This is a genomic window from Parafrankia elaeagni, assembly GCF_000374165.1.
Taxonomy (GTDB): domain Bacteria; phylum Actinomycetota; class Actinomycetes; order Frankiales; family Frankiaceae; genus Parafrankia; species Parafrankia elaeagni.
Window position 1 is genome coordinate 1 of the sequence record NZ_KB893744.1, and the last position, 50,152, is coordinate 50,152.

Here is a 50,152-nt window from a genome sequence, read left to right on the forward strand (position 1 = left end):
GCGGTCGCGGCCCCGGACTGGCTGGCCGACACCCTGAACATCGCCGAGCTGGCGCACCGCTACGGCGAGCGTGTCAACGGGTGGACGATGCCGTCCTCGAAGACGGCCCGCGACCGCCTCGCGGTGGTGTTCGGCCAGGACGCGCTCGCGGTGTGCCGGGCGGTCGCCGCCCCCNNCGCNCCCGGCTGGCTGACCGAGATCCCCGCGGTGGCGATCCTGCGGCAGATGCTGGTGCAGACCTACTACCTGTCCACCGACAGCCGGGGACGGGAGGTGATCGTGAAGCGGGACGCCGACCCGCGAACTAAGCAGCAGAGTCGGCGGCCGAGGCAAAGCCACCACCTACCAGCGGACGGACTCATAGCCGCCCGATCCTCACCCGCCGGAAGGGACAACGGTCATGCGCGCCCGCACTGCCACCCGGCTGCCACCCGGCCGTCACCCGGCCGTCACCCGGCCGTGACGAACTCCTGACCGACGAGCGTGGTGCGGTGCATCAGCCGGCGTGAGGTCGGCTCGAAGGGCAGGGCGCGGTGGAGCATGCCGGTGTTGTCCCAGATCACCAGGTCGCCGCGCCGCCACTGGTGCCGGAGGGTGAACCGCGGGCTGGTGGACCATTCGAGCAGACGGTCCAGCAGGGCCCGGCTGCGCTCTTCCGACCAGCCGACGACCGTACCGGCGGTCGCCCCGACCAGCAGGGACTTCCGCCCGTTCGCACGGGTCCAGACAAGCGGGTGCACCCGCGTCGGCACCCCCTCCCAGCTCGCCCGCTGCTTCTCGCCGGCGTCGGGATAGGCGATCCGCTGGGCGGTCGCGAAACTGTGGACGACCCGCAGGTCAGCGATCTCCGCCTTGTCCTCGTCGGAGAGGGCCGCGTAGGCGGCGTAGGTGTTGGCGAACTGCGTGTCGCCGCCGGCGGGGTCGACCTCGCGGGCGGTGAGCAGCGTCGCCTGCTGGGGAAGCTCGTCGGTCGCGCCGTCGATGTGCCAGAGGAAGTTCCCCTGCCGGTAGCCGGCCAGCACGCTCTTCTCCGGGTCGAGCGTGATGTGGGCGATCTCCGGATACTCCCCGGGGTCGTTGACCTTCGGCACCACGACCTCACCCAGCATCCGGCTGAACCGGACCAGGTCGCCGTCCTCGATGTGCACCTCCCGGTAGACCAGGACGCCGTACTCGTCCAGCGCGGCCCTGCACTCGGCGGCGACCGCCTCGTCGACGAGCTCGCTCCCGGTGTAGCCGCTGATCTCGGCGCCGATGTCGGGCGTCAACCTGGTGACCGTGATCGACATGACTTCCTCCGGCAGATGGAATCCGGACGTCCCCCGACAGGTGGAATCCGGCGGTTCGCGTGCTCAGGATGCCCTCCGTTCGTACCACTCGCCGCCCACACAACGCAAGGATCTTCTTGCATCCTAAAAGGATCTTCTGGCGCGCTAGAGTGAGGCATGGCCCGGGACACCCGCGAGCGCCTGATGGAGGCCGGACTCGTCCTGTTCTCCCGCAAGGGCCTCGCCGGCACCACGGTCTCCGACATCGAGGCCCGCGCCGGGCTGCGGGCCGGATCCGGCTCGTTCTACCGCCACTTCGCCTCGAAGGACGCGCTCTTCGAGGTCGTCGTCCGCCGCGAACTCGACCGGTACCGCGCCACGATCCGCGACGCGGAGCCCGACTCACCGCGCGAACCGCGCGAACCGGGCGTCGCGGATGCGAAGGTCGCCCTCGCGCTGGAGTTCCACCAGACCCTGACGACGCTGGACCAGCTCGGCAGACTCGAGACGATCATCAGCCGGGACGCCCGCGCGATGGGCACCCTGTTCGACGAGGTGGAGAGCCTGTACAACGCCGCCCTCGACGCCAGCACCCATCGGTTGGACCAGCTCATGAAGGCCGGGCAGATCCCCCGGCGCGACCCGCAGGCCCTCGCCGAGATGATCAGAAGCACGCTCATCGGCTACCACCTGAACACGCAGTCGTTCCGAAGGTCCCCCCGCCGCGTATCACCGGCGGATCTGATCGCCACCCTGATAGACCTGATCTCCTGACCGAGTGCGGTCGCACCGACCCCGGCCCGGCGAGCCGGCGTTACCGGCGCTACCGGCGGTCCTTGCGGTGGCGCCCGGGCGCCCGGGCGCCCGCTCGCCGGGCTCCGTCTCCGCGACCGGGGTGTCCGCCTTCGTGTCTGGCGTGTCGGGTCGTGTGCTGTCGAGTCGGTACAGTTCGTTCGCCGGCGCGGAGCGTGGAGATACTCCAACGGTCGGCGACCATCTGCTGACAGGGGGAACGCGCGGTGGCGGTGCACGACACTCTCCTCGAGACGCTGCTCAACGACGTGTCCGCCGGCAAGATCCAGTTGCCGGACTTCCAGCGGGCGTGGAAGTGGGACGACGAACGGATCCGTTCGCTGCTCGCGACGGTCACCAGGGAGTTCCCGCTCGGGGTCATCATGTCTTTGGAGACCGGCGGCAAGGCGCAGTTCAAGGCACGCCCGCTGCAGGGCACGAAGGTTCCCGACGGAGCGGCCCCCGCGCATCTGCTGCTCGACGGGCAGCAGCGCCTCACCTCGCTCTACCACGCACTGGTCTCCAGCGAGCCCGTGCAGACCGAGGACGAGCGGCACAACGAGCTGTCGGTCTGGTACTACATCGACATCGTCCGGGCGATCGGCAGCGAGGACGAGCGCGAGGAGGCCATCGTCTCCGTTCCGGCGAACCGGCTGCTGCGCCGGGGCTCCGGGCCGGACGACGTCATCGATCTGACGAGCCGGGAGAAGGAGTGCGCGGCGGGGATGTTCCCGCTCAACCTCAGCCTGGACTCGATGGCGACGAATGACTGGCAGTGGACGTACGCAGTAGACGAGGACCGGAGACGAACCTGGGGGCGCTTCAACGGCGAGGTGCTCAAGAGGATCAACAAGTTCCTCGTGCCGTGGGTCAAGCTCCCCAAGGAGACGAGCAACGAGGCCGTCTGCACGGTGTTCGAGAAGGTCAACACCGGCGGCCTTGTCCTGAACGTCTTCGAACTGCTGACGGCAACCTACGCCGGCAACCGTGAGTACGCATCCCAGCACGGATCGGAGTTCAATCTCCAGGAGGACTGGAAAGGGATCTCGAAGGGACTGAGCGAGAAGTACCCCGTCCTGGAGGATCTGAAGAACATCGACTTCCTCCAGGCGCTCACGCTGGTCATCAGCTACCACAAGCGCCACCACTACCTCGCCGAGCATCCGCGACGGACCACGGACGCACCGTCGATCCGGTGCAAGCGCAGGGACCTGCTGACACTCCCGCTGGCCGACTACCGGAAATGGTCCCCCGCGGTGACGGAGGCGCTTGCCTGGGCCGGCGACTTCCTCCAGGGCCAGTGCGTCTTCCGCAGCGGCGAACTGCCGTACCGCACACAGCTCGTGCCGCTGGCCGCGATCAGGACCATCCTCGGGGAGGCCGCCGACCGGCCCGACGCCTACGAGAAGATCGTCCGCTGGTACTGGTGTGGCGTGTTCGGCGAGCTCTACGGCGGCACCACCGAGAGCCGGTTCCCGAAGGACGTCGAGCAGGTGATCGACTGGGTGAACGGCACCGGCAGGGAGCCGGACACCGTCACCGAGGCGGCGTTCCAGGAGCAGCGGCTGCACACCATGACGACGAAGGTCAGCGCCGCCTACAAGGGCGTCTTCGCGCTGCTGCTGCAGCAGGGCTGTTACGACTGGTATGCGACCGACGCGCCGATCAACGCCGACACGCTGGTGACCGAGACGGTCGACTTCCGGCAGATCTTTCCGAAGGCCTGGTTCGAGCGCGCCGGAACCAAGGACCCCCGCATGACCAGCGTGATCAACAAGTCGCCCCTCTCGCTGCGCGCGGCCAAGACGATCGGCGGTCGCTCTCCGGCGACCTACCTCGAGATGTTCGCCCGCGAGTCAGGCCTGCCGGTCGACTGGATCGACGATCTTGTCGATTCCCAGCGGATCGACCCGAAGACACTGCGGGCCAACGACTTCGAGGCCTTCTACCAGGACAGGATCCAGAGGTTGCTCACTCTGATCGAGAAGGCGATGGGCAGGCCCGCGGGCCGGGAGACGCCCGCGTCCGTCGCTGCGTCCGACTGACCGCCCACCACATGGAGACGCAGAGACCGCAGACACCCCTCATGGACGACATCCTCACGTCACTGGTCGACAGCGAGCTGACGATCCGGCAGCTGCTGGAACGGTTCGGCTACGGCGTCCGCAGCCCCACGGCGATCTCCGCGCTCCGCGTCCGGCTCTCCCAGGCACGGCTGACGACCGAGCCGACCTTCGAGGCCGGCCCACTCGACACCCTGATCAAGGTCCTTCCGGTCTCGCGACCCGCGCAGGAGGACGGCCCGCCCACGCCGAGCTCTCCGGACGCGACGGTCGCCGGGGAGCCCACCTCGTCGCCTCCACCGGGTGACGCCTCGGCCTCGTCCGAGGAGATCCCGTCCCAGCGAGTCGCGGACGACGGTGCGACGGGACCGGCCGGCCAGGAGGGCCCGACCGGGCAGGAGACGCCGACCGGGCAGGAGACGCCGACCGGGCCCGGGCAGGAGGAAGCGGGCGAGTACCCCGACGAGGAGCTCCCCGCGGGAACGCTGCGGGTCGGCGACCTGCTGTCAGCGCACCGGGAGCTCCGCACCGTCGGACCCGGGGACAGCCTTCACAAGGCCATCACCTGCATGCTCCAGTGGGACTACTCCCAGATCCCGGTGCTGGAGGGCAAGTTCCATCTCCACGGTGTCGTGACCTGGCAGTCCGTCGCCATGCTGTACGCGCACAGTCACGAACCCACCCTGGCGAAGGCGACCGACGGCAACGTCCAGGTCGTCCATGACACGGACAGCCTGCTGGCGGCGCTCGCCACGATCACCGCATCCGACTACGTCCTGGTCCGCAACCAGCAGGGGGAGATCTGCGGCATCGTCACGATGGCCGACGTCGCGACCCGCTTCGGCGACCTCGCCCGGCCGTTCTTCGTGATCGGCGAGATCGAGCGGCTCATCCGCAGCTTCCTCACGCCTGTCTTCGACCACGATCCGGCCGTCCTGAAGGCCACCGGGAAGAAAACCGACCGAGTCGCGGAGATGATGTTCGGAAACTACAAGTACCTGCTGGACGTGCCGGCGAACTGGCAGAAGCTCGGCTGGCCGTTCGTCGACCGCGCGGCCTTCATCGAGCTCCTCGACGACGTCCGCAAGATCCGTAACTCTGTCGCGCACTTCCGCACGGCGCCGCTGACCGCCGAGGAGAACCGCCAGATCAACCAGCTCCACGGAATGCTGAAGAAGCTCGCCCTGTAGGTGGGCTTGTGGGGGTGGGCTAAGGTCGCGGGCTGGGGCAACGGGGGTCGTCGTTCGGAGCGTGGCGGCGGGAGCAGCGGGGAGACGGGGTGCAGGACAGGCGTTGGACGACGGTCACGGCGTCGCAGTTCCCGCATGAGCGGGAGGCGCTGGAGCACGTCCAGCGGCTGCTGCCGGACGCGGAGCCGTACCGGGCCTGGTCGAACTTCACCTTCGTCGCGTCGACCGGGCACCTGCGCGAGGTCGACCTGCTCGTCGTCGCCCGCGGCGGGGTGTACCTCATCGAGATCAAGAGCTGGGCGGGCCGGCTGACGGCGTCGGGGTCGAACTGGGTCCAGCACCGGCCGTCCGGCAGCGACCTGATCTTCGACAATCCGCTGATCCTCGCGAACCAGAAGTCCAAGGAGCTCAAGCACCTCCTGGAGACCGCGGCCCGCGCGCAGGGGCTCGGCAAACTGCGGATGCCGTTCTTCCAGCCGGCGGTCTTCCTCTCGAACGGGACGTTGAAGGTCGAGCTGCCGGACTTCCAGCTGCACGGGATCTTCGGCCCGGAGCCCGCCGATGCCACCGGCGGCGCCCCGGTCAGGGCGGGCACCGCGGGTGCGCTGCCGCCGATCTGGTCCAGCCTGCTGGACGCGCCGCTACGCGACGAACGCGCCCGGATCAGCCCGGAGACGTCCAGGCGGCTCGCGACGCTGCTCCCGGCCGCCGGGATCGCGCGCAGCCGGCGCCACCACCGCGTCGGCGCGTGGGAGCTGGAGTTCCCGGCCTTCGAGTCCGGCCCGACGTGGCAGGACTACCACGCCCGGCACACCCAGATGGGCTCCGCGCGCCGCCGCGTGCGGATCTACCTGGTGGAGACGGGCGCGGCCGAGGCCGAGCGCCGCACCCGGGAGGCGGCGGCCAGGCGCGAGTTCCTCGTCCTCAACGGGATCGACCACCAGGGCATCGTGCAGGTCGACGGCCTGGAGCAGCACGAGGCCGGCCCGGCGCTGATCTTCCGGCACCACCCCGACGAGATGCGCCTCGACCACTATCTCGCCCGGTACGGCGACCGGCTCGACGCCGGCACCCGGCTGCGGATGATCCGTGAGCTCGCCGAGACGCTCGACTACGCGCACGGCCGCCACCTCTACCACCGGGCGCTCGCGGCCCGCAGCGTCCTCGTCGTGCCGGCCGCCCGCCGCGGCGACGACGACCAGGCGGAGAGTGAGCGGCGCTGGCTCTCCCCCCGGCTGGTCATCAGCGACTGGCAGGCGGCGGCCCGCGACATCGACGCGTCGACGGGGCAGCTGACCGGCTCGATGACGACGGCCTCGGTCGCGCTCGCCATCGAGCCCGCGCACCGGTTCCTGCCGCAGCTGGAACGGGCCGCGGAGAGCTACCTCGCCCCCGAGGTCGACGCCCCGTACCCGGACCCGGTCGGCATCGACGTGTTCGGCCTGGGCGCGCTCGCCTACCTGATCCTGACCGGTGAGGCCCCCGCGCCGACCCGCAACGCGCTGAAGGCGCGGCTCACCGAGGCCGGCGGGCTGCACCCGTCCGCGGTCGTCGACTCGCTGTCCGAGACGGCGAACGACCTGGTCGCGCTGGCCACCCGGGCGAAGCCGGATGATCGCTTCGCCACCGTCGGCGAGTTCCTCGACTGGCTGGAGCTCGTCGTCGACGACGTCACGGCGCCTGCTGTCGAGGCGACGGAAAGCGCGACCACCGCGACCACGCCGACGGTCGACCCGCCGGAGGAGCCGGCGCCGGAGCTGGACCCGTTGGAGGCCGAGCGCGGCGACCTCGTCGGCGGGGAGTGGCGGATCAGAAGCCGCCTCGGTACCGGCTCGACGAGCCGCGCGTTCCTCGCGCACAACGAGAAGACGAAGCGTGACGAGGTCCTGAAGGTCGCGCTCTCCGACGAGCGGGCAGCGCGGCTCGCGCACGAGGCGGACGTGCTGGGCCGGCTGCGCGACTCGCGGGTGATCCGGCTGGCCCGGCAGGACACCCTCGTCATCGGCGGGCGCACCGTGCTCGTCCTCGACCACGCGGGCGAGCAGACCATGGCCCGCAAGCTGCGCGAGGGCCGGCTGTCGGTCGACGAGCTGGAGATCTTCTCGAACGACCTGTTCGTCGCCGTCGACTACCTCGACGGCGAGGGCGTCGCGCACCGCGACCTCAAGCCCGACAACATCGTGCTGCGCCGCCGGCCCAACCGGACCTGGCAGCTGGTGCTCATCGACTTCTCGCTGGCCAACCACTCCGTGCGCGACACGGCCGCCGGCACGCCCCGCTACCTGGACCCGTTCCTCGGCGCCGGCACCCGCACCACCTACGACGACCAGGCCGAGCGGTACGCCCTGGCGGTCACGCTGCACGAGATGGCCTCCGGCGAGCTGCCGCTGTGGGGCGACGGCTCCACCGAGGCGCGGTTCACCGAGGGCCCACCGACGGTGGCGACCGAGGCGTTCGACCCGGCGATCCGAGCCGGCCTCACCTCCTTCTTCCTGCACGCGCTCGACCGGGACGCGGGCAGGCGGTTCGGCTCGCTGAAGGACATGCGCGACGCCTGGCTCGCCGTCTTCCGCGCCGCCGACTCGACGCCGCCGGTGCCGAGCGTCCACCCGGCCGCCGGCGAGCAGCCGCTGACCCCGGACGAGGCCGCGGCCCAGGCGACCGAGGCCACACCACTCGAGCAGGCGGGCCTGTCGCCGCGCGCCGTCTCGGCGGCGCACCGGCTGGACGCGACGACCGTCGGCGACCTGCTCGACCTCGGCTCGAAGGACATCATCGGCCTGCCCGGCCTGGCCGGTAAGACCCGCCAGGAGCTGCAGGCCCGGATCCGGCAGTGGCGCCGCGCGCTCGCCCCGGCTCCGCAGGGCCCGCCAGCGGACGTGCCGACGGCGGCCCAGCCCACGACGGCGGCGGACTACGCCCGGATGCCGGTCGAGGCGGTGGCCGACCGGCTGCTGCCCCGCTCCACGCGGGCCACCACCGAGGCCAACGCCACCCGCCTGCTGCTCGGCCTGCCAGATGCCGCCGGCACCCTGCCGGACCTGCCGCTCTGGCCGGGGCAGCAGCTGGTCGCCGAGCGGGTCGGGGTGACGCCGGGCCGGATCGCCCAGGTGCTGATCGCGCGGCGCAGGGCCTGGCACGCCGACGCCGCCGTCCGTTCGGTGCACGACGAGCTGGTCGAGATCCTCGCCGACGCCGGCCGGGTGATGGGTTTCGACGAGCTGGTCACCGCGGTGCTCGCCCGCCGGGGCAGCTCCCCGGGGACGATCGCGCCGCGGGCGCGGGCGGCGGCGGTCGTCCGGGCCGCGCTGGAAACCGTCGACCTGGACTCCGAGCCGCGGATCGCCCGGCGGAAGTACAAGGACAGCGACCGGGTTCTGGTCGCCCTGGAGGTGACCGAGGCCGACAGCCCTGACACCCCGTCCGCGCCGGCGCTGCTCGACTACGCGGTGGCGCTCGGCAAGGTCGCCGACCGGCTGGCGAAGGCCGAGCAGCTCCCCAGCCCGGCGACCGTGCTGCGCGAGCTCGCCGCGGACACCCCGGACGGGATGCCGGCGCTCGCCGCGCCGCGCCTCGTCCGGCTGGCCGCGGCCGCCTCCCGCACTGCCGCGACCAACGCCCGCCTGGAGATCTACCCGCGCGACCTCGGCCTCGTCCGGGCACTGCGGCTCTCCCAGGCCGGCGTCCTCCTCCCAGCCCGCCCCGGCGGCATCCCCGCGCAGCCCACCGGCTCCGACGAGCGTGCCGAACGCGCCGAGCGCGATCTCCTGCTCGTCGAGACGGTCCACGAGCGGGTCCTGGCCCGGTTCCCGGGGCTGGCCACCGAGCTGCCGCCGCATCCGCGGCTCCACGGCCCGCTGCGCGACGCCGGGTTCACCCTCGACTGGGACCACGCCCGCGGCGGCTACGCGCAGCCGCACGGCCTGCTCTCCTCGACCGGCCTCGGCTCCCGGCCGACACCGGTCGTCCGCCAGCCCACCGGCCTGGGTGCCCGGGCCGGCCGCTCGGGCTCGGCGCTGGCAGACGACAGCCCCGGACGGATCGCCGCCGCGACCGCCGAGCAGCGCCTGGCCGCGGCCGCCGAGACCGGCGGGTTCCGGGCGCTCACCGTCCGGCGCAGCCACTACCTGACAGCGCGCGCCGAGCTGACGAAGCCGCACCGGTTCGCCGCCGAACCGGTCGACGTCGCCGCCGTGTTCCTCGACGCCCTGCACGCCGAGGTCGACCCTCGGCCCAAGCCGACGTGGGCGACGATCCTGCGCGCCGACACCGCCGAGCCCGGCAGCCGCGCCGCCGCGAACCTCGCCGAGTACGTGCGGCTCGCCTGGGAACGGGCCGCGCCGCTGCTCACCGCACTGGTCGACGCCCCCGCCGGCCGGGTTGGCCCGGGCGGGCAGCCCGCGCCGCTGCTGCTGCACGACGCCGGCGTCTTCGGCCGCTACGACGGCCGGGGGCTCGACGTGCTGTTCACGCTCGCCGAGCGGGCCCGGACGCGGGCCGGCGGCCGGCCGCTGTGGCTGCTCTGCCCGACGACCGAGCCGAGCCTGCCGCCACGGCTCGACGGCGCGCTCGTGCAGCTGGTGACCGGAAGCGACTGGGTGCCGCTGCCGGACTCGTGGGTGGCCAACCTGCACCGCGCCGCGGACAACGAACCCGGCCTCGCCGCGTCGTAGCGCCCGGCCCGACGATCATCCAACGCCCGCCGCCGTAGAGTTGCGGTTGATCGGGTCATGGTCTTTGCGGCGTAGGAGGCCGGTGAGTGGTGGTGCGCTGGTTCAACATCGCTGGACCCTGCGTGCCGGGGCAGCATTACATGATCGCAGCTTCGGCGCGATTGCCTGAGGTGCCGGGCCTGGTGGCGCGCGAGAACTACTTCGTGGTGCATGCACCGAGGCAGACCGGGAAGACGACGACGCTGCGGGCGCTCGCGGCCGAGCTGACGGCCAGCGGGAAGTACGCGGCGGTGAAACTCTCGCTGCAGAGCGGCGCGGCCTTCGGTGACGACATAGGCGGTGCTACCCGCTCCATCCTGGCGAAGGCCAGACAAGAGGCCCAGCTCGGCCTTCCGGCGGACCTGCGCCCACCGGCATGGCCCGAAGGTCCTGATGGTTATCTCTTCGGCGGCTCGCTCGCCGCCTGGGCCGCCTCCTGCCCCAGGCCGCTCGTCCTGTTTCTGGACGAGATCGACTCTCTCACGGGGGCGACACTCGTCTCGGTGCTCAGCCAGATCCGCGAGGGCTTCGAGGACCGCCCCGGCGCCTTCCCGGCCTCGATCGCCGTCTGCGGACTACGCGATGTCCGCGACTACAAAACCACCGCCGGCGGCAGCCCGGAGCGGTCGGGCGGGCCCAGCCCTTTCAACATCGTTGTCGAGTCGCTGCGGCTCGGGGACTTCACGCTCGGCGAGGTGCGGGCGCTCTACAGCCAGCACACCGCGGAGACCGGCCGCGTCTTCACCGACGAGGCCGTCGAGCATGTGTACGCGCTGACCGGCGGTCAGCCCTGGCTGGTCAACGCTCTCGCCGCGGAGATCGTCGATCGGATGAAGGTCCCGGCGACAGAGCCGGTCACCGTCGAGCAGATCGACACCGCCCGGGAGCGGGTCATCCAGGCCCGGCCGAGCCATCTGGACTCGCTGGTGCGCCGGCTACGTGAGCCGGAGGTGCAGAGGGTCCTCCTGCCGCTCCTCGCCGGCTCGGAGCAGCCCGTTGACCTGGAGTACTCCGACGACCGGTCCTTCGTCCTCGATCTCGGGCTGATCACCGAAGGCGACCAGGCGGGTCCGCGGATCGCCAATCCGATCTACGCGGAGGTGATCTCCCGGGCCCTCGCCGAGCAGGTCGTCCCCAGCCCGGCCGTGCTTCCCACGGCGCGGGACTTCGTCCTGCCCGACGGCCGGTTCGACGTCCCGGGCGCGCTGACCGGGCTCGCGGCGTTCTGGCGCACGCACGGAAAGATGCTCGGCGACGGGAGGCCGTACGAGGAGGCGCTCCCCCATGCCTTCCTGTTCGCCTGGCTCGACCGGGCCGTCAACGGTGACGGCGACGTGTTCCGGGAGTACGCCAACGGCCGGGGGCGCGCCGACCTCTACCTACGCTGGCGCTACACCGCCCGCGACGGCGCCCGTGCCGAGCAGCGCGAGGTGTTCGAGGTGAAAGCCCAGCGTCCTGGCAAGGCCGACCCGCTCAAGGGCGCGATCGTCCAGCTCGACGACTACCTGAACCACCTGGGCCTGTCCTCGGGCTATATCGTGATCTTCGACCAGAGACCGCAGCCCATGCCGGCCGCCGACGGGCCCTTGACGACTCAGGTCAGCCCGTCCGGCCACTCGATCAGCATCGCCCGTCTGGTCCTGCCACCTGCCCGCCAGCCGACCCGGGCACCGTCATAGCCGGCGGTGGCCTGCCTCAGGCATGGCGCTCCGGTGACGCACCGTACTGCCCATAGCATCGGATCTGTCCCGGCTCCTCCCGACGGAGCGGAGGCAGATGAACTGACAGCGGGCTGGGTAGCTGGGGGGTAAGGCGTGATCGACCGGGTGGCGTTGCTGAAGGGCGCCAAGCAGCAGGTCAAGGTGCTGGAGAAGGACCTGGAAGCCCAGGTCGATGCGGTGCCCGAGGTCGGGGCGCGGCTGCTGGCCGAGTACGATCGGGCGTTCAAGGTCGGCCGGACGGCGGCGACCTGGAAGGCCTGGCTGGACGAGCGGGTCACGCAGGCCGCGGTCGCGTGGGTGCTCGGGACGGTGTTCGTCCGGTTCTGCGAGGACAACGGTCTGATCGGCGACCCGTACCTCGCCGGGCCGGAAGCGCGGCTCACGCTGGCCGAGGAGCGGCTGAACGAGTTCTACGTCCAGCACCCGGAGCTCACCGCCCGCGATTGGCTGCTGGCAGCCTTCGGCGAGATCTCGAAGGTGCCAGTCGGAGCGGGGCTGTTCGACGAGCGACACAACGCACTGTTCCAGATCCCCCTTACCCACGACACGGCCAGAGACCTGATCACTTTCTGGCGCACACGCCAGTCCGGGGAGCTGGTTCACGACTTCACCGACCCGGATTGGGGCACCCGATTCCTCGGTGACCTGTACCAAGACCTCTCCGAGGACGTCCGCGACAAGTACGCCCTTCTCCAGACTCCAGAGTTCGTCGAGGAGTTCATCCTCGACCTGACACTCACACCGGCGATCGAGGAGTTCGGCTACGACGCCGTGAGGATGATCGACCCCACCTGTGGATCAGGGCACTTCCTACTGGGCGCGTTTCACCGCCTGCGTGCGGAGTGGGAAAAGTTCGCACCCGAGAAGGATGCATTCGAGCAAGTCAGTCGGGCATTGGACGCAGTGCATGGCGTGGACATCAACCCGTATGCAGCCGCAATCGCGAAGTTCCGACTGATCGTCGCTGCGCTACGGGCGGCTGAAATTGCCACACTCGATGCGGCAGCAGGATACAATTTTCCTCTGCATGTAGCGGTTGGTGACTCCCTACTCAAGGGCCGCCAGCTCGACCTTTTCGGCGAGGAACGCGACGAGCTCGCCGAATTTTCCTACAGCACCGAGGATCTCGCCGATCATTTGGACATTCTCAACGACGGCCGCTACCACGCAGTCGTCGGCAACCCGCCGTACATGCCCGTCAAGGACAAGACGCTAAACGGCCTGTATCGCGAGTTGTATAGCGCCGCCTCTGGCAAATACCAGATGACCGTACCTTTTGCCCAGCGATTCTTCGAGCTCGCCCTACAGGCAGATATTGAAGGCCGTAACGCCGGCCGAGTCGGACAAATTCTAGCCAACGCCTTCATGAAACGCAAATTCGGCACGAAGCTTATCGAAGATTTTTTCGCCAGCAAAGTTGAGTTGACTCACGTCATTGATACATCCGGCGCCTATATTCCAGGCCCTGGAGTGACCACAGTAATACTCGCAGGACGGCGAAACCGGTGGAACCGATCCCGATCGGTACGAGCTATCCTCGGCAAGCGCGGCGAACCGACAACTCCAGCCAATCCAGCCGAGGGGCTAGTTTGGCGGGCAATCGTCGAACAGATCGATTCCCCCGGCTCCGAGAGCCTATGGATAAGCGCCACAGACGTCGAACGTCAACAGTGGTCTCACCATCCATGGAGTGTGGGTGGCGGTGGAGCTACCGAACTGCTCGAATTTCTAGATGAGACATCGGAGCGCCTTGGAACTAACGCTAAGCGCATCGGCGTACAGGGCATGACTAACGCCGACGACGTGATGCTAGCGCCAAGTCAAGCTTGGCGTCGTCGCGGAGTTCCCCAGCGAATGACGCGCGAACTCGTTATCGGTGAAGACATTCGCGACTGGAGCATCACTCAAGGCGATAGCGCCTTCTTCCCATATGAGCAGGATTTCACGCTAATCCCCCTTGACGACCCCTACTCAATCCGTTGGCTATGGCCAACCCGCACCACGCTAGGACATCGCGCTACATTCTCAAAAAAGACGTACTTTGAAGAAGGCCGAAGCTGGCACAGCTGGCATCAGCTTACGCGCGATACCGAAGCCCACGAACTAACTATTTCACTCTCTTTTATTTCAACCCACAACAACTTCTTCCTCGATCGCGACGGCAGGGTATTCAAGCAGTCAGCCACGGTGGTCAAGATGCCTGCAGCAACCTCAGAAAACGAGCATCTTGGGTTGCTGGGTGTACTAAATAGCTCAACCGCGTGCTTCTGGTTCAAACAAGTCTGCCATAGTCTCGGAAGTACCGCAGATTCAACGGGTGCGCGCCGAACCGCCGACGCCTGGGAAAATTTCTATGAATATGCAGGCACAAAGGTGCAGAACTTTCCGCTACCTGCAGAGCTTCCTTTGAAGCTTGGAAAAAAATCCGACGAGATTGCACAGAATCTAACGTCGGTGAATCCGACTCAAGTAGTAGCAACAACTTTGCCGACGCGATCACGACTCGCAGCCGCCAAAGACGAATGGACCTCTCTTCGAGCGCGGATTATCGCATTTCAGGAGGAGTTGGATTGGCAGGTTTATAGACAGTATGGGCTGCTGGCCGATGAGTTGACACTGCCGATCACCGACGTCCCCGAAATCGAGCTGGGCGAGCGGGCGTTCGAAATCGTGCTGGCCAGGAAAATCGCGGCCGGCGAGGAGCAATCCGAGTGGTTCAATCGCCACGGATCCACTCCGGTTACCGAGGTACCTATGCATTGGCCAGCCGAGTACCGGGCTCTCGTCGAGAAACGGATCTCGGCTATCGAGACGGACCGCAACATCGGGCTGATCGAACGACCCGAGTACAAGCGCCGCTGGGCGACCGGGGGCTGGGACAAGCTGCAGGACGCGGCGCTGCGGGACTGGTTGCTTGACCGGCTGGAGACTCGTGACCTCTGGTTCGCCGACGTCGACGGCATGGTGCAACCGCGGCTGTGGACCACGGGCCAGCTTGCCGACGAGTTGGCCGCCGACGCGGACTTCGTGTCCGTCGCCGAGTTCTACAGGCCCGGCGAGGAACTGACCAAGGTCGTCGCCGCCTTGGTCGAGGACGAGCACGTCCCGTTCCTCGCCGCCCTGCGTTACACGGACAACGGCCTGGCAAAGTGGGCCGACTGGGAGTCGGTCTGGGACCAGCAGCGTGCCGAGGATGCCGCGCCCACCCCGGCAAAGGCTAGGGAGATCCGCGACGCGATTCCCGTTCCACGGAAGTACACGCCGAAGGACTTTCGGAAGACCTCCTTCTGGCGGGCCCGGGGCAAGCTCGACGTGCCGAAGGAACGGTTCATCTCCTACCAGCCGGCCGGCCGGGACAACGACCCGACGCTGCTGATCGGCTGGGCCGGCTTCGACCACCGGGAACAGGCGCAGGCGCTGGCCACCCTGATCGTCGACCGCCGCGACAACGACGGCTGGGACGGCAACCGCCTCACACCGCTCGTCGCCGGCCTGCGCGAGGTCATGCCCTGGGTCCGCCAGTGGCACAACGAGATCGACCCGCTCTACGACGGCTCCCCCGCCGAGGTCTACGACGCCTTCCTCGCCGACACCATGGGCCAGCTCAACCTCACCGAGGACACCCTGACCAGCTGGCGCCCACCCGCTCCCACCCGCGGCCGCCGACCCACCAAATGATCGACTGAGGCCGCCGCGCCTCATCCGCATCACTGACGCCGGTCCCGGGTGCGAAGCCATCCGCACCTCGGGGCAGTTCAGTTGGGTCAGACCGACAGGTGGGCGTTCATGGCGCGGGCCTGCTCGCCAAGCTCAGGCAGTTCCACGACGGTGACACCGGCCTGGGTGAGGAGTTCGTAGCCTTGGCAGTCGGCGACGAAGAGGCTGGGCTCGCGCCAGGCGATGACCACCCGTGGGATCTTCGCCTCCAGGATGAGCTGGGTGCAGGTCCGTGGCCGGGACTTGCGCTGGGAGCAGGGCTCGAGGGTGCTGTAGATCGTCGCGGTGGCGAGCCGCGGGTCGTCGGGGGCGATCTTCGCGAGTGCGGACTCCTCGGCGTGCACCGCGTCGTCGACCTCACGGGAGAAGCCGAAGGCGATCTCCTCGTTGTTCTCGTCGACGATGACGGCGCCGACCGAGTAGGCGCCGGTGGCGGGTGGGCAGCGGTGGGCGAGTTCGATGGCCCGGGTCATCCAACGGTGGTCGTCGAGCTGAGGCATGGAGCGGCTCGTCCTTCCCTGGGGCCCGGTCCCTGGCGTGGGGCGCGGGCCGCACGGCCGGTGGGCGGGATGGCGGCAGTCAGACGTTGACGGCCGTGGGGGCCCGGTCCATCGCCTGGCGGAACTCGCGCACCTGGGAAACAGTCTGCCATCCGGCAACGGCGTCACGCAGGGACCGCAGACTGGTCATGATGCGTCCGGAGTGCGTGCTGGCGCCCACCCGCTCCCACCCGCGGCCGCTGTGCCACCAAATGATCAACTGAGGCCACCGCGCGCCTCATCCGAATGACGCCCAATCCCATGCGCGAAGGTCCATCCGCAACTCGGAGCGGCTCTCAAGCGGACACCACGCCTCCGGTGTCTGCCACGGAATGCCCGATGTCGTCGACGATCCTCACCCGTTCAGCCCCGGGCAGCAGACGCACCAGGCGAGAGGCAAGCTCCGGCAGGTCAGCATGGCGGAGAACCTCGGGGCTGACGATGGTGGATGTCGACTCCCGTTCGTCCACATAACACAAGATGACGATCACCGGGCGTCGTCGCGGGGCATGTCACCGATCACGAGAGCGGCACGGCGACGGCGGGCAGCATCGGGAGTCGGTGCCTTGTCCTGGAACAGGATGCGAGACCTGGCGTCATCAGCCAGCTCGACGGAGGTCACGCCTGGTTCGGTCAACGCATCCCGCACGATCTGCTGTGGACCCGCCGCCACCACGTGTGGCCAGGTCAGATAAATGGTGTCCGGGACGCCGGACTCCCGGGTGACCCTCACATACGGCATGGTCGCCTCCGCCTTCTGGGGCCCCCGGGCACACCGGCTTCGTCGGCGGCAGCGCACCCGGGGGCGTCTGAGCGGGCGCACCGACGCCCTGACGGCCCGATGCGCCCAGACACAGACTGATCACGTTCCGCATCTACCGGTAGGGGCACCTGTAGGGGCAGACTGGTGCCGTGGCGGTAGGAGACCTGATTCGAGACCTACGCTCAGCACGCGGGTGGAGCCAGGGGCGGCTTGCCTCCGAACTGGTCAAGGCGTCCGGCCACGACACGATCACGCGGGAGACCGTGAGCCGGTGGGAGCGTGGGGCGATCCGATGCCCTGACCCGTTCTGGCTCCGGCACCTGGCCGGAGTCCTGGAGGTCCCGCTACAAGTCCTGGAGAACGAGAACGTGGATCGCCGCCGTTTCACCTCGATCGCTGCCGTCGCCACGGGCATTGCCCCGGTCGTAGCCTCAGACCTGCTCCACGGCGGATTCTCGGCTGCACTCGCGGGAGCGGGCCCGGACGTCGACGACTGGAACGAGACCCTCGTGTCGTACGGGCGTGACTACATGTCCCTGGGTGCTGGCGAGATTCAGAAGCGCCTGACGGCTGACATGCTCGTCATCCAGCAGCAGCTGGACGGGCCGGAACGGTGGGGGGTCGCCTCTCGGCTGGCGACGCTGTACGCGAAGACGTACCCCGGCAGTGACGGTGTGAAAGCCGTGACCTGGTACAGGACGGCTGTGGAAGCTGCCGACAGGTCAGGCGGTCCCGAGACCCGCGTGTGGGTTCGCGGACGGGCGGCTATCGCTCTCGGCTACGAGGGAGCGGCGTTGGGGGTCGCCGAGACCCTGGCTCGACAGGCCGAAGCCATCGATGACCGCCCGTCCCTCGGCAGGCTGAACGCTGTCATGGGTCGTGCGCACGTCGCCGCGATCCGGGGTGACGAGGGCACCGCGAATCACCTCCTTGACCAGGGACGCCGGATCTTCGATGCGGCTGGCTCCGAGGAACAGGAGTCTGACTACGCGGTTCCCTACTGGCGGATGAACGTGTTCACGTCCCTGCTCCTGGCCAGGTTGGGAGACGAGAACGGGGCTCTGAAGGCTCAGGAGGCGGCATCCGCGACCCTGCCTGACAGCCTGCCCCGGTTCCGTACGCACCTCGAAATGCACCGTGGGTTGATGTTGGCGCGAGCTGGCGACAAGGCGGGAGGTGTCGCGTACGCCCGGGGTGCCCTGAACGCCCTACCGCCGGAGAAGCACAGCCTGACTCTGCGGATGCTCATGGAAGAGGTAGAGGCGCCCTCCTCCGTCGCGTGACGCTGTCCCGGCGTTCGATCGGAGGGAAAGGAGCGACCGGGGCGAACGGCCAGAAAGTTTCTTGAGATTTCTCGAATTCATGCGGATGGCAGTGGTACGAGTGAAACTACGAGCCATCCGGAGACGCGTCACCGGCAAGATCGTCGACGGTGCGATTGATGATCGCCCGTGCGGACCGGCCGTAGCTGGCGACAGCGGCGAGCTGCTCGAAGGCGCCCGCGTACAGCTCGATCTCCGGCGGCTGCCGCAGGTCAAGCGCCGCGCTGAAGGTTTCGATGAGGACCCGCTCGGTGTCGTAGATCCAGAAGCCGTGCCACGATCAGCTCCTGCTGCCGCGGCTTCAGGCCAGCGCGGAGGATGCGCTGCCACTCGGCGTGCTGGACCTCGAGGGTATGGAGAGTGGCCAGCAGGGCCTGCGCCTCTGCCTGGCTGCCGGTCGCTTCGGTCCAGCCCCTGATGTCATCGTCCGTCGGGGTCTGCCGGCCGTTCTCCAGTTTGGAGACCTTCGAGGGTGGCCAGGACAACGACTCCGCGAGCTGCCGGCCGCTCAGGGCAGCCGCGGCGCGAAGCTCACGGAGCCGTTTGCCGAGGGCGCTGCGCGCCTCCTGGACGTTAGACGCGTCCGAGGTGCTGCTGGGTGGCAAAGTCGTCCCGTCTGACGGCGTGGTGCCAGGCGGCATCACGCCAGAGGTTGTGCCGCACGATCTCGGCCGGGTCCTCGACCACCTGCCCGCCGAGGAAACAGTCGGCCTCGTCGAAGTGCATCCGGACCAGCTTGGACGAGTCGAACAGCCAGTAGTCGTGGCGGGGCAGGTCGGCGGCCTCGGCCTGGTCGCGTGGCAGGTAGCGGATGTCCTCGCCGGCGCCGTTCGTGAACTGCGCGCAGTACACCCCGAAACGGCTGTAGTCGGTCAGGGGCAGGCTCACGACGCGGACCCGGGCGAACCGCCGGCCGGCGGCTGTGGCCTCGTGGAGCACGTCCAGCCAGCTGCGCATCCAGGGAAGATCGTCCGGCTCGCCCGCGAGGAACCGTTCCAGCGACTCCTGCTCGTAGGTCGCGTCGTAGGTGTCGCGTGCCTCCAGGCGGAAGGCGGTGTGCTCGAAGGAGTGGAAGAGCCGCCGGAGCTCGGGGCCGGGTGGGATGAGCTGGATCAGTGCTCCTCCTCCTACTCCAGGTAGCGGCGCGCGTAGAACTTCAGGACGTCTTCCGGGATCTCGATCAAGGTCTCATGGTCCGGGACGGGGCCGACGTCCGCCAGCACCTGGGGGTCCGTTCCGGCGCCGCACACGCGGCTGTCGATGGCGCGCGACGCCGACCACTCGGCGCCGCGCGCACGTCCGGTATCCGCGGCCTTTCGATGCTGCCGCTCGCGCTCTCTTCGGTGACGACGATTCCACCGGCCGCGAGGGCGAGCCCGATCACAAACGGTGGCCAGGCGGGCCTGGGCTCAGGCGATCAGTAACCTTGGTGGGCGGCCCGGGAGGTCAGCACGTCGTGCAGGATGTTGACGCGTCGCTGCAGATAGCGGGTCTGTGAGCCGAACCAGCCGGGTGCCCAGAACCACGCGGTGAAGACACCGACCCGCGTCGGTGAACCGACTGCTGCATGCGCGGCATTGAGACGCTTCGCGGTGGCGGCGAGGCCGACGAAGGCCCAGAACGGGATGATCTGATTCCACCAGCGGCTGTTAGCCCTGCGCGGCTGACCAAGGATCGCGGACAGCTCACCGTTGATCCTGTCGTACCAGATGAAATAGTAAATCGAAAACGTGACCATGCAGAGCCACCACAGGCCCCATGCTCCCTGCTTGCGCGGAACGAGAGAAGCAGGGGGCGATGGCAGGGGACTTGGTATCCCGGCAGCCCGAAGATCGACTTCCGATGCGGTCGTCCGCACTCGGTCAACTGGATGGTTTGCCTGGGTCATCAGATATCCCCCGTGGATCGACGCGTTTCCCTGTGATCGATATGATCACAGGGGGGCGAGTGTATCGCATCATGCAATGTCACCCCACTTCGAACATGCGGCTCTCTCCGGCCACAAATCGGCGCCGCGCCTTCCTGGGCGCCGATCTTGACGTACCTGGCGCGACCATCCTGACGGCCGCGGGGAGGAGCATCGCCGCGTATGCGGTCCTCGGCGCGGGTCGAAGGGGCGCCGCAGGCTTCAGCCTGGGAACGACGCCGCCGCTCGGAGTGGGGCAAGCGCCGGATGGAGCACAGGCTGCCCACCGGGCCGCCTTCGGCGGCTGAGCCACGAGCCCGCGCCGAGCGTCAATGCCCGCCGTCCCCTTGTCCGTCACGGTCTGCCATGCGGGAGCCGGGGCGAACGCGGGCCTCTGATGTGACTGCGGCCTATGATCGTCAGATGGCTCCGACGCCGGACGAGATCGACGCCGCGCGAACGCCGGCAGGAGGCTGGACCCGCGAACAACTCGCGTTGTGGGGTGTTCCCTGGCCTCCGCCGAAGGGCTGGAGGCAGCGCTTGATTGATCAGAACGAGCAGATCACGGATGATGTCGAGCGGAAGCCGCCCACAGCGCTCCGGTTACCCATATCCGTGGATCGATCGGCGGGAGCCGCCAGCGGAGACAGAAAGCCGCCCGGCGACGGTGCGGGCGTCGTCGAGATCTTCACCGACGGCGCCTGCAAGGGTAATCCAGGGCCAGGAGGATGGGGGGCGGTCCTGCGCTACGGCAGACACGAGAAAACCATCTGTGGTGGTGAGCCTGCCGACACCACGAACAACCGCATGGAGCTACTGGCTGCGATCATGGCGCTCGAGGCCCTCACCCGGCCGTCGACTGTGCGTCTTCATACCGACAGCCAGTACGTGCGTAACGGCATAAGCAGCTGGCTGGCTCGTTGGAAGAAGAAGGGCTGGCAGACGAGAGAGAAGAAGCCCGTCAAGAACGTGGATCTCTGGCAGCGCCTGGACGCCGCCGTGGGTGCGCACGACATCGAATGGCTGTGGGTACGTGGACACGCCGGCCATCCCGGCAACGAGCTCGCCGACCAGCTCGCGAACCGCGGACTGTCCGAAGCCCGCCGGCTCCCGGACTGATCCGTCGCGAGAGTACGACAGTCGAACCCGCGAATCGCGCGCCCCCGGCCGGCTCGACCTCCTCGTCACCTGGCCCTACCACGGGCCCGATGGCACCCAGGCCGTGTAACGCCGGGCCATCGAGCTGGGGGTCCGCGCCGAGGGCGACGCCGGCCCCTCTGCTCCGCGCTCGTCCAGATCGACGGTTACCTCGACCGCCTCGGTCTCGACACCGGGCGCGCTGCTCCTCTGGGGCGGAAGCGGCGGTTGGAGCGATCAGCGTGAGCCAGGTCGGGTCGCAAGCCCGGCCGTCGGATCCACCCAGAACGTGACCGTCTGGCGACGCTTTGCGGTAATCTCTCCCTATTCAGGATCGTCGCTCGCACGGCTAAGGGATCGTGGACACAGTGCGCCGCTCCGCTCAGCTACTGGCCTCGATCAGCTGTGTACTCATGGTCGTGGCCGCCTGTGGAGGCGGCGACTTCGGCATCGAGCACCCCGGTCCGTCCCGCGGCGGCGCAGGGGCAGCTGCCCCGACAGCCGACAGGCCGCTTCCCCCGGCTCGAAGCTACGACCCCCCGGTGCACTTCAACCCGGACGCCGCGGCACCGCTGCCAGATGAGGCCAGCGAGGGCGCCTTCAACCTCGGCGGTGACCTACGGAAGCCCCTTCCGGTGGCTCTCGTCGGAACGGTCGCCTATATCGCCGCCACCGACCATCTTCTCGTCGTCGAGACACGTACCGGCCAGCAGCTCGGTGCTCCGATCAGACCTGAGTCAGGCAGCGGCGTGGCGTACGCGCCGAGCGGCTGGGCAGGCGACAATCCCGCCGAGCCGCCGCTGCCCGCGGCCGTCGACGGCAGCGGACGGGTGTATGCCGCCTTCATCGTCGACATACCCGGCAGCGGGACGACACCTGGTCATCGCAGCGTCGAACTCGTCGGCATCGAGGCACCTGGCGCCCGGCCGGTCTGGCGCGCCACCGTACCGCTGGAACAGTGGGCAAGCCAGACATACGACGCAGTGACTGCGGCACCGGTCTGGAGCGATGGACGCACCGTGCTCGTCCGGGTCTCAAGCCTCGGGAACTCGCCCGACGCCACCACCTATGCCATCGACGCGACCAGCGGAAAGATCCGCTGGAAACAGGACGACTTCGCCGCACGCGTCGTCGCCGGCGACACCGCGGTCGGTGAGGTCCCGTCAGCGTCCTTTCCGGCCAAGGTTTCCGGGCTGTCTCTGCCCGACGGCGGCGTTCGTTGGACGAACACCGAGAGCGCGCACAACGTCAGCATCTTTCCCGGCGGCCCATCGCTCGTCGTCGCCTATGGGCAGACGCTGGGAAGCCAGAACTTCCTCAGTCTGTTGGATGCCGCCACCGGGACGGTGAAGGACAGCGGAAGCGGCAGTTACAACGGCATCACCTGCCAGTATGACGGTGCTTCGGTGACCGTCTGCCATCAGAGTAGCTTCAGTCGTCCATGGGCCGCCGCATTCGACACCACGACGGGCGACTGGCTGTGGACCCTTCCCGACAACGATGCGAATCGGGTCGCACCCACCATCACCAGCGCCTGGCACGGCGCAGTCTACGGAACGACGCAGAGCGGCCCCGTCATCCTCGACGCCCGGACCGGTGCGGACCGAGCCACCGCACCGGGAGCCGCGCCTTTCATCGTGAACGGTAATGTGGGCCTCGCCCTGGATCCGAACGAGTCAGATCTCTGGGCGTTTCCCGCCGACGGCTGACGGCTCTCATCTTCCCATCATCTTGGGATGCGAGGCGAGTACCGTCTTCGTCGCCTGCTGGATCTCGAGGCCGAGCGCGACGAACAGGTCGCTCTGGAGGTTGGCCCACGCGTTCACCTCGTCGTCGCGCTTGGCCAGCTCGTCCCTGACGACATCGACTGCCCGGATGTCACCGACTGCGATCATTTCCTCGACATTGCGCCAGAGCGACGGGAAGACCGCGGGAGGAAGCAGGTCGCGTCGCCCGTTGATCAGCGCGCTGGTGTCGAACGAATAAAATGACATCCGTCATGCCGGCAGCCGGACTGCCGCCTCCTCTGCCAGTTTCGAGATCTGGCCTACCTTCGCGTTGAGATAGGTGGCGGCCGTGTAGCTGTCGATGACGCGCCGGCGGTGTGCATCCGCCACTCGGCGCACGTAGCCTTTCCCCAGGTCGCGCGCGGTGTTCCGGTACCAGTTGCCACCGCCCCGGCTGCGGTCGGAGTCCGCCTCGTACGCGGCGACGAACTGCGGCCGCCGGGCGTCGTAGAGTTCCCTGCTAGCGCGGCCGAGGGTGACCAACCGCCGGAGGAATGCCTCGGCACTCACCCCGAACGGGGCAGCGGCCCCCCGCAGGGCCGCGTAGCTCCACCGTTCGTCCACCTCGCCGTGGCCTGTCGACTCCAGCCAGGCGATCACGGCCTCGGCCGGCATCAGGGCCGCGGCCGCCACCGCGTTGCACCGTGCTTCCAGCCGCCGGTCGGCTGTCGTCTCACGCTGGCTGGTGACCGTGTCACACAGCCCGCCGGTGTGCAGAAGCAGGTGCGCGTACTCGTGCAGCAGAGAGAACAGCCGGCCGCGGGGTGCGTCGCTTCCGTTGACCATGATGACCGGGTACTGGTCGAAGTAGAGCGAAAACGCCCTCATCTCCTGGGTCAGTACTCGGCCCTGCGATGTCGACATGACGAGGATGCCGGCGTCCTCCGCGGCTGCCGTCCAGTAGTTGAGGGCGTCGTACTCCGTGCCGGTCACGGGCGGCGGAGCGGGCTGGGTCGTCGTCAGGACGTGGCGAGCGAAGGCGCCGACCCTCTCCTCGTCGTCATCCTCGGTAACGACGGTCGTGCTCCAGACCGTGGGCGGCGGTCGCTCGTCGAGCTCAGCAAGTTCCAGCGCGTGCTCCCGCTGGGCAAGCGCTCGCCGGTACTCCGCGTGCAGCTCGGGTGACCATTCCCGGTCCGCTCCGGCGTCGAGGCGCCGAAAGTCGCGCATCGCGTCGAACGAGCGAGGCGGCTCCGGCAGGAAGAAGACGCCCAACGGGCGCTTGTAGGCGACCGCAGCCGCGCGCAGCTGCGCGATCGTGGGCTGCGCGGTGCCGGCTTCCCACTCGTCGACGCGCCCGTCCGGAACGGCGATCCGGCGTGCGGCCGCAGTCGGTGTCAGCCCGATCGAAAGACGAGCCCACCGCAGAACCGAGGGTTCGACGAGCGCGGGGATCGACTGCGCCATCACTCTCCCCTCGACAGCGGGCACATTACCAATCAGTGACGACTCGGACACTACCGGCTTGGCTCACACGGAACCAGCTCCGGGTCAGGTGGCTGCGGGCCTGAGCGGAGATTCAGAGCGGGTCGGCGATCTCATCGATCGCGTCGGCGCGGGTGCGGTGCTGGGTGGCGAATCGTTCGGCGAGCTCGCGGCGATCATGCTGGCGCTCAGCCTCGAAGCGGGCGAGGTCGCGCAGCGGGATGCGGCGGTCGCGGCCGACGCGGTGGGAGGGGATCTCGCCGCGGTCGAGGAGCTTGTAGAGGTGGGTACGGCTCATCCCGAGCCGCTCGGCCGCCTGGCTGGGTGTCAGGGAGGCGGCGTCGCTGGTCGCGGTGATCGTCGCCCCGTCACGGATGTAGCGACTGAGACCGAGCAGCAGGTCACGTAGCTGCGGGCCGGCGGTATCTCGAGCGAAGTGCTCGAGTTCGTCCAGCTGCTCAGCCGAGATCTCCGCGGTCGCAAGGTGCTCGATCACGCCGCCCTCCAAGCATCACAGATGACCCAGGTGTCACAGGTGTCACAGGTGAAACTAGCGGGCGTGGTCGATCCGGGCAAGCCAAGCACCGATGGAGCGTCGGCCGGTGAAGGTAGCCTGCGACACATCACGGTATGTTTGGCTGTCGCGCAGGCAAAGCCGCACCAGTACTCGCACGACCAAGCCCGGGGGGCCGTATGACCAGCCCGTCGTCTCAGCCGTTGCTGCGCGACGTCATCGACATCCCGGAGCGGACGTCGGACAGCGACTTCGTCCTCAAGCTCACCGAGGGTGTCGCCGACGCGGCCGCGACGATGCGCGACTACGTGCTGACCGACCGGCTCGTGCACAACTTCGACGAGGCGCTCGGCCTGATCGCGCAGGCGGTGGGCACCGGCGCGTCCAAGGGCGTCTATCTGCACGGCTCGTTCGGCTCCGGCAAGTCGCACTTCATGGCGGTGCTGCACGCGCTGCTGCGTGGCGAGCCCGCCGCGCGGGCGCTCGACGACCTGGCCGCCGTGCTCGGCAAGCACGACGGCGACCTGGCCGGCAAGAAGTTCCTGCTCGTCCCGTTCCACATGCTGGGTGCGAAGTCGATCGAGCAGCGGGTCCTGGGTGGCTACGCCGACCGCCTGCGCGCGCTGCACCCCGAGGCACCGATCCCGGCGGTGCACCGGGCCGAGGCGCTGCTCGACGAGGCACGTGGCCTGCGCGCGAAGGTCGGCGACGCGGCCTTCCTGGAGGAGCTGAACCGCGCGGGCTCGGGCGGAGGCGAGGATGCCGAGGAGGACGAGTGGGGCGATGACGCCTCCTGGACGGCCGCCGAGCTGGACGCGGCGCTGGCCCCGACCGGCGCGGACGCGGCGGCGCGGCGCCGGCTCACCTCCGACCTGCTCTCGACCTGGTTCCCGAACACCTACCGTGACCTGCGCGAGGACGCCGAGGGCTTCATCTCCCTCGACCAGGGCCTGAGCGAGATCGCCCGGCACGCGAAGGGCCTGGGCTACGACGCGGTCATCCTGTTCCTCGACGAGCTGATTCTCTGGCTCGCGAACAACATGGGTGACCAGGCGTTCGTCTCCCGGGAGGTCCAGAAGGTCACGAACTTCGTCGAGGGCGGGCTCGGCGCCCGGCCCATCCCGGTGGTCAGCTTCATCGCCCGGCAGCGTGACCTGCGGGAACTGGTCGGCGAGTCGATCGCCGGCGACGTCCGGCTGAGCTTCCTCGACGTGCTCACCCTGGCCGACGGCCGGTTCGACAAGATCATCCTTGAGGACCGGAACCTGCCGCTGATCGCCAACCGGCGGCTCCTGCGCGCGAAGGACACCGCCGCGGCGGCCCGGATCGAGAAGGCGTTCGAGACGACGGCGAAGGTCCGCGCCGAGGTGTGGGACACGATGCTCGGCGGCAGCGCCCAGCTCGGCGCCGACCGGGACGCGTTCAGGCTCTCCTACCCGTTCAGCCCGGCGTTCATGGAGACCCTCGTCCACGTCTCCTCCGCCCTGCAGCGCAACCGGACCGCACTCAAGCTCATGCGCCAGCTGCTCGTCGCGCAGCGGGACGAGCTGCGCCTGGGCCAGGTCATCCCGCTGGGCGATCTGTGGGACGTCATCACCCGGGGCGGAGACGCCCCGTTCACCGACGTGCTCAAGGTCGAGTTCGAGGCGGCGCAGCGGCTCTACAACCGCAAGCTGCGCCCCTACCTGCTTGACACGGAGGGCCTCGACGAGGACATCCTCGCCCGGGTGCGCCGCGCCCAGTCGACCGGCGCCGCCGTCGACGGGGAGCTGGCCGTCAAGGTCCGCCGGTTCACCGCCGACGACCGGCTGGTGAAGACGCTGCTGCTCTCCGCACTGGCGCCGAGTGTGCCGGCCCTGCGCAACCTGACGCCGCGGCGGCTCTCCGCGCTCAACCACGGCAGCATCACGAGCCCGATCCCGGGCGGCGAGTTCGGCATCGTCGGGAAGAAGGTCGAGCGCTGGGCCGGCCAGTTCGGCGAGGTCAAGTTCCTGCCGGTCGAGGGCGGTGATCCGGGCGTCGGCCTGGAGCTGGTCGACGTCGAGATCGACGGCATTCTCAGCCAGACGACCGCCTACGACAGCGGCGGCAACCGCCGCGCCCTGGTCAGGAAGCTGCTCGTCGAGGAGCTGGGCGTCACCGTCACCGACGATGCCTACGGCGACCGCCTCGACCTGGTGTGGCGGGGCTCCAGGCGCTCCGCCGAGGTCGTCTTCGGCTCGCTGCGTGGCGCGGACCTGCGTGACGACCAGCTGGAACCGGCGGATCCGGAGTCCTGGCGGCTGGTGATCGACTATCCGTTCGACGACGCCGGCAGGCCGCCGGTGGACGCGCGGGCCCGGGTCGAACGGCTGCGTGGCGGTGGGGCGCCGCACCGGACGGTCTGCTGGATCCCGGCGGACCTGACCGCCACCCGGCTCGCGGATCTCGGGATGCTCGTCCGGCTCGACCACCTGCTCAACCGGAACCGGTTCGACAGCCACGCCCAGCACCTGAGCGCCGACGACCGGCAGCGCGCCCGCGGCGTGCTGAAGAGCCGGTACGACGCGCTGCTGACGAAGACCCGCACCCTGCTGCGGATGGCCTACGGGCTGGCGAAGCGCGAGGAGCAGGACGCCAGCGACTACTCGGACTGGCTGCGCACCCTGTGGCCGGGGCTCACCCCCACGCTGGCCTTCGGGGCGACGTTCCGGGAAGCCGCGCGGCGGCTCGTCGGGGACCTGCTGGCCGACCAGTTCCCCGGCCATCCCGACCTCGACCCCGACCAGACCGGCCACCCCGCCAGGCCGGCCGACTACAAGCTCGTCCTCTCCTACGTGGCGAAGGCGGCCGAGGCCAACGGCAACTCGGTCGAGGTCATCCGCAGCGACCGGGCGCCGATGCGGCGGATAGCGCCGGCGCTCGGCCTCGGGATCATGCACGAGGCGCGTTTCGAGCTCGGCCGGGAGTGGGTCGACCACTTCACCCGGAAGGCGGCGCAGGCCGCGGCCAGCGGTCCCGGCGGCGGCTCCGGCGACGGCTCCGGCTCCGGCGGTGCGGAAGGCGAGCTGCGGGTGGCCGACCTGCTGACGTGGATCGACGAGCCGAGGCCGCGCGGCCTGGACAGCCCGGTCGCCGCGCTGATCGTCAACGCGTTCGCCGAGCAGACCGACCGCGCCTGGTACAGGTACGGCGGGATCCTGCCCGCCCCGCCCGAGCTGACGGCCGGGATCAGGGACATGACGCTGCGCGAGCAGCCGCTGCCCAGCCCCGAGGACTGGGCCGCCGCCGGCCAGCGGGCTCAGGCCCTCTTCGGAGTGCAGCCGCCGCCGCTGCGGCGCGGCCGGCTGATCCGCACCTTCGCCGAGGAGCTGACGAAGAAGGCCCAGGACCATTTCACGGCGACGCGGGACCTGGTGACCGCGCTGGAGGCACACGCCGCCGATCTCGGTCTCGACCCACGGACCGGGTGTGCCCTGGAGCCCGCCGGAGCCACCGCGGGACGTCTTCGGACCGCCCGGGCCGCCCACGACCTGGTTGCGGCGCTGGACGGCCCGAAGGCCGGCACGGAGATCGTCACGCGGCTGGCGCATGCCGATCTCGCGGGTCCGGCGGAGCGGTTGGCGCGCAGCATCAGCCGCGCCGCGGCCGTCGCCGGCGCTGTCACGTCCGCCCCGTGGGGCGAGATGTTCGGCATGATCGCCACCTTGCCGGAGCCCTACCGGACGGAGGCCCAGGAGATCCTCGGGCGCATCCGGAAGGCAGGCGCCGCCGAGGAGCTGACGACCCCGCTCGCCGACGTGCTGACCAGCTCCCGGGCCAGGGCGGCCCAGCTCATCCGCCGGGCCGTCAGCGCGCCACCCACCGACCCGCGGCCCACCGACCCGACTCCATCCCCGCCCAGCGAGCAGCCGGTGGTGATCGGCGGGAACGGCCCGGCGGATCCCGGGCAGGGAACCAGTCCTCCGGCCCAGCGGCAGTGGCGCGTGCGGCCGGCCGAGCTGGAGCAGGCAGTCACCGAGGTCCGTGAATATGTCGGTGACCAGCCCGGCGAGGTCGAGATCATCTGGCGGCCGGCACGGTGAGCGTCCTGTCACCCGCGGCCGGCCCAACGGGCTCTGGCACGCCCGCGCCGCTGGTCACCAACGCGATGCTGGTCGGCCGGGTCGCCCGGCTGTTGCGCGGGTCGGCCGGCACCGGCAGGCGTGCGCGGATCCTGCTGGTGCGGGCACAGCCCGAGTGGCCCGGTCCCGGTGAGCTGCTGGTCGGCGGCAGGACGGTGCGGGTCGTGGCCTGCGTCTCGCCGCTCGGCGTGCTCGAGGAGGTCGCGCGCTGGGGGCGGGAGCCGGTGCCCGAGGGCTGGCTCGTGCTGCTCACCGACGCCGACGAGGAGACCCTGGGCGACACCGTGCTCGCCCAGGTCCACCGTCAACGCGTCGACGTGATCGAGCCGTGGGCCGCGGTCGCGGAGGACTTCGGCGCCGCCCAGCTCGACCCACGGCTGCGCACACATGCCTACCGCTGGATGGCCAAGGCACTGCTGGAGGCACGTCCGCCGGCTGGCTGGCCGCGCCGGCCAGGCGGTGTCCTCAGCCTCGAGGACGCGCTGGCGGAGCTGACCGCCGTCCGGCTCGGCCTGACCGAGCTGGGCCTCGGTGCCGCCGACCTGGACATCGCCACGCTGCTGCGCTGGACGACGGTTCCCGGGGCGACCGAGGCCTTCCGTCGGCTCGGCGACGACGAGCGCGCCGGCATCACCGCGTTCCTGCGGGAGCGGACCGGGCACGCGGGACTCGCGTTGACCACGCTGGTCGCCGCCGGCAACGGCGAGCGTTCGCTGGCCCTCGGCCTGGTCTGCGACTGCCTGTGGCCCGGGAAGGACGGCCGCTCCCCCAGCCTGGACGCCGCGGCCGTCGAACGGGCGAAGGGCCGGGTGGAACGCTACTTCGGCGACACCCAGCTCAACGACGAGACCATGCGCCGGTTCGCCGACGCGGTCCGTGAGGCCGTCCGCACCGGGATGAACACGCCGGACGACCTGCCGGGGCTGCTCGACACCGCCGACCGGCTGCTCGACGAGCTCGACGCGCGGGCTGCCGGCGCGACCAGCGACATCCTGCGGGCCGGGTTCGACGGCCGGCTGTCCGCCGTCGCCGCGACACTGCGTGGTTTCCTGGCCGCGGCCGGCTCCGGCGTGCACCACACGTTCCTGCGGGCCTCGGCCCGTGAGGTCGCGGCCGCCGTCGACGTCCTGCGGGCGCATCTGCTCGCCGGTCTCGAGGCCGGGCAGGTCGAGCGGGCCGAGATGGCGGCCCGCGTCGCCGGCTGGCTCGCCGGTCGGCCGGTGGACGGGCCGGGCACGCTCGCTGCCGCGCTCGAGGGCTATCTCGACGATGCGGCCTGGGCTGACGTCGCGCTCGGGCAGCTCGCCGTCGGCGACCCGTCGCCCACGGTCGGCGCCGTCTACGGCGACCTGTACCGGGCCGCGATCCGGCGGCGGCATGCCCTCGACGCCCGGTTCGCCCGGCTGCTTGCGGACTGGACGACGACCGGCAGCCTGCCCAGCGAGGCCGAGGGCGCGCCGCTGGGCATCGAGGAGGTCCTCGACCGCGTGGTCGCCCCAGTCATCAGGGCCCGGGGCAAGGCCCTGCTCGTCGTGCTCGACGGGATGAGCGCCGCCGTCGCCATCCAGCTCGCCGCCGCGCTGCGAGGCGAGCGGTGGGAGGAATGTGACCCGCTCGGCGCCAGCGCGGGCGGCGACAGTGCGGGCGGCACCAGCGCGGGCGGCACCAGCGCTGGCGCCGCCCGGCGGCGGGCCGCACTGGCCGTCCTGCCGACGGTGACGGACAGGTCGCGTGCCTCGCTGCTCGCCGGCCGTCTCCTGACGGGCGACAAGGCGAAGGAGAAAAGCGAGTTCGAGGCTCACCCGCGCTGGCAGCGGCGCGCGGTCCGGTTGTTCCACCACGCCGACCTCGACGGCACGCCGGGCTCCGCGCTCGACCGGGAGCTCAGCGACGAGCTGACCTCGAACACCCCGCTCGTCGCCGTCGTCATCAACACCATCGACGATCTGCTGGACTCCGGCCGGCAGCGCGACGACGGCGGCTGGAGCCTCGCCGACGTCGGCAAGCTGCGCACCATCCTGCGCTACGCGCAGACCGCCGACCGGGCCGTGATCCTCACCAGCGACCACGGCCACGTTCTCGACCACGGCGCGTCGGCAGTGGCCGCCGAGGACGCCATCTCGGCTCGGCACCGCATCCCGGTTGACGGTGTCTCCACGGATCTTCGTGACGGCGAGGTCACACTCACCGGGCCGCGGGTGCTCGTGCCCGGCGCGCGGATCGTCGCGCTCTGGGACTCGGAGCTGCACTACCGGGGCCGCAAGGGCGGCTACCACGGCGGCGCGGCGGCGGCGGAGGTGACCGTGCCCGTGTTGGCGTTCCTGCCGTTCCGCCTGTCGGCGGCGTCGACGAGCCGCAATGTGCCGGCAGGCTGGCGGCTGCTACCCGACCAGCGGCCCCGCTGGTGGTCGCTGGAGCAGCAGGACCTGCTCGCCGGGCTCGGCGGCGGCGACACCGTGCTCGTCGGTCGGCACCGTGGCGAGGCCGCTCCCGTCGCCGTGCCGACGACACAATCGCGCAAACGGCACAAGGCTGCGGAGGCGCAGGCCGGTCCCGCGCTGTTCGACCTGCCGGAGGAGGCGGCCCCGGCCATGTCGGCTGCATCGGCCGCGTCGCCAGTGCCCGCCGAGGCCGCGCCGACGACGGGTGTCGACGTGCTCGTCGCCGCGCTGCTGGCCAGCGAGCTGTTCCGGTCCCAGCTCGGTGGCCTGGCGCGGCGGGTGCCGGTCGAGAAGGTCGAGGCGGCGGTGCGAGCGCTGCTCGACGCGGGTGGCACGCTGGCGACCAGCGTCGTCGCCGAGCGGGCCGGGGAGCTGGCGCATCGGGCCGCCGGCTTCGCCGTCAACCTGCAGCGAGTCTTCAACGTCGACAACTACCCGGTGCTGGAGCCGCTCGACGACGGGCACACACTGCGGCTCAACGTGGACCTGCTGGGCCAGCAGTTCGGGCCGCTCGGGTGACCGGCGCCGCCGTCAGCGCCGCGCGGCGACGCGACGTCCTGGACGCCCTGCGGCGTGGGGCGGTGCCGGCCGCGGGGCTGGATCTGCTGGCTGTGGGGCTGGACAGGTTCGAGCGTTCCGTGGGCGAGGACCTGGCCGCGGTCGCGTCGGGCGGGTCGGTGTTCAAGGCGGTGCGGGGCGAGTACGGGTCGGGAAAGACGTTCTTCACCCGGTGGCTGGCCGAGCGGGCGAAAAGGGCGGGGCTGGCGACGGCCGAGGTACAGATCTCGGAGAACGAGACGCCGCTGCACAAGCTGGAAACGGTCTACCGGCGGCTCACCGAGCGGCTCGCCACGTCGACCTTTCCGCCGAGCGCGCTGCGCAACGTCGTCGATGGCTGGTTCTATGCGCTGGAGGAGGACGTCCTCGCCGCCGATGCCGCGGCAGGCAACGACCCGGCCACGTTGGAGAAGGCGGTGGGCGAGCTGTTCGACCGGCGGCTGCTCGACGTCGGTCGAACAGCGCCGGCGTTCGCCGCCGCGCTGCGTGGCTACCGGTCCGCGATCGTGGCCGGTGACGAGGCGACCGCGTCGGCGCTGCTTGCCTGGCTCGGCGGGCAGCCGCACGTCGCCGCCAGCGCCCGCCGGGCCGCCGGTGTCCGTGGCGACCTGGACCATTTCGGGGCGCTGGGCTTCCTGCAGGGACTACTCGTCGTGCTGCGCGACAGCGGGTACAAGGGGCTGCTCGTCGTGCTGGACGAAGTCGAGACGCTGCAGCGAGTCCGCTCCGACGCACGAGACAAGGCGCTGAACTCACTGCGCCAGCTCATTGACGAGGTGCAGGGCGGCCGATTCCCTGGGCTGCATATCGTGATCACCGGAACACCCGCGTTCTACGACGGGCCACAGGGGGTGCAGCGGCTCGCGCCGCTCGCGCAGCGGCTGGCGACCGACTTCTCGACCGACGCACGGTTCGACAATCCGCGGGCGGTGCAGCTCCGGCTCACCGGCTTCACCGAGGCGTCGCTCATCGAGCTCGGAGCGCGGGTCCGGGGGCTGTTCGCCGGCGGCGCCTCACTCGAGGCCGCGGCCCGGATCGAAAGGCTGGCCGATGACGCCTATCTCGCCGAGCTGGCCGGCGCGGTCGCGGGTCGGCTCGGTGGCAAGGTCGGCGTCGCGCCACGGCTGTTCCTGAAGAAGCTCGTCGCCGACGTTCTCGACCGCGTCGACCAGCACGCCGACTTCGACCCGCGCCGGGACTACCCGCTGACGCTCACCACTGCCGAGATGACGGACCTGGAGCGCAATTTCGCTGGACGAGCCGCCGCATCCGCCACATCCGCCACATCTGCCATATCCGCCGACGATATCGACCTGGACCTGTAATGGCGGACCGGCCGGACGTGGCACCACCGGACACGGCACCACTCGACGCACCGGACCTGCTGCATCCGGTGGTGCTGCACCACATCGTGAACTCGTTGCAGTGGCCCGGGTTGCGGCCGTTGCAGGAGGCTGCGGTGGCGCCGCTGCTCGGTGGGTCGGATGCGTTGCTGCTGGCGCCGACGGCCGGGGGGAAGACCGAGGCGGCGATGTTCCCGACGCTGTCGCGGATGGCGTCCGAGAACTGGCAGGGCACGTCCGTTCTCTACGTCTGTCCGCTCAAGGCGCTGCTGAACAATCTGGCTCCCCGGCTGGAGACGTACACCGGCTGGCTCGGGCGCCAGGCCGCCGTCTGGCACGGGGACGTGACGACCAGCAGACGGGAGCGGATCCGTCGCGAACGGCCGGACGTCCTGCTCACCACACCCGAGTCGCTCGAAGCGATGCTGGTCAGCGTCCGCACCGACCATCGCGGCTTCTTCGCCGGCGTACGGGCTGTGATCGTCGACGAGGTGCACGTCTTCGCGGGTGACGACCGGGGCTGGCACCTGCTGGCCGTGCTGGAACGGTTGCGACGGATCATCACCGCCGAAGCAGCCGAAGCGGCCGGCGCGGGCGCGGTCCGGCCCGAGCTGCAGATCGTGGGACTGTCCGCGACGGTCGGCAACCCGGCCGACCTGCTCCGCTGGCTCCAGGGCTCCGGCGCCGGCCGCCGGCCCGGTCTTGTGGTCGCGCCCGACATGCCGGTCGCACCTGCCGTGCCGGCGGTCGCAACCGCGTCGGCGGCCGGCCCGCCGCCGGGCGAGATCGCGCTTGACTACGTCGGCTCGGTGCCGAACGCGGCGAAGGTACTCGCCACGCTGCACCCGGGCGAGAAACGGCTCGTCTTCTGCGACTCGAAGCAGCTCGTCGAACAGCTCGGCAGCGAACTGCGTGCCCGCGGCGTGACCACGTTTCTCTCCCACGCGTCCCTGTCGCTCGACGAGCGGCGCCGCTCCGAAGAGGCGTTCGCCCAGGCTCGCGACTGCGTGATCGTCGCTACCAGCACGCTGGAACTGGGCATCGACGTCGGCGACCTCGACCGCGTGATCCAGGTGAACGCCCCCGGCTCGGTCGCGTCGTTCCTCCAACGCCTCGGCCGGACGGGGCGCCGGCCGGGAACCGTCCGCAACTGCCTGTTCCTGACCCTCACCGAGGACGCGCTCGTCCAGGCCGCCGGCCTGCTGCTGCTGTGGGGACGAGGCTGGGTCGAACCGGTCGTCGCCCCACCCGAGCCACGGCACATCGTCGCCCAGCAACTGCTCGCCTACTGCCTTCAGGAGAACAAAGTCGGTGACCGGCTCTGGGCCGACGAGTGGAACGGCCTGGCGCCCTTCGACCAGTCCGCCGAACCGATCGTCCGTCACCTCCTCCGCCTGGGATTCCTCGACTCCGACGGCGGCATGCTTTTCGTCGGCCCGGAAGCCGAACGCCGTTTCGGCCACCGGCACTTCTCCGAACTGACCGCCGTCTTCACCGCGGCGCCCGAGTTCACCGTCCTCTCCGGCCGCACCGAGATCGGCCGCACCGACCCGATGCTCCTCTGCGACCCGGTCGAAGGCCCACGGCTGCTCCTGCTCGCCGGCCGCAGCTGGCGTGTCACCCACACCGACTGGAAACGCCGCCGCTGCTTCGTCGAACCCGCCGACAGCGGGGGCCGCGCCCGCTGGACCAGCGCCCTTCCCCCGCTGTCCTTCACCATGGTCAGAGCCATCCGCGACGTCCTCCTCGGAGCCGACCCCCAGGTCGCCACGACCACACGCGCCGCCACCCGCCTGACCGAGATCCGCGAGAAGCACACCGACCTCGTCCACCCCGCCGGCACCATGATCGTGCGTGAGGCGGAAGCCGACGTCCGCTGGTGGACGTGGGCCGGCCACCTCGCCAACCGCACCCTCACCGCCTCCCTCGGCGATCTCGCCGACCCCCGTCAGAACGCCGACGAAGCATTCATCCGGCTACGTTCTGACCTGACCCCGGCTATGTGGAAGGCCGCCACTCCGGATCTGGAAAAGCGGCTCTGTCTGCCCCACGTGGACGAACAGGCCCTGGCCGGCCTGAAGTTCAACGCGGCCCTACCCCCACGCCTGGCCGAAGCCACCCTCGCCACCCGCCTGGCCGACCTGCCCAGCGCGAAGGCGGTTCTCGCCGAACCGGTCCGGTGGTACACCATTCGGCGCGAATCGCAGTGATCTGCTCGGAGGCCACCCCCGCCGTGCTGGCCTCGTCTTCCACCATCGCCCAGTCGCCCTCCAGCGCACCCGCGGAGCCGACCGGATCCCGATAGGTGGGGGGAGCGTTCGATGTCGGACAGTCCTCACGGGCACCATGGCCAGATGGACACCGACCCGCTGATGTACGTGACCGAGGTGGCCAGTCGCCTGTGCCTGACCCCCTCGTCCTGGCGCGCCTACGTCGCGGACGGAACCGCGCCACCGCCCGACGACCCTGACCTCGACCGGCCCGCGAACCGGCGCCGCCCGCGCTGGCGCGCCTCGACCGTGGACGCGTGGCGTGAGCAGTGGCGCCCCCGCATCCGGTCGCAGGGCGCCCAGGCGACCACGGCGGCGGGCGATGCCGGGGAGCCGGCCACCCCCCACTGACCCCTGGGGCTGAAATCCTTGGGCCGGTGTCGGCCACGGCAGTGCGGCGGTGGCTCCCGCCTGGCCGACCTTGTCGTCGCGGATGAGCACCTCGACGACCCAGGGCCAGGCGGCGAGTGTGACCCGGATCGTTGTCGCGGCGACAAGGACGCGCTCGCGCGGGTTGGTGGGCCTGGGCGGGCGGGTCATCTGCTCGGCGTCCTGAGCCCCGCCGCCGACGCGTTTTTGATCCCCGACAACCACATCGGGCGGGCGACGGTGTCGAGTATCGCTGTCGCCCACGAGGTGCAGAGGAAGGCCCCGCGTCAGACGGGGCGGCGCGTCCTGCGGGCGGAAGGGGCGGGTTTTCCTCGGCGGCTGACGCCGAGCCGCGCGCCGGATTCCCGGCTTGGCCCTTCGGCGCGCAGGTTGAGGGGCTGGCCCGCGATGCGGGTGCGGGTCAATGCCTGCCGGGTGTCCCTGGGCAGGTCGGCGGGAAGTTCGACGAGGCTGTAGTCGGCCCGGATGTCGATCCGTCCGAAATCCGCCCGGTCCAGGCCGCCCTCGTTGGCGAGCGCCCCGACGATCTGGCCCGGGGTGACCCGCTGGCGATGCCCGACCCCGATCCGGTAGGTGGCATAGGCCGGCCGCGGCCCGCCCGCGCCGCGGGCGGGCCTGTCGCGGGCGGGCCTGTCGCGGGCAGGCGGGGCGATGTCCAGCGGGAGGAGGAACTCCTGCTGTTCATGGCGGGTCATCACGGCCAGCGCCGCGGCGATGTCGGCGAGCGGAACGTCGTGCTCGTGGGTGTAGCCAAGGACCAGGTCTCTGAAGACGGCGTGGGCTGGCGCGTCGAGCGCGGCGGTGATCGCGTCGTGGAACTTCGCGACCCGCTGGGCGTTCACATCCTCCGCGGTGGGCAGTTCCATCTCGGCGAGCGGCTGGCGGGTCGCCCTCTCGATCGCGGCGAGCAGGCCCTTTTCCCTGGGGGTGACGAGCAGCAGCGCCTCACCGCTGCGCCCGGCGCGGCCGGTACGGCCGATGCGGTGGACGTACGACTCCGGGTCGGTGGGGATGTCGTAGTTGACGACGTGGGTGACCCGTTCGACGTCGAGGCCGCGGGCGGCGACGTCCGTGGCGACGAGCAGGTCGAGAGTGCCGTCGCGGAGCTGGGCGATGAGCTTCTCCCGCTGCGGCTGGCTGAGGTCGCCGTTGATCGCCTCGGTGGCGAACCCGCGGCTGCGCAGCCGCTCGGCGACGTCCTCGGTTGCCGACTTCGTCCGCACAAAAATGATCATCGCTTCGAACGGCTCGACTTCGAGGACCCGGGTGAGCGCGTCCATCTTGCGCGGCCCGGCGACGGTCAGGAACCGCTGCCGGGTATTCGCGGCCGTGACGGTCCGCGCCCTGACGGTGATCTCAACCGGGTCACGCAGGTACTGCCGGGAGATGCGGCGGATCGGCGCGGGCATCGTCGCGGAGAACAACGCGACCTGCTTGGCATCGGGGGTGGCGGCGAGGATATGGTCGACCTCCTCCTGGAAGCCCATCCGGAGCATCTCGTCGGCCTCATCGAGGACCAGCATGCGCAGGCCGCCCAGACTGAGCGTCCCGCGTTCCAGGTGGTCGATAACCCGCCCGGGAGTGCCGACGATGACCTGCGCGCCACGGCGGATCCCGGCCAACTGGGGAGCGTAGGCCTGCCCTCCGTAGACGGGCAGCACATGCAGGCCGGTGAGGTGGTGGGCATACCGGCCGAACGCCTCGGCGACCTGCAGGACCAGTTCCCGGGTCGGGGCGAGCACAAGCGCCTGGGTGGAGGTGCTGCGCACGTCGATCCTGGACAGGATTGGGAGAGCGAACGCGGCGGTCTTGCCGGTCCCGGTCTGGGCGAGGCCGACGACGTCGCGGCCCGCGAGCAGGGCGGGGATCGTGCCGATCTGGATCGGCGACGGCACCTCGTAGCCGAGTTCGGTGAGGGCTCGCAGGACTGCGGTGCCAAGCCCGAGGTCTTGGAACGTCTGCTGGTCTTCGGACTCGGTCACACCTGAGGATACGGTTCCCGCGCGGCAGCCCGGTGAAGCTGGCGGCCGGGGCCGGGCCCCGCGCACCGCCCAGCCGGTAAGGAACATTCACGGTGAGCGAAGGGGCGGCGAGAACGGACCGCGGCTCGAACTGCTGGCCGACGATGACCGTCCCGGCGGCTGGCTGATGCTGATGGACCAGGGCCGGCAGTCCTACGTCGATCTGCGCGACCCGGCCAGGTCCGCAGCCTCGTCGCGGATCTCTCCCCACAGGTCCGGAGTGGTCCGCGAGTCAGGCCGGCACCCTCCGCTCTGAGCACAGTCGGGAGCAGCAATGGCGCGGCGTACACCACCAGCCGCCCGCCCTTGCATCCCCACCGCCCAGCTTCTGGACGAACCCACGCAGCCTGGCACACCTGCTCCAACCGAGCCTCTGAGGAAGCCCCAGGTCGTCGCCGGTGAACCGGCCGAGGGTTCCGATCATGTCACCTGAAGGTGACTCTTTCCCAGGCACGCCGAATCGGGACGGGAAGGACCAGCTCCGGCCAGGCGGGCCTGACAGCGGATTCCCGCAGCGATGTTCGTGACGCCGGTCAGGCGCAGAACCGTGATCGCGAGGTTGTGCGGACTGGCCATGACCTGGGGCGTTGCCGGTCCGGACCTGGCGCGGGACCCGCGCGCAGTCTTGCCGTCCACGGCGACCCGCCGCTGTGTCCCCGTGTCCGGGCTGGTCGCCACGGCCGCCCAGGTTCCCAGCGCCGTGACCAGCGCGTCGGCGTCGAGGGCCGCGAACACCCGGCGGGCGGATGGCCGCGGGCGACGAGAACGGCCGGCGAATTCTTCCGGATTCGACCTCACACACCACACATCGCGTGCTAAAAATAGCTTGGTCGCCATCCCTGCCGGTCACGCCTGCCTGCAGGTTTTCTTTCTCGTGCGCGTTCACCGAACACGCCACAACGATCAAGAAAGTGACATTGTTTCTCCCCTGAGCCGGAGGTCCGTCGTGGCCGCTGGACGTTCCCGGCCGTCGGGCCGGAAAAAAAGACCAGCGCGCGGTAGATCCGCGCCCCGATCGAAACGGCCACGCGGTCGCTCGCAGGCTCGCAGCACCCGGAGTCTCAGTCGGCGCGAGCGGAAGAACCTCCACGCGGCTGCCTATCTTGCGATTGCCTCCGGCGGGCTGGCGCTGGGGATCGGAGTGGCCTGGCCCTGGGTATTCGCCGCAGTTTTCGTCATCTCGTTCCTGCTTGCGTTTCGATGGCCGACACTCTGCCGCGCCTATCGCACAGATGGCGGCATCTGCGAGATGTGGGTGAACGGCTGGCTCACCGGGTGCAACAGCCACGCCCCGGTCAAGCGTCGGGATCTACGCGCGGTGATGTGGCCGCCGAACGAGGTGTCTCCCTTTCATCGTGCCGCGCTGGCGATGCGCATCCCACCGCGGGAGAGCGAGGTGCAGGCTGTTCTCGACGGTGCGCCCCGCCGAATCACGATGCGAAACCTCACCGTCTCCTCACTCCTCGTCCTCAGCGGGCTGATCGTCCTCGTAGGCGCAGCTGCCGGGTCGCAGTGACCATCCGGAGCCGACAGTGGATATGAACGACGTCCTCGCGGCGATGGGCAGACCGGGCGTGGTGGCAACACTGTCGGAGCCAAGCGAGCAGGCCGCTATCGCGGAGATGGCAGCAAAGCTGGCCACAACCAAACCGCTGTATCTCTACCGCCAGGATCCCAGCCTGGTGCGGGTCCGGCCCTGGGTGCGGACGAGCCCGATGAACGTGCTGCGCGAGCTCGGCGTCGCGACCACCTTCTACCCCGACGGGCCCTTCTCCGACATGGCGCGGCACTGGGCGCAGGTCCGCTACTGCGGCGCCCTCACCACCCGTACCCGTGGGGTCAGCACGCTCCCGCAGCTGGCGATCGGCGACACCAGCCGCGTGGTGCACCACCACAAGACCGCGCAGTCCGAGCACCTGGGCATCGGGTTCGCGATGGTCGTCGCCCGGGCGGTGCTGAACAGCCGCCACCCCGGATTCCGGTTCCAGGCGATGGACGCGGAGGTAGCGCTGGCCGACGGGTCCACCCTGGGTCACTCAGTGCGCTCCGCCGGCTCCAGTCTCGGCAGACCCGACTACATCCTGCTCGGCACCCAACTGCGAGCAGGTCGCTTTCACACCAAGATCTACCTGCTCGAATGCAAAGGCACGCATGGCGAAATGTCGAGGATCAGGGCGCAGCTCGCAAAGGCGAGCGTGCAGCTGTCAACCCTTCGGATCGACGGTCGCACACCCCCCGGACTCATGGTCGCCACGAAGCTGGACACGGCCGGAATATCCTGTCACGTCTTCGATCCTCCGGGCGACGAGAACCTCCTCTCCGGAGCGGCAGGTGAATTCGACGACATCGTGACGGAGGATCCGGAACCGTTTCCGTTCCCCCGGCGCCACCCCACCTATCTGGATGCCGACATCCACCGGTCCGGCGGGCAGCTCACCGATGAGGAGATCGCACGCAGACGAGCCGAAGCCGGTTGGCGTTCCGAGGAGCTGCTCCGGCCGATCCGGGGTGCGGCCGACATCCTGGAGGTCCCGGCAGAGCGCCGACGGTGGTTACTGCAGATGCTCGCACGGAGTTCCGCCTTCACGTCTCTGCTGTACGCCGGCGACAGAGCCGGCGCGGACACCTACTTTCCGGCCTGGCTGCGGCCTGAACCGCCGGCATCGGGTCAGCTGCCGTTCGACGATGATGTCTCACCCCCGCCGGATTTCACCAGCATCCGGTCCTCCTTCCAGCTTGGGCCCGACCTTGAGTTCTTCGGCATCAGCCACCGCATGCCCCTTCCCGACGGCAGGGTTCTCGTCGTCCGGCGCGGAGTCGAGCAGCAGCTGTACGGCCTGCTCAGCGATCACCGGCTGGCCCGTTCCTTTCGGCGTGCGCGGGATGTCGTGGGCCGCTGGCGCGCACGCAGCGGACGGCAGAACCTGCCGGCCGATGTCGGCGCCGACGGCACGGGCATCCTCATGGAGGTTCTCGACCGATGAAGATCCTCCCGGAGCCGCACCGAAGGGAGATGTTGAGGTTCGGCGAACCTGTGCTTATCGCTTAGCCTGGATGCACCGTCGCTTATGGCTGACCGTTGGGGTTCCTGAACGCGGAAGTGCCCTCTGAGCTGGGAGGATGAGAGTTCTCTACGCTTCCGTCCGCCAGATCGAGAGCGCACTTCGCAGGTGCGATTGTTGCCTGCGGCGTCCAGGACGCACGCGCGGTTCGACGACCCTGACCTGTGATCGTCTGCGCGGGGCTGGTCCCGGTGGTGCGCCTGGCGGAGCAGGCCGGCCTGTCCGAGCTCCTCGACGAGAATCTGCGGCCGGTGGACCCGAACGGTAACGGGGCGGTCGAGGAACTGTTCGCGGGGGTCGGGCCCCGTCCACACTCGGGAGCTTCCTGCGGACGTTGGACTGGGGAAACGTCCGCCAGCTCGACAAGGCCAACCGGCTGTCTCCCACCGCCCTGACCGAGCGGGCACCGCTGCTGCCGGGAGCGGAGACGGTGGCGTTCCTCGGTGTCGATTCCAGCCAGCGTCGGGTGTTCGGCCCGGCCAAGCAGGACGCCGCGTTCGGCCACACGAAGATCACGGAGAAGTCGTTGCTGGTCCGGGGCCTCAACGCGCTGGTCACCACCCTGTCGACCCTCCAGGCCGCACCGGTGATCGCGGGCACCCGGCTACGCGGCGGGAACGCCGGGTCCGCCCGGGGCGCGACGTCGTTCGTCGCCGAGGCCATCACCACCGCTCGCCACGCCGGCGCCACCGGCACCCTGATCGTCCGCGCCGACTCCGCCTACTGCTCCGGGACGTTCGTGGCGGCCTGCCACCGCGCCGGAGCCCGGTTCTCCGTCACCTGGCGGAGCCACGGACCCGGCCGAGCGTGACTCTTGTGCGGTCGCACCTTCAAGATCCGCCTGTGGCGGATCACCGCAGTCTCGGCGCCAACGCTTCACGCCAGTGGTCACGCTCCGCGACCAGGATTCGAGCCCAGGATTTTGGTTGCTGACACAATGGCTTCGCCTTGGCATCACATCGGCCAGATATTGATCTTCGTCGGGTCTTAGCCCTCACGAACGACCAGGTCAGGATGGGTGGGGCGGGTGGGGCTCGCACCCACGACCGACGGATTATGAGTGCCGCCCCAGCCGTCCTGTTCCGCGCCACCGGATGCCGGGTCGTGCCGTCCAGGCCGGTCAGCGGCTTCCGTCGTCTCGTACCGTGCCACTCCGTCCGTCGTGTGCCGCCCAGTTCGGCATCACACCGTCACCACCGGAACGGCGACGAGGCCCCACCATCCCTCACTCTCTGTCATTTGACATGTCAGAGGCTGTCGCCGAGGGGTGTGGCCGTGAGGCGGAGAATCTCGTCGGCGAAGCGGGGGGCGCCCGCTCGTCCGAGGACGGCGGAGAGGTCCTGCTGGGTGAGGGGCGGCCGCCGGGTGTGGGTGGCCTGTTCCTGGATGACACGCAGCATGGTGGGTGGACTGAAGTCCAGCTGGTCGAGCAGGAAGTCGTCCGGGTGGATCGCCCGCAGGCCGAGCGGGCCGAGCGCCGACATGGGGAAGTCGACGAGGTTCGCGGTGACGATGGCGTGCGCGCCGCCTCGGATGGCGGTCGCGACGACGTGGCGGTCGTCGGAGTCGGGCAGCGTGATCCCGGCCTCGAGGCCTTCCCAGCCTTCGACGAGGGCATCGTCGAAGGCTGCCCGCATGTGGGCGAAGCGCTTCGCGACGTCGACACCCGGATGGATCTCCTCGGTGGCCTGCCGGGCCTCGGTGAGAATGCGCTCGGACCACAGCAGCCGGTAGAGACCCTTCTCCGCGGCGCGCAGAAGCGTGTCGGCGAGCGAGATCGGCACGAGGACACAGGCGTCCAGCACGACCGTGTACGGGGGCATCAGGTCGCCGTCGTGCCAGCGGATCGCCGCCTGGCCGCCTTGAGGGCGGCCTTGTAGTCCTCGGGCCTGGCGTCGTAGAGTCCCGCCTCGCTGGCGTCCTCGGTCATCCGGTCCAGTGCGGCACGACGTTCGGCGCGGCGCCGCTCCTGGTAGGCCAGCAGGTCGGTGAACAGGACACGGCGGTGACGGCCGGGCTGGTCGAAGGGGATCTGACCCTCCTCAAGGAGCCGGACGAGGGTCGGGCGACTGATCCCGAGGAAGTCGGCCGCCTCCTGAGTGGTAAGCCGCCGGGTGTGCGGCACCAGCGTGATGATCTTTCCCTGGCGCATCGAGTTCACGACCTCGACCAGCAGCCGGTAGACCTCCTCCGGCAGCGGTACCTGCTCACCGTCCGGGCCGAGCAGCAGCGCGGGCTCGGCGTGGAGGTCCAGGAAACGGGCCAGGTCGAGCAGCGCGCCCAGGTCATGCGGCGGGAACGCCACACCCGCCTGTGTCGTCATCGCGTCCTTCACGCCCGCCAGCATAACCCAAATCGAAAAAATCGAAAATGATCGCCGCTGGGGGTGGGCGGCAGTCGGGTGGCCCTGCGAGGTGAGCTTGGCGGATCTCAAGGCCTACTTCGCCGTCCACGCTCCCCGCCAAACGGGGAAGACGACCGCACCCCGGGCCCGGCATCGTGTTCCCAGTCCGCGATCCCGTGCATCACGGCGTCATCGACTACCAGCCCACCAGCGCCCGGACCCGGAGGAATCCCCCGGTCGTGCTGGTGCCCGGTAACGGATCTGCTCCCAGGCCCCAGGCTCCTGACGACCAAGATCATAAGCGGCGGCTACATCCAGTAACAGCGTTGACTATCTTGAGTGTGGGTGTGCTGCGCATCGGGATCGTCGCGGTTCGCGGCAGGCTGGGCGGCTATGGGTACGGGGGCACTGACGCCCCTGTCGCCACCGGCGTTCCGGTCTACTTCTGCGACCCGGTGCGCCACATTGTATCCCCGGCTGAGCCGGGAGGAACTGGAGGAGTGTTCCAGGGCCTGATGGCTTACCTTGATCCGAAAGGTGATAAGGGACAGTAGCATGCCAGAAAATCGGCGGCCTGAGTCCAGGCGGACGGATCGACGCGCCGGGGGGCCCGCGTGATATGGCGAAATCTGGGTTGACTGAACCCAAATCTCCAGGGATGGAAACAGAACATCCGCCGGAAAGCTGCCTGAAACCGGCGCCGTATCTCTGCAATGGCATTGTGGGTCTGTCGTTGCATCCCCCGGGATTCGGCCGATACCCAGCGAGGGTATTAGAGGAGATGAGTTGGGCGCCTAAGTCATGCTGTTACGTACGATGCGGACGAACGTGGCTCTCCGCAGTAGACCCAATGCCACTTCCGCTAAGTCGATCAAGCTGCTAGCTGGGGTTTCGCGGGGTCGGCGAGCCTGATCGTGGGCGGGGTGTGGTGGCGGAGGCCGTGCTGGCCGGGTTTCTTGACCGGGTACTGGTTGTGGCGCGCCCGGCGGACGGCGCGGGGGTAGGTGCGTTCGCGGCGGGTGTTGAGCCGGGTCGGTCGGGTGATGTCGGTGGCGATCTCGCCCTGGGTGCGTGCCCGCTGGTCAGGGGGAAAAAGCCGGGTCGGTGACGACCCGGTCCCGGATGATCCTCACAGCGCGCTTGAACTTGATCCTGTCGGGGTCGATCCCGGCGGCGGTCGCGGCCTGGCAGGTCAGCGCACTGATCGCGTGGTGGGTGAGCAGGTAGCCGTAGATCTCCTGGTAGACGATGTCGGGGTGCTTCGAGCGCAGGACCTTCCCCGGGCCGCGTAGGTAGGTCTTGAGCTGCCTGTTGCCGATCTCGTGTTCCCATCTGTGCCGGTAGGCCCCGGCCAGGGCGGTCGCGGTCGCGTGGGTCGAGGATCGTGGTGAGCAGGGCGATGATCTCGTGTTTCCCGTCGCCGTCCCGGTCGGGCACGTCGTACTCGACGAGACGGGCGTAGCGGGCTTTCGCCGGGTCGAGTACCTCACCGGCCCGGGCCGCGGCGACGAGTGCGTCCCGCGCCTTCCCGGTGATCTTCGGGTTGACCAGGACCGTCAGGTACGAGCCGTCGGACAACGCGCGCAGCGGCGGTAGCCGCAGGCTGGCCTTGACCCGCCACAGCAGTGCCGCGCCGGTGCCCGCGGCCGTGCACCAGTCCGTCCAGGAGCAGAAGTTGCGGTCCGCGAGCAGAAGCCAGCGTTCGGCCAGCCGTGGGTACAGGGTGCGGGCCAGAGCCTGCTCGCTGGCGGGTTTCGCGCCGCCGGCCGGGCCGAGCGCGGCCAGCACCGGCGCGTGCGAGGCGCACTCGGACACGGTGACCGCGCGGACCTTCGGTAGCGCCCCGGGCGCGCCGTCGCGGCCCGCGGGCAGGCCGAACGCGGCGATGTTCTCCGCCGAGGCGGGCGCGTCCCACTCCAGTCCGTCGATACTCATCAGCCGCCACGGGCCGAGGAACGCCCCGACCGTGTCGAGGTCCGCGACCGGCGCCGCGACCTGCGAGAACAGTTCCGCCAGCGGCGCTGAACCGAGCCGCTGGCGGGCTTTCGTCAGCCCGCCCGAGGTCGGTTCCCACCGCGGCCCGACAACGTCGAGATCGTCAAGCGTGGCGGCGAGCCGCCGCGCGACCGCCTCGTAGTCGTCGTCCGCGAACAACGCCAGCGCCATCACGAAGTAGACCGCGACCCGCGGCGGGATCGTCGTGTCGCTGCGCCGGGCACCCGTCCCGGTCGCATCGATCGCCTCATCAACCGCATCCCGCGAGACGAACGACGTCAGGACCCCCAGCGAGATCCAGTCCGTCAGCTGGCTACCCGTGTCCGTCACAGCCCACGATCATGCCGTCAACCAGGCAGATCCACCCGAACCGACACACCACAACCGGTCAAGATCCAACTAGTGGAAGTGGCATTGGGGCTGGTCCCGGTGCTGCGCCTGGCGGAGCAGGCCGGTCTCCCCGAGCTCCTCGACGAGCATCTGCGGCCGGTGGACCCGAACCGTGTCAACGCCACGGTGAAGATCGGGTGCCTGGTCGCGGGCATGGTCGCCGGGGCCGACAGCATCGAGGACATGGAACTGCTCCGCAACGGGGCGGTCGAGGAACTGTTCGCCGGGGTCCGGGCCCCGTCCACGCTCGGGAGCTTCCTGCGGGCGTTGGACTGGGGGAACGTCCGCCAACTCGACAAGGTCAACCGGCTGTTCCTCACCGCCCTGGCCCAGCGGGCACCGCTGCTGCCGGGGGCGGAGACGGTGGCGTTCCTCGATGTCGATTCCAGCCAGCGTCGGGTGTTCGGCCCCGCCAAGCAGGGCGCCGCGTTCGGCCACACGAAGATCGCGGGAAAGTCGTTGCTGGTCCGGGGCCTGAACGCGCTGGTCGCCACCCTGTCGACCCCGCAGGCCGCACCTGTGATCGCGGGCACCCGGCTCCGCGGCGGGCACCCGGCTCCGCGGCGGGAACGCCGGGTCCGCCCGGGGCGCGGCGTCGTTCGTCGCCGAGGCCATCACCGCCGCCCGGCACGCCGGCGCCACCGGCACCCTGATCGTCCGCGCCGACTCCGCCTACTACTCCGGGACGTTCGTGGCGGCCTGCCGCCGCGCCGGAGCCCGGTTCTCCGTCACCACCCCCGTCGACACGAAGATCCGCCGCACCGTCGACGGGATCCCGCCCGACGCCTGGACCCCGATCCGCTACCCCCGCGCCGTCTGGGACGAGACCCACCGGGCCTGGGTCTCCGACGCCGAGATCGCCGAGATCGCCTACACCGCTTTCGAATCCGGCCGCCACCACACCCACGGCCGCCTGCTCGTGCGCCGGGTCCGCGACCAGAACACCACCGCCGGCCAGGCAGAGCTTTTCCCCACCTGGCGCTATCACACCGTGTTCACCGACAGCCCGTTCGGGCTCGCCCAGGCCGAAGCCCAGCACCGCGACCACGCCCAGATCGAACAGGTCCTCGCCGACCTCGCCGCCGGCCCGCTGGCGCACCTGCCCTCCGGGGTGTTCACCGCGAACGCCGCCTGGCTCACCCTCGCCGCCACCGCACACAACCTGCTACACGCTGCCGGGACCCTGGCCTCGACGTTCCACGCCCGCGCCCGCGGCGCCACCCTGCGCACCCACCTGGTCAACATCCCCGCCCGGCTCGCGCGCCACGGCCGCGGACACATCACCCTGCACCTGCCCACCCACTGGCACGCGCAGCACCCCTGGCACGGCCTGTTCACCACGGCCGGCCACCCCCCACCCGGCCCAGCCACCACGACACGAGCCGGCTGACCCAGCCCGCCCCGCACCACCACGCACCCGGTCAGGACCTCACCTTCGAACTCCCGACAGCCACCACCGGACACACCGCCGAACCCGTCAGCGGCAGCACAACCACACCCACCGACAACTACAATCCGTTATCGGACATTACGGGCACCCACGAGAAGGCCGCCGCATTCTTCGGTGCATCCAGGCTCAGACCGGTACGGCTTCGGCGAGAACGCGATCACGAATACGCAGTTTGAGTCCGCCTTCGGTCGCGACCCGGGTGAACACGCCCAGCAGATCCTCCACCGCCAACGCGAAGGCGGCCATATCGAAGTACCCATGGCCGGGCTCGACGTCGATCAGCAGGTCCAGATCGCTGGACACCGTAGCCTCACGGCGGGCCACAGAACCGAAGACGCGCACATTGCGGACACCGAAGCGATGACCCAGAGTGATGATCTCCTCGCGGTGCAGGCGCACGTCGTCAAGCGTCACCGGGGCCCGTTCGGCCACCCTCCGTTCTGACGACACCACCAAACCTCCGACCGCTACGGACATCTGGTGGGGCGGGTGGGGCTCGAACCCACGACCGACGGATTCTAAGTGATCATTAATCACTCTCCACCACTGTCCCTCGATACAGGCTACCACTAGGGGAACTTGCTCCCAAGCACGAGCAGTTGACCATCACCGTCTACCAAGTTTTTTCATGATTTCCGTGGGGTTTCCGTGGGGCTCAAGGTATCGTCAGAGACACCGGCGAAGCGCCCAGAACGGACGGCGGTGACCTCGTGGCCAGGCCCTCACTGAACCTCGGGACCTACGGCAACCTGTACACAGCGAAGTACGGCGACGGCTACCGCGCACGCGCCCGGTACCGCGACTTCGACGGGCGCACGCGGCTCGTCGAACGCCACGCCAAGACCAAGGGCGCCGCGGAGCAAGCGCTACGCAAGGCCCTACGGGACCGCGCCCGTGTCGACGTCGGCACCGGCGCCATCACCGCCGAAGCGAAGGTCGCCGTTCTCGCCGAAGCCTGGTACGAGTCCGTCCAGCGCCAGGACCGCTCCCCCAACACCACCGCCGCCTACCGAACACGACTCGACAAGTCCGTGATCCCTGGCCTCGGCGAGTTGCGCATCCGAGAACTGACGGTCGGTGTCGTCGACCGCTTCCTGTCCATCATCGCCGAGAAGCACGGACCGGCCGCCGCCAAGCAGACCCGCGCTGTCCTCTCCGGCATGTGCGGTCTCGCGGCCCGTCACGACGCCCTCGACCGCAACGTCGTACGCGACGCCGGACCGATCGCCGAGGCCACTCCCAAGGAACAGCCGCGGGCCCTCACCCTCGACCAGCTCCGAGAGCTGCGTGTCGCACTCCGGAACGACCCGAAGGCCGTCGGGCGCGATATTCCAGAGTTCGTCGACCTGCTCATGAGCACCGGCGTCCGCATCGGCGAAGCCGCCGGTCTGACGTGGAGTGCCGTGAACCTCGACGAGGGGTGGATAGAGATCCGCTCGACCGTCGTACGGATCAAGGGCCAAGGGCTGTTCAACAAGCCGAAGCCCAAGACCAAGGCCGGCCACCGCCGCCTGCAACTCCCATCCTGGATGATCCGGACCCTGAAGCAGCGCTTCGACAACCAGCCGGACGACGTGACGGTCTTCCCCGCTCAGCTCGGCGGACTACGCGACCCGTCGAACACTCAGGCCGATCTGCGCGACGCCTTCAAGGCCGTCGGCATGGAGTGGGCGACCTCCCACATCGTCGGCCGCAAGTCCGTCGCCTCAGCGATGGACAGCGCCGGACTGACCGCCCGTGCCGCCGCCGACCAACTCGGCCACCGCCAAGTCAGCCTCACCCAAGACCGCTACTTCGGTCGTAAAATTGCCGACACCGGAGCGGCAGCGCTACTTGAAGCGTTGGACGCTTGATTATCAAGTGCCGATAGCCGCACCGATTGCACTTTCCGCTACGCTTGCGCCGATTGCCGACGCTATCCCAAGCGCCCAACTACCCGCGCGCGCCAAATACGACAACGATGCCGCTCCTTCTCCCTCAGATGCAGCATTTTCTGCTCGGGCAATTTGGGCAAGCGACTCGAAATGTTCCGGATCTGCGGCCTGCTGCGCCATGGCAGATTTCAGGATGGCCAAGTCCTCTTTCAGCGAAAGCAGATCAATTTCGCTGGACTTCTGACTCCAGAGCTGAGAAAAATTTATATCATGAGCGTGAGAGTTGGGCCCAACTGCGCCCGCCTGACCGATCGTATAGTTGTCACCCATGAAGACCTCCTCGCGAATATTTCCATCGAATTTTTCGACATTCTGAATCAAAGATTGAATTTGACTGTTTATAATTCTTGTCGTACCGACCAGAGATTGCCCGTCCTGCTCATTAAGAACCGTAAGCTCGAAGACCTCTAGAAACTTCAGGAGAACGGTGAGCTTGTTGGGTTCTTCGTTCGCCACCCGAACTCACTCTCCGTCTCGCTCAGCCCGAATGCGAAAGGAGCCTTCAGGTTCCGGGGAATTTTCCCCACGGCCACCTCCGCTACTAGATGCCGCGTCGGCCGCCCTGCGGATTGCAATAGCCATCTCGGAGTCCGATTTAGAACCCGTTCTCCTAAAACGAGTTTCGAGGGCAGAGGCGAAGTTGTTGACGATTTTTACCCATTCCGGATTCCTTGGCGAAGAGACATCAACAGCGATTCGGCCAAGCTTGATCGATTCGTCCAAATCGGATGCAAGACCTGTCCGCTCGAATCGCGTCTGCAAAACTGCGCCAAGATTGGACAGCATCGCGGCCCGGTCAGGATGCTCGACCGGGACAACAGCGACAGCCTCACGGGCAACAGCAACCGCCTGACCCAAATCGGCCAGATCTCCACTCAGTTNAAAACGACGCTGCAACGCAGAAGCATAATTAGCCAGCATCGCAGGACGCGCCTGATGATCTTCCGGAACAATAGCGACGGTCTCACGGGCAACGGCAACCGCTTCATGTAGAT

General features: G+C 69.3%; 35 protein-coding genes and 2 pseudogenes. 20 read left to right on the top strand and 17 right to left on the bottom strand.

Going from position 1 to position 50,152, the window contains the following annotated elements:
• Positions 1 to 449 precede the first annotated feature (449 nt).
• Positions 450 to 1,289 (bottom strand): TauD/TfdA dioxygenase family protein, encoded by an 840-nt coding sequence (locus B207_RS0122195; protein WP_018638802.1) that lies wholly within the window; start codon positions 1,287 to 1,289, stop codon positions 450 to 452.
• Positions 1,290 to 1,445: 156 nt separating this feature from the next.
• Here B207_RS0122195 and B207_RS0122200 point away from each other — a divergent pair, with 156 nt between their 5' ends.
• The 6 genes from B207_RS0122200 to pglX all read left to right on the top strand — a co-directional run bounded on the left by B207_RS0122200 (position 1,446) and on the right by pglX (position 15,424).
• Complete coding sequence (locus tag B207_RS0122200; protein ID WP_018638803.1) at positions 1,446 to 2,042, top strand: TetR/AcrR family transcriptional regulator; 597 nt, start codon at positions 1,446 to 1,448, stop codon at positions 2,040 to 2,042.
• 245 nt (positions 2,043 to 2,287) lie between these two features.
• Positions 2,288 to 4,105: a DUF262 domain-containing protein gene (locus B207_RS0122205; RefSeq protein WP_018638804.1), complete on the top strand. Its 1,818-nt coding sequence runs from the start codon at positions 2,288 to 2,290 to the stop codon at positions 4,103 to 4,105.
• 11 nt (positions 4,106 to 4,116) lie between these two features.
• A complete protein-coding gene (locus B207_RS37135; protein WP_154675540.1) occupies positions 4,117 to 5,313 on the top strand; it encodes a CBS domain-containing protein in 1,197 nt (398 codons plus the stop codon).
• Between the two features lie 89 nt (positions 5,314 to 5,402).
• A complete protein-coding gene (gene pglW, locus B207_RS0122215) occupies positions 5,403 to 9,986 on the top strand; it encodes a BREX system serine/threonine kinase PglW (RefSeq protein ID WP_018638806.1) in 4,584 nt (1,527 codons plus the stop codon).
• A gap of 140 nt (positions 9,987 to 10,126) precedes the next feature.
• Positions 10,127 to 11,704: a P-loop NTPase family protein gene (locus B207_RS34955; RefSeq protein WP_084692266.1), complete on the top strand. Its 1,578-nt coding sequence runs from the start codon at positions 10,127 to 10,129 to the stop codon at positions 11,702 to 11,704.
• 135 nt (positions 11,705 to 11,839) lie between these two features.
• Positions 11,840 to 15,424: a BREX-2 system adenine-specific DNA-methyltransferase PglX gene (gene pglX, locus B207_RS40015; RefSeq protein WP_035741757.1), complete on the top strand. Its 3,585-nt coding sequence runs from the start codon at positions 11,840 to 11,842 to the stop codon at positions 15,422 to 15,424.
• Positions 15,425 to 15,510: 86 nt separating this feature from the next.
• Here the strand turns inward: pglX and B207_RS0122240 are convergent, their stop codons facing one another.
• From B207_RS0122240 to B207_RS0122255, 3 genes are all read right to left on the bottom strand, one after another.
• Positions 15,511 to 15,963 (bottom strand): deaminase, encoded by a 453-nt coding sequence (locus B207_RS0122240; RefSeq protein WP_018638811.1) that lies wholly within the window; start codon positions 15,961 to 15,963, stop codon positions 15,511 to 15,513.
• Between the two features lie 335 nt (positions 15,964 to 16,298).
• Entirely contained in the window at positions 16,299 to 16,493 is a 195-nt protein-coding gene (locus tag B207_RS0122250) for a hypothetical protein (protein ID WP_018638813.1), read from the bottom strand.
• The gene (locus tag B207_RS0122255; RefSeq protein ID WP_018638814.1) at positions 16,490 to 16,744 is read right to left on the bottom strand and encodes a hypothetical protein; all 255 of its coding nucleotides are present in this window, start codon (positions 16,742 to 16,744) and stop codon (positions 16,490 to 16,492) included. Before B207_RS0122255 ends, B207_RS0122250 begins: the two co-directional genes overlap by 4 nt.
• 170 nt (positions 16,745 to 16,914) lie before the next feature.
• Between B207_RS0122255 and B207_RS0122260 the strand changes: the two genes are divergently transcribed.
• Positions 16,915 to 18,048 carry a helix-turn-helix domain-containing protein gene (locus B207_RS0122260; RefSeq protein WP_018638815.1) on the top strand — a complete coding sequence of 378 codons (1,134 nt, stop codon included), beginning with the start codon at positions 16,915 to 16,917 and terminating at the stop codon, positions 18,046 to 18,048.
• A gap of 251 nt (positions 18,049 to 18,299) precedes the next feature.
• On the opposite strand, the gene B207_RS42970 is transcribed toward B207_RS0122260, so the two are convergent.
• From B207_RS42970 to B207_RS0122280, 4 genes are all read right to left on the bottom strand, one after another.
• Positions 18,300 to 18,728, bottom strand: coding sequence for a helix-turn-helix domain-containing protein (locus B207_RS42970; RefSeq protein WP_407671448.1), 429 nt, complete (start codon positions 18,726 to 18,728; stop codon positions 18,300 to 18,302).
• Positions 18,661 to 19,203, bottom strand: coding sequence for a DUF6879 family protein (locus B207_RS0122270; RefSeq protein WP_026311319.1), 543 nt, complete (start codon positions 19,201 to 19,203; stop codon positions 18,661 to 18,663). The genes B207_RS42970 and B207_RS0122270 overlap by 68 nt, the downstream gene beginning before the upstream one ends.
• A gap of 11 nt (positions 19,204 to 19,214) precedes the next feature.
• Positions 19,215 to 19,337: a hypothetical protein gene (locus B207_RS42380; RefSeq protein ID WP_018638818.1), complete on the bottom strand. Its 123-nt coding sequence runs from the start codon at positions 19,335 to 19,337 to the stop codon at positions 19,215 to 19,217.
• A 167-nt stretch (positions 19,338 to 19,504) separates the two neighbouring features.
• Positions 19,505 to 19,825, bottom strand: coding sequence for a hypothetical protein (locus tag B207_RS0122280; protein ID WP_018638819.1), 321 nt, complete (start codon positions 19,823 to 19,825; stop codon positions 19,505 to 19,507).
• A gap of 852 nt (positions 19,826 to 20,677) precedes the next feature.
• Here B207_RS0122280 and rnhA point away from each other — a divergent pair.
• On the top strand, positions 20,678 to 21,112 hold the full coding sequence (gene rnhA, locus B207_RS42975) for a ribonuclease HI (RefSeq protein ID WP_026311320.1): 435 nt from the start codon (positions 20,678 to 20,680) through the stop codon (positions 21,110 to 21,112).
• A gap of 653 nt (positions 21,113 to 21,765) precedes the next feature.
• A complete protein-coding gene (locus B207_RS0122290) occupies positions 21,766 to 22,839 on the top strand; it encodes an outer membrane protein assembly factor BamB family protein (protein WP_195905337.1) in 1,074 nt (357 codons plus the stop codon).
• Positions 22,840 to 22,845: 6 nt separating this feature from the next.
• Here B207_RS0122290 and B207_RS34965 read toward each other — a convergent pair whose 3' ends face one another.
• From B207_RS34965 to B207_RS0122305, 3 genes are all read right to left on the bottom strand, one after another.
• On the bottom strand, positions 22,846 to 23,124 hold the full coding sequence (locus B207_RS34965; RefSeq protein WP_018638822.1) for a DUF4411 family protein: 279 nt from the start codon (positions 23,122 to 23,124) through the stop codon (positions 22,846 to 22,848).
• A 3-nt stretch (positions 23,125 to 23,127) separates the two neighbouring features.
• Complete coding sequence (locus B207_RS0122300) at positions 23,128 to 24,324, bottom strand: XRE family transcriptional regulator (protein ID WP_018638823.1); 1,197 nt, start codon at positions 24,322 to 24,324, stop codon at positions 23,128 to 23,130.
• A gap of 112 nt (positions 24,325 to 24,436) precedes the next feature.
• On the bottom strand, positions 24,437 to 24,838 hold the full coding sequence (locus B207_RS0122305) for a helix-turn-helix domain-containing protein (RefSeq protein ID WP_018638824.1): 402 nt from the start codon (positions 24,836 to 24,838) through the stop codon (positions 24,437 to 24,439).
• A 197-nt stretch (positions 24,839 to 25,035) separates the two neighbouring features.
• Between B207_RS0122305 and B207_RS0122310 the strand changes: the two genes are divergently transcribed.
• The 6 genes and pseudogenes from B207_RS0122310 to B207_RS41770 all read left to right on the top strand — a co-directional run.
• On the top strand, positions 25,036 to 28,920 hold the full coding sequence (locus B207_RS0122310) for a serine/threonine-protein kinase (protein WP_018638825.1): 3,885 nt from the start codon (positions 25,036 to 25,038) through the stop codon (positions 28,918 to 28,920).
• Positions 28,917 to 31,919: a BREX-2 system phosphatase PglZ gene (gene pglZ / locus B207_RS0122315; RefSeq protein WP_018638826.1), complete on the top strand. Its 3,003-nt coding sequence runs from the start codon at positions 28,917 to 28,919 to the stop codon at positions 31,917 to 31,919. Before B207_RS0122310 ends, pglZ begins: the two co-directional genes overlap by 4 nt.
• Positions 31,916 to 33,283 carry a BREX system ATP-binding protein BrxD gene (gene brxD, locus B207_RS0122320; RefSeq protein ID WP_018638827.1) on the top strand — a complete coding sequence of 456 codons (1,368 nt, stop codon included), beginning with the start codon at positions 31,916 to 31,918 and terminating at the stop codon, positions 33,281 to 33,283. Before pglZ ends, brxD begins: the two co-directional genes overlap by 4 nt.
• Positions 33,283 to 35,511 carry a DEAD/DEAH box helicase gene (locus B207_RS0122325; protein WP_018638828.1) on the top strand — a complete coding sequence of 743 codons (2,229 nt, stop codon included), beginning with the start codon at positions 33,283 to 33,285 and terminating at the stop codon, positions 35,509 to 35,511. Before brxD ends, B207_RS0122325 begins: the two co-directional genes overlap by 1 nt.
• 111 nt (positions 35,512 to 35,622) lie before the next feature.
• On the top strand, positions 35,623 to 35,922 hold the full coding sequence (locus tag B207_RS0122330; RefSeq protein ID WP_026311325.1) for a hypothetical protein: 300 nt from the start codon (positions 35,623 to 35,625) through the stop codon (positions 35,920 to 35,922).
• A gap of 180 nt (positions 35,923 to 36,102) precedes the next feature.
• Positions 36,103 to 36,228: pseudogene (locus B207_RS41770) on the top strand (methylenetetrahydrofolate reductase); the annotation flags it as partial.
• Here B207_RS41770 and B207_RS0122340 read toward each other — a convergent pair.
• Positions 36,228 to 37,943 carry a DEAD/DEAH box helicase gene (locus B207_RS0122340; protein ID WP_018638831.1) on the bottom strand — a complete coding sequence of 572 codons (1,716 nt, stop codon included), beginning with the start codon at positions 37,941 to 37,943 and terminating at the stop codon, positions 36,228 to 36,230. The pseudogene B207_RS41770 and the gene B207_RS0122340 overlap by 1 nt on opposite strands.
• A 1,294-nt stretch (positions 37,944 to 39,237) precedes the next feature.
• Here B207_RS0122340 and B207_RS0122350 point away from each other — a divergent pair.
• The 3 genes from B207_RS0122350 (at position 39,238) to B207_RS34970 (ending at position 41,855) form a co-directional block, all read left to right on the top strand.
• Entirely contained in the window at positions 39,238 to 39,498 is a 261-nt protein-coding gene (locus B207_RS0122350; protein ID WP_154675542.1) for a hypothetical protein, read from the top strand.
• A 16-nt stretch (positions 39,499 to 39,514) separates the two neighbouring features.
• Positions 39,515 to 40,966, top strand: a complete 1,452-nt coding sequence (locus tag B207_RS0122355) for a hypothetical protein (protein WP_154675543.1) — start codon at positions 39,515 to 39,517, stop codon at positions 40,964 to 40,966.
• A gap of 412 nt (positions 40,967 to 41,378) precedes the next feature.
• Positions 41,379 to 41,855: a transposase gene (locus B207_RS34970; protein ID WP_018638835.1), complete on the top strand. Its 477-nt coding sequence runs from the start codon at positions 41,379 to 41,381 to the stop codon at positions 41,853 to 41,855.
• A 436-nt stretch (positions 41,856 to 42,291) separates the two neighbouring features.
• Here the strand turns inward: B207_RS34970 and B207_RS0122365 are convergent, their stop codons facing one another.
• From B207_RS0122365 to B207_RS34975, 3 genes are all read right to left on the bottom strand, one after another.
• Complete coding sequence (locus B207_RS0122365) at positions 42,292 to 42,867, bottom strand: PIN domain-containing protein (protein ID WP_018638836.1); 576 nt, start codon at positions 42,865 to 42,867, stop codon at positions 42,292 to 42,294.
• Positions 42,867 to 43,367, bottom strand: a complete 501-nt coding sequence (locus tag B207_RS0122370) for a helix-turn-helix domain-containing protein (RefSeq protein WP_035741773.1) — start codon at positions 43,365 to 43,367, stop codon at positions 42,867 to 42,869. Before B207_RS0122370 ends, B207_RS0122365 begins: the two co-directional genes overlap by 1 nt.
• 900 nt (positions 43,368 to 44,267) lie before the next feature.
• Complete coding sequence (locus B207_RS34975; protein ID WP_230205169.1) at positions 44,268 to 45,713, bottom strand: transposase domain-containing protein; 1,446 nt, start codon at positions 45,711 to 45,713, stop codon at positions 44,268 to 44,270.
• A 63-nt stretch (positions 45,714 to 45,776) separates the two neighbouring features.
• Between B207_RS34975 and B207_RS37140 the strand changes: the two are divergent.
• A pseudogene (locus B207_RS37140) lies at positions 45,777 to 47,163 on the top strand (IS1380 family transposase).
• A gap of 186 nt (positions 47,164 to 47,349) precedes the next feature.
• Here the strand turns inward: B207_RS37140 and B207_RS0122385 are convergent.
• A complete protein-coding gene (locus B207_RS0122385; RefSeq protein ID WP_026311327.1) occupies positions 47,350 to 47,637 on the bottom strand; it encodes a nucleotidyltransferase family protein in 288 nt (95 codons plus the stop codon).
• 296 nt (positions 47,638 to 47,933) lie between these two features.
• On the opposite strand from B207_RS0122385, the gene B207_RS0122390 reads away from it, so the two are divergent.
• Complete coding sequence (locus B207_RS0122390) at positions 47,934 to 49,076, top strand: site-specific integrase (protein ID WP_018638841.1); 1,143 nt, start codon at positions 47,934 to 47,936, stop codon at positions 49,074 to 49,076.
• A gap of 3 nt (positions 49,077 to 49,079) precedes the next feature.
• On the opposite strand, the gene B207_RS40030 is transcribed toward B207_RS0122390, so the two are convergent.
• Positions 49,080 to 49,613: a hypothetical protein gene (locus B207_RS40030; RefSeq protein ID WP_154675545.1), complete on the bottom strand. Its 534-nt coding sequence runs from the start codon at positions 49,611 to 49,613 to the stop codon at positions 49,080 to 49,082.
• Positions 49,614 to 50,152 lie beyond the last annotated feature (539 nt).

Coding starts and splice junctions, on each gene's coding strand:
- B207_RS0122240 (WP_018638811.1), bottom strand. CDS start 15,963: ATGCCTCAGCTCGACGACCACCGTTGGATGACCCGGGCCATCGAACTC.
- B207_RS42970 (WP_407671448.1), bottom strand. CDS start 18,728: ATGCCGCCTGGCACCACGCCGTCAGACGGGACGACTTTGCCACCCAGC.
- B207_RS0122195 (WP_018638802.1), bottom strand. CDS start 1,289: ATGTCGATCACGGTCACCAGGTTGACGCCCGACATCGGCGCCGAGATC.
- B207_RS0122280 (WP_018638819.1), bottom strand. CDS start 19,825: ATGGTCACGTTTTCGATTTACTATTTCATCTGGTACGACAGGATCAAC.
- B207_RS0122325 (WP_018638828.1), top strand. CDS start 33,283: ATGGCGGACCGGCCGGACGTGGCACCACCGGACACGGCACCACTCGAC.
- B207_RS34955 (WP_084692266.1), top strand. CDS start 10,127: ATGATCGCAGCTTCGGCGCGATTGCCTGAGGTGCCGGGCCTGGTGGCG.
- B207_RS0122370 (WP_035741773.1), bottom strand. CDS start 43,367: ATGACGACACAGGCGGGTGTGGCGTTCCCGCCGCATGACCTGGGCGCG.
- B207_RS0122365 (WP_018638836.1), bottom strand. CDS start 42,867: ATGCCCCCGTACACGGTCGTGCTGGACGCCTGTGTCCTCGTGCCGATC.
- B207_RS37135 (WP_154675540.1), top strand. CDS start 4,117: ATGGAGACGCAGAGACCGCAGACACCCCTCATGGACGACATCCTCACG.
- B207_RS34965 (WP_018638822.1), bottom strand. CDS start 23,124: ATGTCATTTTATTCGTTCGACACCAGCGCGCTGATCAACGGGCGACGC.
- B207_RS0122200 (WP_018638803.1), top strand. CDS start 1,446: ATGGCCCGGGACACCCGCGAGCGCCTGATGGAGGCCGGACTCGTCCTG.
- B207_RS0122330 (WP_026311325.1), top strand. CDS start 35,623: ATGTCGGACAGTCCTCACGGGCACCATGGCCAGATGGACACCGACCCG.
- B207_RS0122300 (WP_018638823.1), bottom strand. CDS start 24,324: ATGGCGCAGTCGATCCCCGCGCTCGTCGAACCCTCGGTTCTGCGGTGG.
- B207_RS0122310 (WP_018638825.1), top strand. CDS start 25,036: ATGACCAGCCCGTCGTCTCAGCCGTTGCTGCGCGACGTCATCGACATC.
- B207_RS0122255 (WP_018638814.1), bottom strand. CDS start 16,744: ATGCCGTATGTGAGGGTCACCCGGGAGTCCGGCGTCCCGGACACCATT.